General features: G+C 70.5%; 55 protein-coding genes, 1 pseudogene and 2 riboswitches (1 of these 58 running past the window's edge). Of the genes and pseudogenes, 34 read left to right on the top strand and 22 right to left on the bottom strand.

Annotated features, from left to right (window positions below; genetic code table 11):
- Both EER34_RS13825 and EER34_RS13820 read left to right on the top strand, forming a co-directional pair.
- A protein-coding gene (locus tag EER34_RS13825) for a sigma-70 family RNA polymerase sigma factor (protein ID WP_127475774.1) crosses the window boundary here: on the top strand, positions 1–84 show its 3' portion. The gene continues 444 nt to the left of window position 1, outside the view; only the last 84 of its 528 coding nucleotides appear in the window; the start codon falls outside the window, past its left edge; its stop codon occupies positions 82–84.
- Positions 81–809: a zf-HC2 domain-containing protein gene (locus EER34_RS13820; RefSeq protein WP_127475772.1), complete on the top strand. Its 729-nt coding sequence runs from the start codon at positions 81–83 to the stop codon at positions 807–809. The genes EER34_RS13825 and EER34_RS13820 overlap by 4 nt, the downstream gene beginning before the upstream one ends.
- Before the next feature lie 72 nt (positions 810–881).
- On the opposite strand, the gene fbaA is transcribed toward EER34_RS13820, so the two are convergent.
- Entirely contained in the window at positions 882–1,913 is a 1,032-nt protein-coding gene (fbaA, locus tag EER34_RS13815) for a class II fructose-bisphosphate aldolase (RefSeq protein WP_127475770.1), read from the bottom strand.
- Between the two features lie 215 nt (positions 1,914–2,128).
- On the opposite strand from fbaA, the gene glpX reads away from it, so the two are divergent.
- Both glpX and EER34_RS13805 read left to right on the top strand, forming a co-directional pair.
- A complete protein-coding gene (gene glpX, locus EER34_RS13810; protein ID WP_127475768.1) occupies positions 2,129–3,118 on the top strand; it encodes a class II fructose-bisphosphatase in 990 nt (329 codons plus the stop codon).
- Between the two features lie 364 nt (positions 3,119–3,482).
- Complete coding sequence (locus EER34_RS13805) at positions 3,483–3,707, top strand: UDP-N-acetylmuramyl pentapeptide phosphotransferase (protein ID WP_127475766.1); 225 nt, start codon at positions 3,483–3,485, stop codon at positions 3,705–3,707.
- A 36-nt stretch (positions 3,708–3,743) separates the two neighbouring features.
- On the opposite strand, the gene EER34_RS13800 is transcribed toward EER34_RS13805, so the two are convergent.
- Together EER34_RS13800 and EER34_RS13795 are read right to left on the bottom strand one after the other, a co-directional pair.
- Positions 3,744–5,090, bottom strand: a complete 1,347-nt coding sequence (locus EER34_RS13800) for a DNA recombination protein RmuC (protein ID WP_127475764.1) — start codon at positions 5,088–5,090, stop codon at positions 3,744–3,746.
- Between the two features lie 67 nt (positions 5,091–5,157).
- Positions 5,158–5,760, bottom strand: a complete 603-nt coding sequence (locus EER34_RS13795; protein WP_127475763.1) for an exonuclease domain-containing protein — start codon at positions 5,758–5,760, stop codon at positions 5,158–5,160.
- Between the two features lie 105 nt (positions 5,761–5,865).
- On the opposite strand from EER34_RS13795, the gene EER34_RS13790 reads away from it, so the two are divergent.
- Genes EER34_RS13790 through EER34_RS13765 form a run of 6 tightly spaced genes read left to right on the top strand, consistent with a single transcriptional unit; the run spans position 5,866 to position 11,386 of the window.
- Positions 5,866–6,624: a class I SAM-dependent methyltransferase gene (locus tag EER34_RS13790; protein WP_127475761.1), complete on the top strand. Its 759-nt coding sequence runs from the start codon at positions 5,866–5,868 to the stop codon at positions 6,622–6,624.
- A 33-nt stretch (positions 6,625–6,657) separates the two neighbouring features.
- The gene (locus EER34_RS13785; RefSeq protein WP_127475759.1) at positions 6,658–7,281 is read left to right on the top strand and encodes a dihydrofolate reductase family protein; all 624 of its coding nucleotides are present in this window, start codon (positions 6,658–6,660) and stop codon (positions 7,279–7,281) included.
- Positions 7,278–7,994, top strand: a complete 717-nt coding sequence (locus tag EER34_RS13780) for an HAD family hydrolase (protein ID WP_127475757.1) — start codon at positions 7,278–7,280, stop codon at positions 7,992–7,994. Before EER34_RS13785 ends, EER34_RS13780 begins: the two co-directional genes overlap by 4 nt.
- 47 nt (positions 7,995–8,041) lie before the next feature.
- Positions 8,042–9,115, top strand: a complete 1,074-nt coding sequence (ychF, locus tag EER34_RS13775; protein WP_127475755.1) for a redox-regulated ATPase YchF — start codon at positions 8,042–8,044, stop codon at positions 9,113–9,115.
- Between the two features lie 31 nt (positions 9,116–9,146).
- The gene (locus EER34_RS13770) at positions 9,147–9,719 is read left to right on the top strand and encodes an alpha/beta fold hydrolase (RefSeq protein ID WP_127475753.1); all 573 of its coding nucleotides are present in this window, start codon (positions 9,147–9,149) and stop codon (positions 9,717–9,719) included.
- The gene (locus EER34_RS13765) at positions 9,719–11,386 is read left to right on the top strand and encodes an ABC-F family ATP-binding cassette domain-containing protein (RefSeq protein ID WP_127475751.1); all 1,668 of its coding nucleotides are present in this window, start codon (positions 9,719–9,721) and stop codon (positions 11,384–11,386) included. Before EER34_RS13770 ends, EER34_RS13765 begins: the two co-directional genes overlap by 1 nt.
- A gap of 23 nt (positions 11,387–11,409) precedes the next feature.
- Here EER34_RS13765 and EER34_RS13760 read toward each other — a convergent pair whose 3' ends face one another.
- Both EER34_RS13760 and EER34_RS17550 read right to left on the bottom strand, forming a co-directional pair.
- The gene (locus tag EER34_RS13760) at positions 11,410–11,760 is read right to left on the bottom strand and encodes a LysR family transcriptional regulator (protein ID WP_127475750.1); all 351 of its coding nucleotides are present in this window, start codon (positions 11,758–11,760) and stop codon (positions 11,410–11,412) included.
- A gap of 112 nt (positions 11,761–11,872) precedes the next feature.
- Positions 11,873–12,031 (bottom strand): hypothetical protein, encoded by a 159-nt coding sequence (locus EER34_RS17550; RefSeq protein ID WP_164743568.1) that lies wholly within the window; start codon positions 12,029–12,031, stop codon positions 11,873–11,875.
- A 140-nt stretch (positions 12,032–12,171) separates the two neighbouring features.
- Between EER34_RS17550 and EER34_RS13755 the strand changes: the two genes are divergently transcribed.
- The 4 genes from EER34_RS13755 to EER34_RS13740 all read left to right on the top strand — a co-directional run bounded on the left by EER34_RS13755 (position 12,172) and on the right by EER34_RS13740 (position 15,333).
- Positions 12,172–13,311 carry a 3-oxoacyl-[acyl-carrier-protein] synthase III C-terminal domain-containing protein gene (locus EER34_RS13755; RefSeq protein ID WP_164743567.1) on the top strand — a complete coding sequence of 380 codons (1,140 nt, stop codon included), beginning with the start codon at positions 12,172–12,174 and terminating at the stop codon, positions 13,309–13,311.
- Complete coding sequence (locus tag EER34_RS13750) at positions 13,308–14,006, top strand: iron-containing redox enzyme family protein (RefSeq protein ID WP_127475747.1); 699 nt, start codon at positions 13,308–13,310, stop codon at positions 14,004–14,006. Before EER34_RS13755 ends, EER34_RS13750 begins: the two co-directional genes overlap by 4 nt.
- Before the next feature lie 22 nt (positions 14,007–14,028).
- Positions 14,029–14,880 (top strand): DUF6999 family protein, encoded by an 852-nt coding sequence (locus EER34_RS13745; protein WP_127475745.1) that lies wholly within the window; start codon positions 14,029–14,031, stop codon positions 14,878–14,880.
- A gap of 120 nt (positions 14,881–15,000) precedes the next feature.
- The gene (locus EER34_RS13740; RefSeq protein ID WP_127475743.1) at positions 15,001–15,333 is read left to right on the top strand and encodes a hypothetical protein; all 333 of its coding nucleotides are present in this window, start codon (positions 15,001–15,003) and stop codon (positions 15,331–15,333) included.
- A 19-nt stretch (positions 15,334–15,352) separates the two neighbouring features.
- Here EER34_RS13740 and EER34_RS13735 read toward each other — a convergent pair whose 3' ends face one another.
- The 3 genes from EER34_RS13735 to EER34_RS13725 form a co-directional block, all read right to left on the bottom strand.
- Entirely contained in the window at positions 15,353–15,616 is a 264-nt protein-coding gene (locus tag EER34_RS13735; RefSeq protein WP_127475742.1) for a hypothetical protein, read from the bottom strand.
- Positions 15,603–15,935 (bottom strand): DUF7882 family protein, encoded by a 333-nt coding sequence (locus tag EER34_RS13730; protein ID WP_127475740.1) that lies wholly within the window; start codon positions 15,933–15,935, stop codon positions 15,603–15,605. Before EER34_RS13730 ends, EER34_RS13735 begins: the two co-directional genes overlap by 14 nt.
- Positions 15,936–16,077: 142 nt before the next feature.
- Entirely contained in the window at positions 16,078–16,380 is a 303-nt protein-coding gene (locus EER34_RS13725) for a hypothetical protein (protein ID WP_127475739.1), read from the bottom strand.
- Positions 16,381–16,529: 149 nt separating this feature from the next.
- Here EER34_RS13725 and EER34_RS13720 point away from each other — a divergent pair, with 149 nt between their 5' ends.
- Entirely contained in the window at positions 16,530–16,976 is a 447-nt protein-coding gene (locus tag EER34_RS13720) for a MarR family winged helix-turn-helix transcriptional regulator (protein WP_127475737.1), read from the top strand.
- Positions 16,977–16,989: 13 nt separating this feature from the next.
- Here the strand turns inward: EER34_RS13720 and EER34_RS13715 are convergent, their stop codons facing one another.
- Positions 16,990–17,319, bottom strand: coding sequence for a DUF7882 family protein (locus EER34_RS13715; protein ID WP_127475736.1), 330 nt, complete (start codon positions 17,317–17,319; stop codon positions 16,990–16,992).
- Positions 17,320–17,455: 136 nt separating this feature from the next.
- Here EER34_RS13715 and EER34_RS13710 point away from each other — a divergent pair, with 136 nt between their 5' ends.
- Entirely contained in the window at positions 17,456–18,283 is an 828-nt protein-coding gene (locus EER34_RS13710) for a DNA-formamidopyrimidine glycosylase family protein (protein ID WP_127475734.1), read from the top strand.
- 204 nt (positions 18,284–18,487) lie between these two features.
- Positions 18,488–18,997, top strand: a complete 510-nt coding sequence (locus tag EER34_RS13705) for a hypothetical protein (protein WP_127475732.1) — start codon at positions 18,488–18,490, stop codon at positions 18,995–18,997.
- Positions 18,998–19,009: 12 nt separating this feature from the next.
- Here the strand turns inward: EER34_RS13705 and EER34_RS13700 are convergent, their stop codons facing one another.
- From EER34_RS13700 to EER34_RS13690, 3 genes are all read right to left on the bottom strand, one after another.
- On the bottom strand, positions 19,010–19,588 hold the full coding sequence (locus tag EER34_RS13700; RefSeq protein WP_127475730.1) for a carboxymuconolactone decarboxylase family protein: 579 nt from the start codon (positions 19,586–19,588) through the stop codon (positions 19,010–19,012).
- 91 nt (positions 19,589–19,679) lie between these two features.
- Positions 19,680–21,197, bottom strand: a complete 1,518-nt coding sequence (locus EER34_RS13695; RefSeq protein ID WP_127475729.1) for a DHA2 family efflux MFS transporter permease subunit — start codon at positions 21,195–21,197, stop codon at positions 19,680–19,682.
- Between the two features lie 189 nt (positions 21,198–21,386).
- Positions 21,387–21,599, bottom strand: a complete 213-nt coding sequence (locus tag EER34_RS13690; protein WP_127475727.1) for a hypothetical protein — start codon at positions 21,597–21,599, stop codon at positions 21,387–21,389.
- A gap of 55 nt (positions 21,600–21,654) precedes the next feature.
- On the opposite strand from EER34_RS13690, the gene EER34_RS13685 reads away from it, so the two are divergent.
- Positions 21,655–23,688, top strand: a complete 2,034-nt coding sequence (locus tag EER34_RS13685; RefSeq protein WP_127476415.1) for an ABC transporter ATP-binding protein — start codon at positions 21,655–21,657, stop codon at positions 23,686–23,688.
- Positions 23,689–23,720: 32 nt separating this feature from the next.
- Here EER34_RS13685 and EER34_RS13680 read toward each other — a convergent pair whose 3' ends face one another.
- The 6 genes from EER34_RS13680 to EER34_RS13655 are packed head-to-tail and all read right to left on the bottom strand — an operon-like array spanning position 23,721 to position 30,426.
- On the bottom strand, positions 23,721–24,692 hold the full coding sequence (locus EER34_RS13680; protein WP_127475726.1) for a glycosyltransferase family 2 protein: 972 nt from the start codon (positions 24,690–24,692) through the stop codon (positions 23,721–23,723).
- Positions 24,689–25,849, bottom strand: a complete 1,161-nt coding sequence (locus EER34_RS13675) for a cysteine desulfurase family protein (protein ID WP_127476413.1) — start codon at positions 25,847–25,849, stop codon at positions 24,689–24,691. The genes EER34_RS13680 and EER34_RS13675 overlap by 4 nt, the downstream gene beginning before the upstream one ends.
- 16 nt (positions 25,850–25,865) lie before the next feature.
- The gene (gene nadC / locus EER34_RS13670; protein WP_127475724.1) at positions 25,866–26,741 is read right to left on the bottom strand and encodes a carboxylating nicotinate-nucleotide diphosphorylase; all 876 of its coding nucleotides are present in this window, start codon (positions 26,739–26,741) and stop codon (positions 25,866–25,868) included.
- The gene (gene nadB, locus EER34_RS13665; RefSeq protein ID WP_127475722.1) at positions 26,735–28,336 is read right to left on the bottom strand and encodes an L-aspartate oxidase; all 1,602 of its coding nucleotides are present in this window, start codon (positions 28,334–28,336) and stop codon (positions 26,735–26,737) included. The genes nadC and nadB overlap by 7 nt, the downstream gene beginning before the upstream one ends.
- Positions 28,333–29,700 carry a quinolinate synthase NadA gene (nadA, locus tag EER34_RS13660; protein WP_127475721.1) on the bottom strand — a complete coding sequence of 456 codons (1,368 nt, stop codon included), beginning with the start codon at positions 29,698–29,700 and terminating at the stop codon, positions 28,333–28,335. Before nadA ends, nadB begins: the two co-directional genes overlap by 4 nt.
- A gap of 12 nt (positions 29,701–29,712) precedes the next feature.
- The gene (locus EER34_RS13655; RefSeq protein WP_127475719.1) at positions 29,713–30,426 is read right to left on the bottom strand and encodes an NUDIX hydrolase; all 714 of its coding nucleotides are present in this window, start codon (positions 30,424–30,426) and stop codon (positions 29,713–29,715) included.
- A 124-nt stretch (positions 30,427–30,550) separates the two neighbouring features.
- On the opposite strand from EER34_RS13655, the gene EER34_RS13650 reads away from it, so the two are divergent.
- The 4 genes from EER34_RS13650 to gcvP all read left to right on the top strand — a co-directional run bounded on the left by EER34_RS13650 (position 30,551) and on the right by gcvP (position 36,464).
- The gene (locus tag EER34_RS13650; RefSeq protein ID WP_127475717.1) at positions 30,551–31,720 is read left to right on the top strand and encodes a MarP family serine protease; all 1,170 of its coding nucleotides are present in this window, start codon (positions 30,551–30,553) and stop codon (positions 31,718–31,720) included.
- 44 nt (positions 31,721–31,764) lie between these two features.
- A riboswitch (glycine riboswitch) is annotated at positions 31,765–31,861 on the top strand.
- A 1-nt stretch (position 31,862) separates the two neighbouring features.
- Positions 31,863–31,984, top strand: a riboswitch (glycine riboswitch).
- A 46-nt stretch (positions 31,985–32,030) separates the two neighbouring features.
- A complete protein-coding gene (gene gcvT / locus EER34_RS13645) occupies positions 32,031–33,155 on the top strand; it encodes a glycine cleavage system aminomethyltransferase GcvT (protein WP_127475715.1) in 1,125 nt (374 codons plus the stop codon).
- 28 nt (positions 33,156–33,183) lie between these two features.
- The gene (gene gcvH / locus EER34_RS13640) at positions 33,184–33,567 is read left to right on the top strand and encodes a glycine cleavage system protein GcvH (RefSeq protein ID WP_127475714.1); all 384 of its coding nucleotides are present in this window, start codon (positions 33,184–33,186) and stop codon (positions 33,565–33,567) included.
- Positions 33,564–36,464: an aminomethyl-transferring glycine dehydrogenase gene (gene gcvP, locus EER34_RS13635; protein ID WP_127475712.1), complete on the top strand. Its 2,901-nt coding sequence runs from the start codon at positions 33,564–33,566 to the stop codon at positions 36,462–36,464. The genes gcvH and gcvP overlap by 4 nt, the downstream gene beginning before the upstream one ends.
- Positions 36,465–36,512: 48 nt before the next feature.
- On the opposite strand, the gene EER34_RS13630 is transcribed toward gcvP, so the two are convergent.
- Entirely contained in the window at positions 36,513–37,304 is a 792-nt protein-coding gene (locus EER34_RS13630; RefSeq protein WP_240642371.1) for a CPBP family intramembrane glutamic endopeptidase, read from the bottom strand.
- 214 nt (positions 37,305–37,518) lie between these two features.
- On the opposite strand from EER34_RS13630, the gene EER34_RS13625 reads away from it, so the two are divergent.
- The 3 genes from EER34_RS13625 (at position 37,519) to EER34_RS13615 (ending at position 42,352) form a co-directional block, all read left to right on the top strand.
- Positions 37,519–39,384, top strand: a complete 1,866-nt coding sequence (locus EER34_RS13625; protein ID WP_127475711.1) for an ABC transporter family substrate-binding protein — start codon at positions 37,519–37,521, stop codon at positions 39,382–39,384.
- A 222-nt stretch (positions 39,385–39,606) separates the two neighbouring features.
- Positions 39,607–41,142 carry an ABC transporter permease gene (locus EER34_RS13620; protein WP_127475709.1) on the top strand — a complete coding sequence of 512 codons (1,536 nt, stop codon included), beginning with the start codon at positions 39,607–39,609 and terminating at the stop codon, positions 41,140–41,142.
- Position 41,143: 1 nt separating this feature from the next.
- Positions 41,144–42,352 carry an ABC transporter permease gene (locus EER34_RS13615; protein ID WP_127475708.1) on the top strand — a complete coding sequence of 403 codons (1,209 nt, stop codon included), beginning with the start codon at positions 41,144–41,146 and terminating at the stop codon, positions 42,350–42,352.
- Here the strand turns inward: EER34_RS13615 and EER34_RS13610 are convergent.
- Positions 42,343–42,942: a PH domain-containing protein gene (locus tag EER34_RS13610; protein ID WP_127475706.1), complete on the bottom strand. Its 600-nt coding sequence runs from the start codon at positions 42,940–42,942 to the stop codon at positions 42,343–42,345. The two genes, EER34_RS13615 and EER34_RS13610, sit on opposite strands and share 10 nt — an antisense overlap.
- A gap of 53 nt (positions 42,943–42,995) precedes the next feature.
- Between EER34_RS13610 and EER34_RS13605 the strand changes: the two genes are divergently transcribed.
- The gene (locus EER34_RS13605) at positions 42,996–44,675 is read left to right on the top strand and encodes an ABC transporter ATP-binding protein (RefSeq protein ID WP_127475704.1); all 1,680 of its coding nucleotides are present in this window, start codon (positions 42,996–42,998) and stop codon (positions 44,673–44,675) included.
- A gap of 119 nt (positions 44,676–44,794) precedes the next feature.
- Positions 44,795–46,708, top strand: coding sequence for a translational GTPase TypA (gene typA, locus EER34_RS13600; protein ID WP_127475703.1), 1,914 nt, complete (start codon positions 44,795–44,797; stop codon positions 46,706–46,708).
- A 112-nt stretch (positions 46,709–46,820) separates the two neighbouring features.
- Here the strand turns inward: typA and EER34_RS13595 are convergent, their stop codons facing one another.
- Positions 46,821–48,875 carry a pectate lyase family protein gene (locus EER34_RS13595; protein ID WP_127475701.1) on the bottom strand — a complete coding sequence of 685 codons (2,055 nt, stop codon included), beginning with the start codon at positions 48,873–48,875 and terminating at the stop codon, positions 46,821–46,823.
- Positions 48,876–49,023: 148 nt separating this feature from the next.
- Here EER34_RS13595 and EER34_RS13590 point away from each other — a divergent pair.
- The 7 genes and pseudogenes from EER34_RS13590 (at position 49,024) to ddaH (ending at position 54,329) form a co-directional block, all read left to right on the top strand.
- A pseudogene (locus EER34_RS13590) lies at positions 49,024–49,867 on the top strand (AzlC family ABC transporter permease).
- Positions 49,864–50,178 carry an AzlD domain-containing protein gene (locus EER34_RS13585; RefSeq protein WP_127475699.1) on the top strand — a complete coding sequence of 105 codons (315 nt, stop codon included), beginning with the start codon at positions 49,864–49,866 and terminating at the stop codon, positions 50,176–50,178. Before EER34_RS13590 ends, EER34_RS13585 begins: the two are co-directional and overlap by 4 nt.
- Before the next feature lie 35 nt (positions 50,179–50,213).
- Positions 50,214–50,585 carry a DUF6113 family protein gene (locus EER34_RS13580; protein ID WP_240642369.1) on the top strand — a complete coding sequence of 124 codons (372 nt, stop codon included), beginning with the start codon at positions 50,214–50,216 and terminating at the stop codon, positions 50,583–50,585.
- Positions 50,586–50,594: 9 nt separating this feature from the next.
- Positions 50,595–50,915, top strand: a complete 321-nt coding sequence (fdxA, locus tag EER34_RS13575; RefSeq protein ID WP_127475698.1) for a ferredoxin — start codon at positions 50,595–50,597, stop codon at positions 50,913–50,915.
- 27 nt (positions 50,916–50,942) lie between these two features.
- Positions 50,943–52,052 (top strand): succinyldiaminopimelate transaminase, encoded by a 1,110-nt coding sequence (gene dapC, locus EER34_RS13570; protein WP_127475696.1) that lies wholly within the window; start codon positions 50,943–50,945, stop codon positions 52,050–52,052.
- 185 nt (positions 52,053–52,237) lie between these two features.
- The gene (locus tag EER34_RS13565) at positions 52,238–53,533 is read left to right on the top strand and encodes a citrate synthase (RefSeq protein ID WP_127475694.1); all 1,296 of its coding nucleotides are present in this window, start codon (positions 52,238–52,240) and stop codon (positions 53,531–53,533) included.
- A 34-nt stretch (positions 53,534–53,567) separates the two neighbouring features.
- A complete protein-coding gene (gene ddaH / locus EER34_RS13560) occupies positions 53,568–54,329 on the top strand; it encodes a dimethylargininase (protein ID WP_127475693.1) in 762 nt (253 codons plus the stop codon).
- Positions 54,330–54,350: 21 nt separating this feature from the next.
- Here the strand turns inward: ddaH and dapD are convergent, their stop codons facing one another.
- Entirely contained in the window at positions 54,351–55,307 is a 957-nt protein-coding gene (dapD, locus tag EER34_RS13555) for a 2,3,4,5-tetrahydropyridine-2,6-dicarboxylate N-succinyltransferase (protein WP_127475691.1), read from the bottom strand.
- Between the last annotated feature and the right edge of the window lie 216 nt (positions 55,308–55,523).

Genomic DNA, 55,523 nt, shown 5'->3' with positions numbered 1-55,523 from the left:
CCCGAAGGCACGGTCAAGTCCCGCCTGCACTACGGCCTCCGCGCGCTGCGTCTCGCGCTTCAGGAGAAGGGAGTGACGCGATGAACGCCGATCACACCCGCTTCGCGGACTGGGATGCCGCGTACGTCCTCGGTGCGCTGAGCGCCGCCGACCGGCGCGCGTTCGAGGAGCATCTCGAGGGCTGCGACGCCTGCCGGGCGTCTATCGCCGCGACCGCGCCGACGATCGGGCTGCTCTCGCGCGTCGCCCCCGACCGGGCGCAGTCGATGCTCGCGCCCCCCGTGCCCGACGACGGGCCGGACGCCGCGGCCCGTTCCCGTGTCGTCGAGCTGGGCGCCAGGGATGCGCGTCGGAGACGGCGTGCCCGGTGGGCGGGGGGTCTGACGGCGGCCGCCGCCGCCGTGGTCGCGATCGTGATCGCCGTGACCGTCATCGTCGCGCCGGGCCCCCGAGGCGTGCAGGTCGTCGCGCTCGAACCGCTCGTCGACATCCCGCTGACGGCGACGGTCGAGCTGAGCGACGCCGCGTGGGGCACACGGATAGAGATGACGTGCCGCTACACCGAGGCGACGGGCGACGACGCGCCCTCCGAGGGCCGGCCCTACTCCCTCGTGGTGACAGCCGTCGACGGCACCACGAGCGAGGTGTCGAGCTGGCGGGCGGTGCCGGGCTCGACCGCGCGCCTCAGCGCCGCCACAGCACTCGACGCCGACGAGATCGCCGCAATCGAGATCAGATCGCTCGCCTCCGGACGGGTGCTCATGCGCACTGAGCTCGACCGACCGCAGAGCTCTGTGGGCGCCGGCTGACGCCGCCCGGAACGACGGATGCCCCGGCGGCCGCTCGCGGGGGCGGTGCCGGGGCATCCGATGGTTCGGGGCTTACGCGCCGAGGCTCTTGCCGTGCGAACCGAGCTGGCGCGTCGCCTCGGCGACGCGAGCTGCCATCGCCGACTCGGCGATCTTGCCCCAGGCGCGCGGGTCGTAGGCCTTCTTGTTGCCCACCTCGCCATCCACCTTGAGCACGCCGTCGTAGTTCGTGAACATGAAGCCGGCGACCGAGCGCGTGAACGCATACTGCGTGTCTGTGTCGATGTTCATCTTCACCACGCCGTTGGCGACAGCCGTCGCGATCTCCTCATCGGTCGAGCCGCTGCCGCCGTGGAAGACGAGGTCGAGGGGCTTCGGGCCGGTGCCGAACTGCGCGGCGATCCCCTCCTGGATCTCGCCGAGGAGCTCGGGGCGCAGCTTGACGTTGCCGGGCTTGTAGACGCCGTGCACGTTGCCGAACGTGAGCGCGGCGATCCAGCGGCCCTGGTCGCCCAGGCCGAGCGCTTCGACGACCTGCGAGACATCGGCGGTCGTCGTGTAGAGCGCGTCGTTCGAGCCCTCGTGCTGGACGCCGTCCTCCTCGCCGCCGACCACGCCGATCTCGACCTCGAGGATCGCGTTGATGGCCTTGATGCGGGGGAGCAGCTCCTTGGCGATGTCGATGTTCTCACCGAGCGGCACGGCGGAGCCGTCCCACATGTGCGACTGGAAGATCGGGTTGCCGCCGTCGGCCACGACCGCCTCGGAGGCCTTGATGAGCGGCAGCACGAAGTCCTCGAGCGCCGGCTTCGGGCAGTGGTCGGTGTGGAGTGCGACGGTGATCGGGTAGCTCTTGGCGACCTCGTGGACGTAGGCGGCGAACGCCAGCGCGCCGGTCGCGCGGGCCTTCACGGTGTGGCCGGCGAAGTAGTCGGCGCCGCCGGTCGTGACCTGGAGGATGCCGTCCGAACCGGCCTCGGTGAGCCCCTGGAGGACGGCGTTGACCGACTGCGAGCTGGCGGCGTTGATCGCGGGGTACGCGAAGCCGCCGGCCTTCGCGCGGTCCAGCATCTCGGCGTACTGCTCTGGGGTGGCGACGGGCATGAGTGCTCCCTATTTCTCTGGTTGGCACAGGGGTGTGGTCGGGAAGAGGTTCACGGACGACTCTATCGAAGGGGCGGTGACAGGGCAGGATGCCGGTGTCCGCCTCCGGGGTGGACGAGTCCGGTTCTGGTCGAGCGTGAAAGATTCACGATTCCTTCGCCGTGGAGCGGCGGAAACTCTGCGGTAAGCGCGTCCGCGCTGGCTAGGGTGGGGCCATGGTGAGTCTTACCGCGGACATGAGTCCGCTGCATCCCGACCGAAACCTCGCACTCGAGCTCGTCCGCGCCACGGAGGCCGCAGCGATCCGCGCTGTGCCGTTCATCGGCCGCGGGGCGAAGGAGGATGCGGACGGTGCGGCGGTCGACGCGATGCGCGCGTTCTTCACCACCGTCAACTTCGACGGCACGATCGTGATCGGCGAGGGCGAGAAGGACGAGGCGCCCATGCTCTACAACGGCGAGAAGGTCGGGAACGGACGCGGCCCTCGGGCCGACGTCGCCGTCGACCCGATCGACGGAACCTCGCTCACGGCGGCCGGCCGCAACAACGCGCTGTCCGTCATCGCGGTCTCCGACCACGGGACGATGCTCGACGCGTCGAGCGTGTTCTACATGGACAAGCTCGTCACCGGTCCTGCGGGCGTCGGCGTGGTCGACATCCGTCTCCCGATCGGCGAGAACATCCGGCTTCTGGCGAAGGCCCTCGGCAAGCCCGTCGACGAGATCGTCGTCTCGGTGCTGCACCGCCCGCGTCACGATCAGCTCATCGAGGAGATCCGCGCGGCCGGCGCAGGGACACGCCTCATGAGCGACGGCGATGTCGCCGGCGGGATCAACGCGGCCCGTCACAACGCCCGGACCGACATGTGTGTGGGCATCGGCGGCAGCCCGGAGGGAATCGTGACGGCGTGCGCGATCAAGGCGCTGGGTGGCCACATCCAGGGCCGCCTGTGGGCGCGCGACGACGACGAGAAGCAGAAGGGGATCGACGCGGGGCTCAAGCTCGACGACCACGTCTACGAGGCCGACGACCTCGTCAAGGGCAGCAACACGATCTTCGTGGCGACCGGTGTGACTGACGGCCAGCTGGTCGCCGGCGTGCGCCGCGAGGGCGGGTACGTCTACACCGAGAGCGTGGTGCTGCGCGGCGCCTCGGGCACCCTCCGCCGCATCACCTCGGAGCACCTCGTCTCCAAGTGGCTCTGACGCGCCGGATCGGCGTGCGGCGCCTCCCGGAGGCAGGTTCGACCGCGCCGAATGGTGGTGCGTGGCGGTTCCGCGTCGCGATGTGGCGCGGTTGAGTCGAGGCTGCGTCACGGAAGGCAGGTTCGACCGCGCGGAATGGTCGCTCGCGGGGGCGGTGAGTCGTGCTGTGGCGCGGTGGAACCGAGGCTCGGCGTCGAGGTGGGGCGGGTCGAGTCGAGCAGGGGACAGATCGCGCGGGGGTCAGTGTGGCAGCAGTGACGAATGGGGCTGTTGTGACTGTTTCGTGACTCGTTCGTAGCCGGACTCTGGCAGAATCGGATCCGGGTCGACGGCGACTCGTGTTTCCGATGCGAGGGAGTTTTCGATGTCCGGACAGGTGGGCGGCTCGTCGCCGCAGACCGGCGCGCACGCCGTCGTCGCGAACGCGGTCGTGGCCAACACCGTCGATCCGGCACGTCGGCCCGACGTGCTTCTGCGGGTCCGCCGCGACGAGGGACACGAGATCAGCGCCTGGTGGATGATCGGCGCCTTCGTGATCGTCTCGGCGGCCGTGATCGCACTCCTCAGCTTCGTGCCCGGCGGCGCCTGAGCGCGCAGCGCTCATACGCGATCGTCGCTGCGGCCGTCAGTCGACCGCGGGGGTGATCCTCTCGCGCAGTTCGCCCAGGTCTGCCGTCGCCGTCTGCTCGTCGATGAGCGGCACTTCGGAGAAGCGCGACACGGGCGGCGCCTCGGCGTCGCGTTCGAGCGTCTCGTCGAGGAACTCCGGCGCGGTGAGGCGGCGCGGGGTCTTCTCGATCGTGGCCGGTTCGTTCACGGCGTCGAGCTTCGTCGCGTCGATGCCGGGGAAGCGGCGGGCGCTCACGAGCACGCGCGACTCGAGCGAGCCGGCGAACCGGTTGTAGCTGTCGACCGTGCGCTCGATCGCACGGCGGAGGTCGTCGGCGTGGCCCGCGAGGGAGCCGAGCCGCTCGTAGAGCTGGTTGCCGAGCTCGAACAGCGTGCGCGCCTCGGCCGAGACGTCCTGCTGCGTCCAGGTGTAGGCCACCGTCTTGAGCACCGCCCACAGGTTGACCGGCGAGGCCAGCGCCACGCGCTTGCCGAACGAATAGTCGAGCAGCGACGGGTCTTCCTCGAGGGCCGCGGCCAGCAGCGACTCGCTGGGCACGAAACAGACCACGAACTCGGGGCTCGACGGCAGGCCCGACCAGTAGGCCTTCTTCGCGAGAGCGTCGACGTGGGCGCGCACCGCGCGGACGTGCTTGTCGAGCAGGGCGCGCCGCCGCGCCGCCTCGGCACCCTGGGCGGTCAGCGGGATCGCGCTCGCCTCGAGGTATGCGTCGAGGGGCACCTTTGCGTCGACGGCGATCGCCTTGTCGCCGGGAAGGCGGATCACCATGTCGGGGCGGCCGGCTCCGGCATCCGACGTGATCGACGCCTGAAGATCGAAGTCGACGTAGCGCGTGAGGCCTGCGGCCTCGACGACGCGACGCAGCTGCGTCTCGCCCCACACGCCGCGGGTGCTGCCGGAGCGCAACGCGCTCGCGAGCGACTCGGTCGTCGCACGCAGGGCCTCGTCGGACTCGTGCGCTCGTCGCAGCTGCTCGGCGAGCGTGCCGAACTGGGTGTGGCGGTCGCGCTCCAGCTCGCCGACCTTGGACTGCATCGCGACCAGCGTCTCGTGCACCGGTGCGAGCGCGCGCAGCACCGACTGCTCGCGCCGCTCGCGCTCCTCACGGGATGCCTGGTCGTGCCGGGCCTGCGCCGCCAGCTCGCGGTAGAGCACCTGCTGATGCTCGAGCTGCGCCTGCACTCCCTGCCTCGTCGCCTCGGCGCCGGCGAGACGGGCGTGGAGCTCGGACTGCTCTCGGGCCGCTCGCGCCGCCCCGCGGGCGAGCCCGGCCGTCCAGCCCGCGAGCGCGCCGAGCGCCAGCGTCGCCACGGCGATCATCGAGACGAGGAGTGCGTCCATGCGTTCAGGATGGGGGAGGCCTCCGACATCCCGAGCGCGGCGTGCCGCGGCATCCGGTCTTCGCCCGTCAGGCCACCGCGAACGACACGGCGGGAGCCTCGGCCACCACGATCTGCGAGACACGCACGCCGGCGCCTTCCGCGAGTTCGGCGATGTCGTCCGCGCCGACCCGGCGGGCGGCGTCGATCATGACGTGCGCACAGGCGAGGGCGTCAGCCGTCGCATTGTGGTGCGCGAACTCGGCGAACCCCGCCTCCGCGGCCACGAACGGCAGGCGATAGGACTCCAGCTGGTAGACCCGTCGGGCCACCTGGAGGCTGCAGGCGTAGCGATACGGCGGGCACTCGTCGCCGGTCGCCTCGCACGCCCGCTTGATCACGGCCATGTCGAACCCGGCGTTGTGCGCCACGAGCACGTCGTCGCCGACGAAGTCGATGAGCGCCGCCAGCTGCCCCGTCCAGGTGGCGGCCCCGATCACGTCGTCGGCCGTGATGCCGTGGATGCGCGTGTTCAGCTCGAAGAAGCGGTCGTGGCCGGGGGGCGGCTGGATCAGCCATCCCGTCTGGGCGACGACGACGCCGCCGCGCACGCGCACCAGCCCGACCGCACAGGCCGAGGCGTTGCTGGAGTTCGCCGTCTCGAAGTCGATCGCGGTGAAGTCCAGTGGCACGCCCTCAGATTCGCCCGCCCGCCGCGCGGTCCCGGCCAGGCGCGCCGGACTCGCCCGCATCGGATCTCGCCGCATCGGCGTCGCGCCCCGGCATAGGCTCGGAGCATGGCCAGCCGCGAGGAGATGTCCCTGTCGTTCGGTGCCGCCGCGAGCGCGTACGAGTCCGGGCGGCCGGACTACCCGCGCGAGGCGGTCGAATGGATGCTCGCGCCCGTCCGGGTGGACGGCCGCGCCCTGCGGGTGGCCGATGTCGGCGCCGGGACCGGCAAGCTCACCCGCACGATCGTCGAGACCGGAGCCGACGTCGTGGCGATCGACCCCGACGCCGGCATGCTGGCGTCGCTGCGCGAGCACGTCCACGGCGTCCCCACCTTCGTCGGAACGGCCGAGCGGATGCCGCTGCCCGACGCCGCCGTCGATGCGCTGCTGCTCGGCCAGGCGTGGCACTGGGTCGATGCCGACGCGGCGTCGACCGAGGCGGCCCGCGTGCTGCGGGTCGGCGGCATCCTGGGGCTGGTGTGGAACATCCGCGACGAATCCGACCCGTGGATCCGGAGCCTCACTGCGATCATGCATGCGAGCAGCGCCGAGCAGATGATCGCCGACGGCGGCCCCACCGTGGGCACGACGTTCGGGCCCGTCGAGACCCGCAGCTGGTCGTGGACCCGCACCATCGGCCGCGCCGCCCTCCTCGACATGGTCGCGTCGCGCAGCTACGTCATCACGGCGGAGGATGCCGATCGCGCCCGCATCCTGCGCGAGGTCGGCGAACTGTTCGACGCCGGCAGCCGTCCGAACGGCGACGGCGTCGCGGTGGTGGACATGCCGTACCGCACCGACGCGTTCCGGGCTGTCCGTCGTTAGCGTGCGTCGGGCGGCGGGACTAGCGTGGCGGGCATGCGCACGCTCACCGTCTGCAACTTCGTCACCGTCGACGGCAGGTACGAGGACGACGACCACGACATCGGCTCGTTCTTCGAGCACCAGCACCCCGACTACGCCGGCGCCGACAGCTTCGACCACTACACGACGGGTCTGCTCCGCGAGTCCGGCACGCTCGTGCTGTCGGGCCGCCGGTCGGCGCTCGGCAACCTGGGGTACTGGACGGGTGTGCGAGCCGACCCGGCAGCGACCGCCATCCGCCGCGAGTTCGCCGAGCTCATCCTCGGCGTCGAGAAGCTCATCGTCTCCGACAAGATCACCGACGACGACGTCGCAGCATATGAGAACGTGCGCATCGTGCGCATCGCCGACGCCCGTGCCGAGGTCGCCGCGCTGAAGGCGGGCGACGGGCGCGGCATCCTGATCCTCCTCGGACGCGTCCTGTGGAACGACCTGATGCGCGCGGGCCTCGTCGACGAGCTGCACCTCGTGACCTTCCCGCTCGTCGCCGGCTCCGGCGTCCCCCTGTTCGATGAGCGCCCGCGCGCGGCGCTGAAGCTCCTCGGCACGCACGCCTGGGAGGAGTCGGGCAACGTCCTGGTGCGCTGGCGGGTCGACCCGGTCGGGGCTGACGCGTGAGTCTCGCCCGGGCGGCCTGCTTCGACCTCGACGGCACCCTGCTTCGTGACGATCACGTCGACGGCGTCGTGCGCGAGGTCGCCGCGCGGCTCGCCGAGCGATACGGGATCGACCCGTCGGCTCTCGCCGACGCGAACGAGCGGGTGTGGTGGGAGTGCTGGCCCGAGATGGGCGAGGCGTGGCTGCGCGGCGAGCTCGCACCGGAGTCGGTGCCCACCGAGGTGTGGCGCCGGGCGCTCGCGGAGGTCGGGGTCGCCGATGCCGCGGCTGCGGTCGAGGCCCACGCGCTGCAAACCGCGACCGAGGAGACCGCGTTCCGACTGTACGAGGAGTCGGCGGAGGTGCTGGCACGGCTGCGGGAACGCGGCATTCCCCTCGCGCTCATCACCAACGGGCCGAGCGGACTGCAGCGCGCGAAGCTGCGGGCGGTCGGGATCGAGGACGCCTTCGACGTCGTGATCGTGTCGGGCGAGCACGGCGTGCACAAGCCCGACGGCGAGATCTTCGACCTCGCCCTCGACGGCCTCGGCGTGACGGCCGCCGAGGCGCTGCACGTGGGCGACAACCTCGTCGCCGACATCGCCGGGGCACGGGATGCCGGACTCACCGCGGTGTGGATCGACCGCGGCACCGTCGGCGCGGCGGGAGCGGGCTGGCCCGCGACAGTCGTCGCGAACCTGCGGGAGCTGTACGAGCTGCTCGGCGCGGGCTGAGGAGCCGGCGTCGGGAGCGGCATCCGCCCCACGTAGACTGAGTGCCCGTGGCTCTCACCATCGGAATCGTCGGACTGCCCAACGTCGGCAAGTCCACCCTCTTCAACGCACTGACCAAGAACCAGGTTCTCGCAGCGAACTACCCGTTCGCGACGATCGAGCCGAACGTCGGTGTCGTGAATCTCCCCGACCCGCGTCTGCAGACGCTGGCCGACATCTTCCACAGCGAGCGGATCCTCCCCGCCGCCGTGTCGTTCGTCGACATCGCCGGCATCGTCCGCGGAGCGAGCGAGGGCGAGGGCCTCGGGAACAAGTTCCTCGCGAACATCCGCGAGGCCGACGCCATCGCCCAGGTCGTGCGCGGCTTCGCCGACGACGACGTCGTGCACGTCGAGGGCACGGTCGACCCGAAGAACGACATGGAGACGATCAACGCCGAGCTGCAGCTCGCCGACCTCGAGACGCTCGAGAAGGCGATCACCCGGTACGAGAAGGAGGTCAAGGGCAAGAAGCTCGATCCCTCCGTGCTGTCCACGGCCGTCGAGGCCAAGGACGCGCTCGAGCGCGGCGTCCTGCTGTCGGCGTCGGCGATCGACCTCACTCCGATCAAGGAGCTCGGGCTGCTGACCGCGAAGCCCTTCATCTTCGTCTTCAACGTCGACGAGGCGGTGCTGACGGATGCCTCGCGCAAGGCCGAGCTGGCCGCTCTGGTCGCGCCCGCCCAGGCGGTGTTCCTCGACGCGAAGATCGAGTCCGAGCTCATCGACCTCGACCCCGAGGACGCCGCCGAACTGCTGGCCTCCACCGGCCAGGACGAGTCGGGCCTCGATCAGCTCGCCCGCATCGGGTTCGACACCCTCGGACTCCAGACCTACCTCACGGCAGGTCCGAAGGAAGCGCGCGCCTGGACGATCGGCAAGGGCTGGAAGGCGCCGCAGGCAGCGGGCGTCATCCACACCGACTTCGAGAAGGGCTTCATCAAGGCGGAGGTCATCTCGTTCCACGACCTCGTCGCGACGGGATCCGTCATCGAGGCACGTGCAAAGGGCAAGGCCCGCCTCGAGGGCAAGGACTACGTCATGCAGGACGGCGACGTCGTCGAGTTCCGGTTCAACGTCTGACGCCGACCACGACAGCGAAGGATTCACCACGATGACGGACACCCAGATCCTCGAGCCCGAGGGGCGGGCGATCCCCTACGCCGTCGAGGGCGACGGCCCGGTCGCGCTGGTCCTGCTCCCGGAGAGCGGCCTGGACGGAGACGCCCTCGGAGTCGTCGCGCACTATCTCGCCGAGGAGGCCGGGTTCCACGTCGTGCGGATCGGCACGCGGACGAGCTCCGGCGGCTCGGCGACGACGGACGAGCGCCGGCAGGACACCGCCGACGTGATCGACCACCTCGGTCTCGATCACGCGTGGATCGGCGGGCACGGCGCCGGCGGCACTGTCGCGCGCACGTTCGCCTCGGCGCACGCCGATCGCGTGAACGGCCTGCTCCTCCTGGGGGTCGAGGACGAGGACATCCCCCTCGCGCCGGTGATCCCCGTCCTGATCATCCAGGGGACGGACGACGACATCACCCCCGTGGCCCAGGGCGAGAGGCTGCAGTCCACCGCCCCCGAGCGCGCGAGCATCGCGAACATCGCGGGCGCGGACCACCGCTTCCCGGCGACGCACCCCATCGAGACGGCCGTCGTCATCGAGGAATACCTCGACTGGGACTGATGACCGCGACGCTCGTGGCGCAGGGCCTCGCAGGAGGCTACGGCCATCGCACACTGTTCGACTCCCTGGACCTGACCGTCGCCCCCGGCGACGTCATCGGGGTGGTGGGCGCCACCGGCGCCGGCAAGTCGACGCTGCTTCGGCTGCTGGCGGGCGTGCACGAACCGCAGGCAGGCACGATCGCGCTCGCCCCGGCCGACGCGTTCGTCGGCTGGCTGCCCCAGGAGCACGAGCGCCTCGCCGGCGAGACGGTCGCGGAGTACATCGCGAGGCGCACGGGATGCGCCGAGGCGACGAGGGACCTGGATGCCGCGGCCGCGGCGCTCGCCGAGCCCTCGCCTGAGGCTGCGGGCGGGCCTGATCCGGCCGACGTCTACTCGACGGCACTCGATCGATGGCTGGCGAGCGGCGCCGCCGACCTGGAGGAGCGCCTGCCGGTCGTGCTCGCCGATCTCGGCCTCGATCTGGGCGCGACGCCGATCGAGGGGGCGGCGATGACCTCCCTGTCGGGCGGCCAGGCCGCTCGCGTGGGTCTCGCGGCGCTGCTGCTCTCGCGGTTCGACATCGTGCTTCTCGACGAGCCCACCAACGATCTCGACCTCGACGGGCTGGATCGGCTCGAGACCTTCGTGCGCGGACTCCGCGGGGGAGTCGTTCTCGTCAGCCACGACCGGGAGTTCCTTGCCCGCTGCGTCACCCGGGTGCTCGAACTCGACCTCGCCCAGGGGGCGAACCGACTCTTCGGCGGCGGCTACGACTCGTACCTGGAGGAGCGCGCCACAGCGCGCCGCCACCAGCGGGAGAGGTACGACGAGTTCGCCGACAAGAAGGCCGATCTCGTCGCGAGGGCGCGCATCCAGCGCGAGTGGTCGAGCCAGGGCGTGCGGAACGCGATGAAGAAGTCTCCCGACAACGACAAGATCCGCCGCAAGGCGGCGACCGAGTCGAGTGAGAAGCAGGCGCAGAAGGTGCGCCAGATGGAGAGTCGGATCGCCCGGCTCGAGGAGGTCGAGGAGCCCCGCAAGGAGTGGCAGCTCGAATTCACCATCGGGTCCGCGCCGCGGTCGAGCTCGGTGGTCGCGACCCTGAACTCCGCGGTCTACCGGCAGGGCTCGTTCGCTCTCGGCCCGGTGTCGCTGCAGGTGAACGCAGGGGAGCGGATCGGCATCACCGGGCCCAACGGTGCGGGAAAATCCACGCTGCTCCGCGCGCTGCTGGGCACTCAGCGGCCGGACGAGGGATCGGCGAGCCTCGGTGCCAACGTGCAGATCGGCGAGATCGACCAGGCGCGCTCGCTCCTGGTCGGCACCCGGCCCCTCGCGGAGGCGTTCGGCAGGCTCGTCCCCGACCTCGCACCGGACGAGGTGCGCACGCTCCTCGCGAAGTTCGGGCTGAAGGCCGACCACGTGACGCGGCCCGTCGACGAGCTGTCACCGGGCGAGCGCACCCGGGCGGGGCTCGCGCTGCTGCAGGCGCGCGGCGTCAACGTACTCGTGCTGGACGAGCCGACGAACCACCTCGACCTGCCGGCCATCGAGCAGCTCGAACAGGCCCTCGAGTCGTATGACGGCTGTCTGCTGCTGGTGACCCACGATCGGCGGATGCTGGCCACCGTGCAGACGGACCGGCACTGGCGGGTCGAGGGCGGCCGCGTCAGCGAGCTGTAGTCACGACCCGCCGGGCGCGCCGGCTAGCGGCCCTGCCGCTTCTTGAACGGCTTCGGCTGCCCCTTGACCGACGGCGCGCGTCCCTTGCCCTTCGAGGCCTTCGCCTTGCCGCCCGCCGGCACGGCGGGCTTCGCCGCAGGGGCGGGCGCCGCCGCGATCTCGCGCCTCGCCTCCTCGAGCAGCAGCGTGCCCGCGCCGGTCAGCGCCAGCCCGCCCTGGGTGCGGGTGACGAGCGGATGCCCGATCTCCGCCTCCAGCTTGTCGATCGACGAGCGGAGAGAGGCGAGCGGGATGCCGAGCGCCGTCGCCGCACGGGGGAAGTGCACGTCTTCGTCCGCCAGTGCGACGAACCGCCGCAGGAGGGTGATGTTCACGATGGACCTTCCGTTCGTCCGCACGAATCGCGGTGCGTCGAGCGTGCCGGACGACGAGACCTGCCTCGATTGCCCAGCGTACGCGTCGAGGCGGCTGATCGTGTGCGACGGGCTAGTCGTCGGGCTGCGCCCAGACCGCCGGCGTCGCGATGAGGTCGTCGAGCAGGACGACGCGCGGGGTTGCGGATGTGGGCTCGGCCGGTTCGTACTGGCTCGGCAGCTCATCCACGAGCTGCCGATTGCGCGGACCGCCTACCAGGATGTACACCATCGCTGAACGCTATGTCGGCAGGCCCCGGCACGCCACCCGGTTGTGCGTCGCGACGACATGTGACACGACCCGAGACCCGCGATCGTCGGCGGTCCACAAAGTGTCGGGATCGATCCGGTCGTTGGCCTAGTGTCGTCACCATGTCCACGACGGCGACGGCGTATCTCACCGGTTTCGGCCGTTACCTCCCGGGCGATCCCGTCGACAACGACGGCATCGCGGCGCGGCTCGGAGGCACGGACGCCGTCACCGAGCGCATTCGTCGCCGGATCCTCGAATCGAACGGCATCCGACAGCGGCACTACGCGCTCGACGACCGCGGTGAGCCGACCGAGCTCAACGAGGAGCTCGCCGTCAAGGCGCTTCGCGCGGCGCTCGTCGATCGCGGCATCGAGGCGACGGACGTGCGGATGCTCGCCTGCGCGACGACGATGGGCGACGTGCTCGTGCCGGGCTTCGCCTCGATGGTCCACGGCCGTCTCGGCGGCGGGCCGAAGCAGCTGCTGACGGCATCCGGCGTGTGCGCGTCCAGCCTGGCCGCGCTCGACGCGGCGGTCAGCAAGATCCGGCTCGGCGATCACCCCGTGGCGGCCGTCGTGGGTTCGGAGCTGCCCAGCCGGAGCCTGCGCCAACGCCGCTTCGACGGCATCCGCGCCGGAATGGACTCCCACTTCCTCCGCTGGATGCTGTCGGACGGCGCCGGCGCGGTGGTCGTCGAGTTCCAGCCCCATCCGAGCAGGCCCTCGCTGCGGGTCGACTGGGTGCGGCACGTCTCGCTCGCGCATGAGCACGACGTGTGCATGCGCGCGGGCATGAGCGGCGAGGAGGCAGTCGTCGGCCGCACCTGGCAGGACGTCGACATCGCAGACGCCGACGCGGCGGGGATGTTCCTGCTGCGCCAGGACGTCGGCATGCTCGACGATCTCGCCGAGTGCGGCATCCGCCAGTTCGAGGAGCTCGTCGACATCGGGCTCGTCGACGTCCACCATCTCGACCACGTCGTCTGCCACTACAGCACGAACATGTTCCGGGATGTCGCGTTCGACGCGCTGCGCCGCCGCATCCCGTCGCTCGACACCGAGCGCTGGTTCTCGAACCTCGAGACCCGGGGGAACACCGGTGCGGCGAGCATCTTCATCGCCCTCGAGGAGGCGTGGAGCACCGGCCGCTTCGCGCCCGGCGAGACGGTGCTGCTGGCCGTGCCCGAGTCAGGACGATTCTCGTTCGCCTTCGCCCACCTCACCGTGGTGGCACCATCCGTGCAAGGAGCACCGACATGACGACCGACACGACGACCCCTGTCGACCGCCCGCCCGCGGACACCGGCACGCTCTCCGAGCGCCTCGCCGCGGTGTGGGTCGAGCTCGAGGCGCACCTCGCGAAGGTGCCCGTCCTCGTCAGACTCGCCGACGGCACGGTGACGATCGATGACTACCGCCGGCTGCTGTTCAATCTCCGTCAGCAGGTCGTCGACGGCTCGCCGTGGATCTCGCGGGCGGCGTCCCACTTCGACATCGACCACTTCGAGCTTCGCGCCGCGGCGATCCGTCACGCCGAGGAGGAGCACCGGGACTACCTCATGCTCGAACGCGACTACGTCGCCGTCGGCGGCTCGCTCGACGAGCTGCGCAGGGGGCGCAAGAACGTCGGCTCCGAGGCGCTCTCGGGCTACATGTTCCACTACGCCGATCGGCCGAACCCGGTCGGGCTGCTGGGGGCGATGTTCATCATCGAAGGTCTCGGTGCGAAGCGGGCCGCCGGGTGGGCTGCCCGGTTCCAGGAGGTGCTCGGCCTCGCCGACAGCCAGGTGCACTTCATGCGGTACCACCAGCAGGCAGACGCCGCGCACACCGGCGACATGGACGCGATCCTCACGTCCGGGATGATCGATGACGCGGCCGCCGACGAGGTCGTCCGGTGCGCGCAGGTGGTCGCGAGGCTCTATGCGCTCCAGCTCGAGGAACTGGACCGCTGAGGTGGCGGCGCCGCGACCCTCGATGCCGGAGTTCGTCCGCTCCGACCCGAGCATGTGGGAGGCGGTGTACGCCGACCCCTCCGTCCCGCTCGACCGGGCGCTCGTGCGCCAGATCATCGACGACCAGCGGCGGATGTCACGCCGGTGGCTCTACCCGATCGCGCGCGTGGTCTCGCGGATCCTCGTCGCGCTGATCTCGATCGTGAAGCGCGTGCTCCCGTTCCGGTGGATGCCGCTGGCCACCATGGACGTCCTCTGCGTGTGGTTCCTCCGCCACTTCGTCTCGCCCGACGCCGGCGAGCTGCTCATCCGGCACTTCGTGGTCGAGACGAATCTCGTGAACTTCATCATCCGCAACACACCGGTCGACATGGATCCGGTCACTCTGCGCCCTGAGACTCTCGCCGGACTCGGAGACAGCGCCGTCGTCGAGCACGACGTGAACGTGTACGACGTGCTCATCGCCCTCGACGCGGTTACGGTCGCACCGGTGGATGCCCTCGACTTCTCGCAGCTCGACATCCCTCCGCTCGACGCGGAGCGCCGGCGCCGCCGGCTGCTTCGCCTCGACATCCAGACGGCGCTGTGCTTCATGAACATCCCGTTCTCGATGGCGCTCACCGTGGAGGAGTACCGCCGTGCGGTGCACTCGATCCGCTTCGACGACTCGTTCCTCGAGATCCTCGCGACGATCTGCGACGACGACACGTTCCGGCACTGGAAGCTCGGGGGCCTCAGCCTCTGGATGGACTCGAACGTCGACGTGCCGCGCATGGTGTACCGCCATGCGCTCGTGTGCGAGTACGCCCACGCCCGCCTCGTGAAGCTGGCCGGCGGCGACTACCCGCGCAACACCCCGGTCGCCTTCGACTGACCGGCCGTGCGGACTCCCGCGCCGTCCGGACAGAGCCTTCCTCCGCGCGGCCTCGTAGCCCGCCGCCCCCTCTCACGCAAGCCCCCTGTCGCGCGGGGCTCCGCCCGGTAGACAGGCGTCATGAGGATGCTGATCTACGCCGGTAGCGAGTTCATGACGAGCGATGCGATCGCGGACGCGGTGCTGCGCTACAGCGCCGCGCTCGCCGAAGGCCGCGGCGCCGCGACGATCGATGTCCCTATCCTCGACCAGAACGGTGCGCCGTCGATCGCCTCCTTCCTGCTCGGCCCCGCCAGTCAGATCGTGTCGACGGACGTCGAGACGGATATCGATCAACCCGACCACCCCGACGTCGTCGCCCGGCTCGACGCCCTCACCCGCAGCCTGCATCCGACGGCGACGACGGACTCCGAGCCGCCGTCGCAGGACGTCGACTGGACCTGGGAGAACTGAGCCCGCGGCGAGCTGGCCGCTAAGGACGGATGTCGTCCGATGGGCCATCGCCGGAGCGGTCACCCGCGAGCGGTGGAGCCTCGTCGGGGATCGGGATGACCGCGATGGGCACGCCCGGAGTGAGGAGCAGGTGCGCCCATCTCGGCGCCCCCTCGCCGTCGTTCACCGTGAGCCAGTGCACGCCCCCGGCGATGCCCGCCTCGATCTCCCCGAGGAGCTCGTCGAGCTCGCGCCCGCCGATGCTGTAGCGCTCGCCCCCGTAGACGACGTCAATCCGCTTCATCGTGGTTCTCGCTCGTCGCGCTCTCTGCGGGTTCCGGCACGAGGTACAGGCCGGCGGGCGAGTTGGCCGTGTACACGAGCGCGTCGATCCACGCCATGTTGAGGCGTGGCTTGCGGCTGCCGTAGTACTTGTAGACCAGCGAGCATCTGGGGTGGATCCATACCGTCGTGCGACCGTCGCCGATGCTGGTGTCGTCCTTCCAGGTGAAGTGGAAGGGCTCGCCGCGCCGCAGCTTGGTGCCGATGACCAGCTGCAGGTGTGCGAGGGTGCGGTCGTCGAAGTCCACCTTCACCGTGCCGTCGTAGCTGAACTTGCCCATCGCGTGCCTCCGAGCGGCCGGGATCAGGGGGCAGGCCGCCACCTCCTTCATGCTCGCGTTCGACGAAGCGCCCGCCAACGGCCTTGACACCCGGATGCCGCGACTGTACGCCCATCGCCCGACGGCGCGCCCCCGCGGGTGCTCAGCGGAACGACAGCGGCGCGCGGTGGGGGATCGGGACGGGTTTGGAGTCGGTTCCGACCATCGGCGCGAGCCGTCGCGTGGCGGCGACGAGCACCTCCTCGAGGGAGGCGTAGGTGTCGACCCGAGGCCCGCGGTAGACCCAGACGGTCTCGTACGCGCCGCCCGGCAGCTGCTCGACGTACGCGATGAGGACTCCGTCGTCGTCGGGGTGCGTCGCCGGCGCGTGGTCGCACAGCCTCCAGGCGCGCTCTCCCAGCGGGACGAGCTCGAGATGGTGGACGGGGGCGGCGTCGATCGTCATGGTGTCTCCTCGGACGGACGGAACTGATCGAAGCATGTGTCGCGCCGAGGGCCGCGGGCGAGGGGCTTGACATCGCCCGGGCCGATGATTAGCCGGCGGTGGCTCGCACGGGGTTGACATGCCGTGCGGCCGCGCGATACCGAGGAGACATGCCCGACGCAGATGCCACCGTCCCTGCCGCCCGCGCCGTCGAACGCCTCCGCCTCGCCGAGGCGCGCCTCGCCCGTCGGCGCCAGACCGAGTGCGGCCCGAGCGAGACCGCGCGGGCCGCCATGCGCTACATCCTCGAGCGATCGGATGCCGGGCGCGATGCCACCCCGACCGAGATCGCCGAGCACCTCGGGCTCTCGACAGCGTCGGTGACGGGCATCCTGCAGCGCCTGCGCGGCGGTGGGCTCATCACGTTCGCACGCAACCCCGACGACGGTCGCAGCAAGCGGGTCGTGCCCGTCGACCGATCCACCGACCTCGACGATGTGGATCCGCTCACCGCCAAGATCCGCGGCTTCGCCGAAGCTCTCACCGCCCGTGAAGCCGAGCACGTCGCCCGGTTCCTCGAAGCGGTCACAGAGGCGGTCGACCGCGAGTGCACGTGAGCGCGCCGATGGGTCAGACCGCCTGCTCGTCCGTTCCCGCGACGATCGATGAGGAGGGAGGCGGTTCGGGGAGGACGCTCAGCCCGTGAGGGCCGCTCGCCGCGTTCATCAGGTGCTCCACCCACGCGCGGTTGAGCGCCGGCTGCCGGCTGCCGTAGAAGTGGAAGACGATGGGGACGGCCGGGTGGATCCACAGGCTCCGGTGGCCGTTCGGCTCACTGTGATGGAACAGGAACGGCTCTGCGCGGCGCAGCTTGTTCATGAAGACCACCCGCAGGTGCGCCAGAGCGCGGTCGTCGATGTCCAGCGATTGGCCGTCGCTGCCGTAGAGGAGTCTTCCCACGTTTGCAAGGTAACGCGAGCGGTGCATCGAGGTAATTCCGGTTAGGTGCCCTAACCATCTCGGCGGCGAGCGGCGGTGTGTGTCGGTGCGGGATCGGCGTCTGGCCGGTGTCGGCGGCCGGTGCCAGGATGGTGCCATGCCCGAGTCGCCCGAGGTGCAGGTACTTGTCGAGTCGCTCGGCGAGAGGTTGACCGGACGCACCGTCCGCGCTGTCGACGTGCTCGAGTTCCGCACTGTGAAGACGCGCACCGCTCCGCCGGCCACCCTGGTCGGGCGTACGTTCACCGGAGCGACGCGCCACGGCAAGCACCTCGCGCTCGCGGTCGACGACGACTCCCACCTGGTCATCTCGCTCGGCCGCCACGGATGGGTGCGCTGGCTGGCGCACGAGGAGGATCTCCCCGATGACGCACCCCCGGCCCTCGCAGAAGTCCGCCTCGACGCGGGCGAGGGCTTCGCCGTGACGGATGCCGGCGCCTGGGTGTCGCTCGGGCTGTTCGTCGTCGACGATCCGATGGCGGTCCCGGCGATCGCGAAGCTCGGACCCGACCCGGCAGGCGATGCATACTCGATGAGCGACTTCGACGTGGCACTGGGCGGCCGTCGCAAGCAGGTCAAGGCGATCCTGCAGGAGCAGGAGTCCATCGCGGGCATCGGCAACGCGTACTCCGACGAGATCCTCCATGCGGCGCGGGTCTCGCCCGTCGTGCATGCCGCTGCACTCGACGAAGAGGCGCGCGCGCGCCTGTTCGAGGCGACGATCTCGACCGTGCGCGGTGCGATCTCGGCGCGTCGAGGCATCCCCATCGATCGCCTCAAGGCGGCGAAGGTCGACGCCATGCGCGTGCACGGCCGGGCCGGAGAGGCCTGCCCCGTGTGCGGCGACACGGTCCGCGACTTCGCATTCGCGAGCACCACGGCGCAGTACTGCCCGACGTGCCAGACAGCCGGCGCGCTGCTGTGACGGCGTCGCGTGACCTCGGTCCGAGTGGCCGCAGGTAGCATGGGCGTCATGACTTCTTCGCAGCTCCCCGCCCCGACCCTCCAGCCCGTCTCCGACGAGAAGAACCTCCTCGCCGTCGTCGAGTCCGCCGGGTCCTGCTGCGGCGGCGGCAGCTGCAGCACCGACTGACCGTCGTCGGCCGGCGCGCGAGACGCTGAGGATCCGATGACCGACGATCAGCTCCACATCACTCCGCGTGTCGCCCGCGTCCTCATGTCGGAGGAGGCGATCTACGGACTCATCCTCGTGTCCGGCATGATCGTCGTCAGCGGCAGCGCGGTCGGTACGTCCATCAACGCGTTGCTCACGGTCGCGGTCACGGTGGTCGTGTTCTACGCCGCGCACGTCTACGCCGGCACGCTGGGCCGCCTCGCGGCGACCGACGGCCACGCCGGACTGCGGGCCAGTCTCGCGTCCTCCGCCCGTCAGTCGTCGGGGATGCTGATCGCCGCTGTCGCGCCGCTGCTGGTGCTGCTGCTCGGCACGACACGACTCATCGAGGACGACACCGCGATCTGGGCGGCACTCATCGTCAACACGGTGATCCTCGGCGGCCTGGGCTGGACCGCCGTGGCCCGCTGGAGCGACCACTGGTGGCCGCGTCTGCTGAGCGCGCTGCTGACCGCTGCCTTCGGCGGAGTGCTCATCCTGCTGAAGGCCGTCATCCACCACTGACCGGCCTCCGTCTCAGCGATCGAGCGGTGACAGCAGCGCATCGACGAGTGCGGGACTGAGCCCCGGCACGTCGTCCACCGGCACGGCCAGGGCCAGCAGAGCACGGCTGAAGAAGTTGCGCGCGGCGGCCGCCAACGTGATGTCGACGATCTGGCGGTCGGTGAATCCGACCTCGCGCAGGCGCTGGCTGTCGACATCCGTCATCCGCTGCGGCTCGCGGGACAGCTTCTCGGCGAACGCCATCACCGCGACGTCGGCCTCGTCCAGCCCGGCGTCGGTGTAGTCGCGTCCGACGCGCTCGAGCTGGTCCTCGTTCATCAGATCCGCGCGCAGCGTCTTCCTGCCGTGCGCGAGCAGGCAGTGCGGCGAACCGATCGCCCGCGCGGCGCCCAGTGTCGCGAGCTCGTACGTGCGCACGCCGATAGAGGGGACGATCGCGCCGATCAGCGCCTCGAACGCCTGGTGCGCCTCGGGATCGACGGCCATCGCCCGCGTGTGGGCGTACACGAATCCGTCGGTGCGGAGGTCGCCGTCGTACATGTCGGCGACGTGGCCGGTGGCCGCGTCGAGGGCTGGGGTCTGGACGATCATCGGATGCTCCCCGGGTCGGTGGCGGATACACCCTCAACAATCGCGGATGCCCCACCCCCCGTCGAGGGGATGGGGCATCCGGGGCGACGGGTCAGTGAACCGGCGCGGCGCCCATCGGTTGCTCGGCGGGCTTGCGGATGAGGAACGCCCCGACGAGAAGCGGCAGCGACAGGATCGCGGCGATGAGGAACGCCGCATGCGTGCCCGCGGCCCCTGCCGTGACGGCGTCGGCGCCCGACTCCGTCGCCCCGGCCGACGCGGCTGCCATGACGCCGAACATGAGTGCGATGCCCGCGGCACCGGCGACCTGCTGGACGGTGCCGACGACGGCGGAGCCGTACGAGTAGAACTTCGGCTGGAGCGAGGCGAGCGAGGCGGTGAACAGAGGAGTGAAGGACAGCGCGAGACCGAGGGACAGGATCGTGTGGGCGATCGCGATGACCCACACCGGGGTCGTGGGCGTGTAGGTCGTGTAGAACCACAGCATCGCACTGGTGATCACGGCGCCCGGGACGAGCAGCACCTGCGTGCCCCAGCGGTCGTAGACGCGGCCGATCAGCGGACCGGCGAGGCCCATCGCCAGCGCACCCGGGAGCACGATGAGCCCGGTGTCGAGCGGCGAGACGCCCACGACGTTCTGCAGGTACAGCGGCAGCACCGTGATCGCGCCGAAGAAGGCCATCGACATCAGCGCCATCTGCCCGATCGAGAGGGAGAAGTTCGCCGAGCGGAAGACGCGCAGGTCGAGCAGCGCGTCGTCGTTGCGCTGCAGCAGCACCTGCCGCCAGGCGAACAGTCCGAGGGCGACGGCTCCGACGGCGAGCGACACGATCAGCGACACGCGCGAGAGGGCGTCTGCGGCCTCGGCCTCGGCGCCGGTGCCGTGCCCGCCCGCGCCCAGCTGGCTGAGCCCATAGACCAGGCCGCCGAAGCCGAATGCAGAGAGGACCACCGAGAGGACGTCGATCGGCGCGTGGGTCGTCTCGCCGAGGTTGTGGATCCAGCGCGCACCGACGGCGAGCGCCACGAGGGCGATCGGCAGCACGATGCCGAAGATCCAGCGCCATCCGACGGTGTCGAGCAGAGCGCCGGCGAGCGTCGGGCCGATCGCCGGGGCGAGCGAGATCACGATGCTGACGCGTCCCATCATGCGACCGCGGATGGCGGCAGGGACGACGGTCATGATCGTGGTCATGAGCAGCGGCATCATGATCGCCGTGCCCGTTGCCTGCACGACGCGCGCGACGAGGAGCATCGGGAACCCCGGCGACAGGAAGGCGATCAGCGTGCCGACCGAGAACAGGCCCATCGCGGCGATGAACATCTGCCGGGTGGTGAACCGGCGCAGCAGGAAGCCGGTGATCGGGATCACGACGGCCATCGTCAGCATGAACGCGGTCGTCAGCCACTGCGCGGCGAGGGCGGTGATGCCGAGGTCGGTGATGAGGTGCGGGATCGCCACGCCCATCGTCGTCTCGTTCAGGATCGCGACGAAGGCGGCTCCGAGGAGCAGCCAGATGACCCGGCTCTCTTCGCGGCCGAGGACGGGAGCGGAAGCCGCGGGAACGCGGATGCTCCCGGTTCCGGGGCGGATGTCGGTGGCGGCCATGGGTCGTCTCCTCAGGAGCTCGGCGGGCAATGGTCGGCCACCCGGAGATGGCAGGGGTCAGCCATTCGGAGATGGCGAGAGTCGGCCACCCTGAGATGGCAAGCCATCAGGATAACTTCGGGCTCCGACACGACATTCCCGATCGAGCCGGATTCGCTCCCGCCGATGTGATGCGATGCGCGGAGGCGCTCAGTTCTCGAGCGTCTCCTCGGACGCCGGCCGGTCCCACTTCTCGGAGCCGATCGCGTCGGTCGCGTGAGGCGTGGGCTCGCGCTCCTCGACAGCGGAGGGGAGCGGGTTCAGCAGCTCTTCCTCGGGGATCGCCTGGAGTGCGTCGATCTCCTCGCGAAGCGCAGCCAGATCGGAGCCGTCGTGCTTCGGGGTGTCGGGGGTGGAGGCCATGCCGTCAAGCCTAGCCGTCGCGAGGAAACCCGTCAGTAGGCTGAACAGGGTGAGCATGCGCGGTGGGGGCGGGGGAGGCGGGGGCCATCCCGGCTTCCGCGGGGTCGACATCGAGACGCAGAAGAAGCTCAACGCGGCAGCCCCGCGGATCCCCCATCTCGGTCAGCGGGTCGTGGCGCTCTTCCGTCCGTACGCCTGGCCGCTCGCGATCACCGGCGTCCTCGTGATCGTCGGCGCGGCCATCGCCGTGATCCCGCCGCTGATCGTCCAGCGCATCTTCGACGACGCCCTGTTCCCGGTCGACGGCTCGCCGCCGGACATGCCGCTGCTGTGGCGCCTCGTCGCGGTGATGATCGCGCTCTTCCTCGTCTCGGCCGGACTCGGAGTGCTGCAGACGTGGTTCACCTCGACGATCGGGAACAAGGTCACGGGCGATCTGCGCGTGAAGCTGTTCGACCACCTGCAGGCGATGGAGCTCGGGTTCTTCACGCGGACGAAGACCGGCGTCATCCAGTCGCGCCTCCAGAACGACGTGGGCGGCGTCTCGGGCGTGCTCACGAACACGTTCACGAGCATCCTGGGCAACGTCGTGACCGTGATCGCATCGCTCATCGCGATGATCATCATCGACTGGCGGCTCACCATCATCGCCGTGGTGCTGATGCCCATCCTCGTGATCGTGCAGCGTCGTGTCGGTCAGGTGCGAGCGCGCATCGCGGGCGAGACGCAGGAGTCGCTCTCCGAGCTCACCGCGATCACCCAGGAGACGCTGAGCGTGTCGGGCATCCTGCTGTCCAAGTCGTTCAACCGGCAGCGGGCCGAGTCGGCCCGCTACGCCGACGAGAACCGCAACCAGGTGAGGCTCCAGGTGCGGCGGGCGATGAGCGGGCAGGGCTTCTTCGCGGTCGTCCAGGTGCTGATGGCGAGCGTGCCCGCGGTCATCTACCTGGTGTCGGGCTACTTCATCACCGGCGGCGAGGTCGTGATCACGGCGGGCACGGTGGTGGCGTTCACCACGGTCCAGGCGCGGCTGCTCATGCCCCTCATGGGACTCATGCGGGTGACCCTCGACCTGCAGACCTCGGCGGCGCTGTTCGCGCGCATCTTCGAGTACCTCGACCTCGAGCCCGCGATCCGAGACGCCGCCGACGCGATCACGGTGGAGCGTGCGCCGGGGCCGCTCGGCCGCATCGAGTTCCGCGACGTGGTGTTCCGGTATCCGGATGCCGCGCCGGACGCGCGTCCGACCCTCCAGGGCGTGACCTTCACGGCCGAGCCGGGCCAGCACGTCGCGTTCGTGGGGCCGTCCGGCGCCGGGAAGACGACCGTTCTGTATCTGACGCCGCGGATGTACGAGGCATCCGGGGGAGAGGTGCTGTTCGCCGGTGAGGACGTGCGTCGGCTCACCCAGGAGTCGATCATCGACCAGGTCGGGATCGTGTCGCAGGAGACGTACCTGTTCCACGCGACCATCCGCGAGAACCTCCGCTACGCCAAGCCCGAAGCGACGGACGACGAGCTCGAGGTCGCCTGCCGCGCGGCGAACATCCATCACATCATCGAGGGCTTCGAGCATGGATACGACACCGTGGTCGGCGAGCGCGGCTACCGCCTGTCCGGCGGCGAGAAGCAGCGCATCGCCATCGCCCGGGTCCTGCTGAAGGACCCGCCGGTGCTCCTGCTCGACGAGGCGACCTCTGCTCTCGACACCGTCTCGGAGCGCGTCGTGCAGGAGGCGCTCGACGCCGCGGCCCGGGGCCGGACCACGCTCTCGATCGCCCATCGCCTGTCGACCGTCATCGCCGCCGACGTGATCCACGTCATCGAGGCGGGGCGCATCGTGGAGTCGGGCACGCACGCGGAGCTCATCGAGCAGGGCGGGCTGTACGCCGAGCTCGCGGCGCAGCAGCTCGCGGCCTCGCGGATCCTCGAGGCCGAGGAGTCCGGCCGGCCGACCGACCACCCCGATCGCCGTGCTGACCGTCCCCCGGTCGACGCCGGGCTGCCGGTGGCGATCGCCCCCGCTCCCGCCGTGTCGTGGGTGCCGACGCCCGAGGTGCCCGGGGCCCCGCGCCTTCCCGACGCCTGAGCGGGTTCGCCCGTCTCGGCTCGCGCCGGTCGCTACCAGAGGCGGGCCGCGGCCAGGGCGGCCGCGACGGTTTCGTCGAGCGCCGGAGGCGTGTCGCCGGTGCGGGCCCACAGGTCACGCGTGAACGCACCGAGCTCGCGACGGTACGCCTCGTCGTGGTGGTCGACGGCGAGCTGCACCAGCGGGGGCAGGTCCATCGACAGGATGAGACGGACCCGGGATGCCGCGGCCCGCGGCTGGCCCGCAGCATCCAGCACCGCGATCCCGCCCGCAAGCGCCTCGAGGTAGTCGCGCATCACCGGGAGCTCGCCCTTGTGCTGGGTGATCGACGAGCCGTCCGCGCGCTCGCGCCACTCCACGACGACGTCGGGGATCACATCGAACGCGCGCGCCCGGGAGTACATCTGCTGCGCGAGGATCTGGTCCTCGTACGCCTTGCCCTCCGGGAAGCGAAGGCCGGCGCGGCGCCACAGGTCCATGCGGCTGACCTTCGACCACGCGACGATGTTTCCGGAGGCATCCGGGTGGGCGTCGAGTGTGGTGCGGCTGCGCGCGGGGTCGGTCGCCGCCGTGACCCACGGCTGCACGTGTCCGGGCGTGTAGCCGCCGGTGGTGTCTGGTCGCAGCCGGACGTACGCGCCGAGTGCGAAGTCGCTCCCGCTTGCGGTGACGGCTCCGACGAGCAGCTCGAGGGCGCGCGGCGTGTAGCGGTCGTCGGCGTCGAGGAAGGCGACCAGCGGCGTATCGACGAGGTCGAGCCCGGTGTTGCGGGCCGCGCTGAGGCCGCCCTGCGCACGGTGGTGGACGACCCGGAATCGCGGATCGGCGCCAGCCGCGGCGTCGAAGATCTCACCGGTGCGGTCGGCCGAGGCGTCGTCGACGAGCACAGCCACCCAGTCCGCCAGGGTCTGTGCGCGGAGCGAGTCGATCGCCTCCTCGGCGAAGTCCGCCACGTCGAACCCGGGGACGATGACGGTCACGACGGGTGCGGGCGGCGAGGTCACCCGCCCGATCCTACGGCCGCCACCGACTCCGCGACCGCGTCGGCCACGGCATCCAGCGGCTGGCGCAGCCAGTGCGGGAAGGTGAACCGCACCGCCGTCTGCGCGACCTCGGGGGCGATGCCCATCGCGACCAGGACGTGCGAGGGCTCGTCGCTGCCCGCCGCGCACGCCGATCCGCTCGACGAGACGACACCGCGCCGCTCGAGCTCGAGCAGCACGGCCTCGCCGCTCGTGCCGGCGAACGTGAAGCTCGCCGTTCCGGGCAGGCGCTGCACCGGGTCGCCGGTGAGCTCGGCGGACGGCACGGTGGTGAGGACTCGGGCGACGAACCGGTCGCGGATGGCGCTCACGCGGACGGATGCCTCGGCCCGGTCGGTCTCGGCGAGCTCGAGCGCGGTGGCGAGTCCGACGGCGCCGGCGACGTCCTCCGTGCCGCTGCGGCGGCCTCGCTCCTGGCCTCCGCCATGCAGGAGGGGCTCGAGGGGGATGCGCCCGCGCACGCCGAGCACGCCCGTGCCTTTGGGAGCGCCGACCTTGTGGCCGGCCAGCGAGATCGCGTCGACGCCGAGGGCGGCGGCCGAGAGCGGCAGCCATCCGGCGGCCTGGACGGCGTCGACGTGCACCGGAACCCCGTGCGCGCGGCCGGCGGCGGCGATCGCGGCGACGTCCTGCACGGTGCCGACCTCGTTGTTCGCGTAGCCGATGCTCAGGAGCGCCGTGCCGCCGCCCTCCCCGGCGGGCCGCAGTGCGGCGGCCGCGGCATCCGGGTCCACCCGCCCGACGTGGTCGACCGGCAGGAGCGTGACGTCGAAGCCGTGGACGCGCTCGAGGTAGGCGACGGACTCGAGGATCGACTCGTGCTCGATCGGGGTCGTCACGACGTGGCGACGACCCGTGTTCAGAGCGGCCGCGATCGAGATGCCCTTCACCGCGAGGTTGTTCGCCTCCGTCCCACCCGACGTGAACACGATGTCGCCCGGCCGCATCCCGAGCACCCGGGCGACGCGCGAGCGCGCGTCGGCCAGCGCATCGGCGGCGGCCTCGCCCACGGTGTGGTGGCTCGACGGGTTGCCGAACCACTGCGTGAGGAACGGCATCATCGCCTCGAGCACCTCGGGGCGGACCGGCGTTGTGGCGGCGTTGTCGAGATAGAGCATGCTCATGGCGCGGACCTCAGGGGGCGTCGATGCGCACGTCGAGGCCGAGGTCGAGCGCGCGCGCCGAGTGCGTGAGGGCGCCGACGGAGATCACGTCGACACCGGTCTCGGCGATCGCCCGCACCGTCTCGAGCGAGACACCGCCCGATGCTTCGACCGTCGCGCGACCGGCTACCTGGGCGACGCCGGCGCGCAGCTCGTCGAGCGAGAAGTTGTCGAGCATGATCGTGCCGATGCCGGCGGCGAGGACGGGCTCGATCTGCTCGAGCCGATCGACTTCGACCTCGACGTGCGCGGTGTGGGGGAGCCGGTTCTTCGCGGCGCGCAGGGCGTCGGTGAGCGTGGCGACCCAGCCGCCGTCGATCGCGCTCCGGGTGAGCACCGCGAGGTGGTTGTCCTTGGCCATGACCGCGTCGGAGAGCGAGTGGCGGTGGTTTCGCCCGCCACCGTCGCGCACGGCCTTGCGCTCGAAGGCGCGCAGGCCGGGGGTGGTCTTGCGGGTGTCGGCGATGCGGGCCTTCGTGTGGACGACCTCGGCGACATACTGTCCGGTCAGGGTCGCCGTGCCCGACATCCGCTGCACGAAGTTGAGTCCGACGCGCTCTGCGGTGAGCACGCCGCGCGCGGGGCCGGTGACGACGGCGAGCACGGCGCCGGGCTCGAACCACTCGCCGTCTTCGACCACGAGCTGCACCTCGATGCGCGGATCGGTGAGCCGGAACGCCGCGGCGAACACCTCGCCCCCGCTGAAGACGCCGCGCTCTCGGGCGACGAGGTCGGCCCGAGCAGAGGCCGTCTCGACGATGAGGTACTCGCTGGTGAGGTCGCCCCACGGAGCGTCCTCTTCGAGGGCGGCGGCGACGACACGGTCGATCGTGGCGCGGTTCAGCATGCGACGGCTTCCTGTCGGGACGGCTCGGCCAGGGCGGGCGCGTCGCTGCGGAAGTGCGCGCCCACCGACTCGCGTCGTGCGCGGGCGGCGGCGACGAGCCGCTCGGCGACGACGAGGAGGTTCTCGTTCTCGTACTCGGATTCGGCGACCGGGGCACGAGCGTCGTCGCGCCAGCGGGCGATGACGGATGCCGCGTGCCCGAGGCCGGCCTCGTCACGGACGAGCCCGGCGCACTCCCACAGCAGCTCCTGCAGCGCCGCGCGCGTGAAGGCGGGCGCGGTGCCGGACTCCGCCTCGTCGGTCTCCGGCGCGGAGGACGAGGCGCTCGGGGCGGGCCACCCGCCGGATGCCGCGTCGGTCGCGATCGCGTCGCCGGCGCGCGCGCCGAACACCGCCCCCTCGAGCAGCGAGTTCGAGGCGAGGCGGTTCGCGCCGTGCACCCCCGTGCGGGCGACCTCGCCGACGGCGTAGAGGCCCGGAAGCGTCGTGCGTCCGACGAGATCGGTCGTCACGCCGCCCATGAGGTAATGCGCGGCCGGGGTCACCGGGATCGGCTCGCGCGCCCAGTCGAGGCCGCGCTCGCGGACGGCGCGGTCGATCGTGGGGAAGCGGCGCGCGAGGAACGCGGCCCGCGCCTCCGGATCGCCGGAGTGGAGGTGGGTCGCGTCGAGAAAGACCGGTCGGCCGTCCTGCAGGTCCATCTGATGCGCGATCGCACGGGCGACGACGTCGCGCGGGGCGAGTTCCCCGTCGGGGTGCGCGTCGAACGCGAACCGGCGGCCGCGCCCGTCGACGAGGGTCGCGCCCTCGCCGCGCACGGCCTCCGACACGAGGAAGGAGTCGCCCACAGCCAGGACCGTGGGGTGGAACTGGAAGAACTCGAGGTCGCGCACGTCGGCGCCGGCGCGGAGCGCCGCGGCGATGCCGTCGCCGGTCGCCACCGCCGGGTTCGTCGAATGGGCGTAGAGCTCGCCGGCGCCGCCGGTGGCCAGCACGACCGCGTCGGCGGCGACGACCTCGCGGCGCCCGGCGACGGCGGGTGAGGCATCCGTCGCGGCACGGTCGCCGACGAGCAGCTCGACGCCGCGCACCCGGCCCCCCTGGACGACGAGGTCGATCAGGAACGCGTGCTCGACGACACGTGCGCGGCTCGCGCGCAGGCGGGCGACGAGCGCCTTCTCGATCGCGGTGCCGGTGGCGTCGCCGCCGGAGTGCAGGATGCGAGGGTACGAGTGAGCGGCTTCGAGACCCTTCACGAACCCGCCGTCGGCACCGCGGTCGAAGGCGACGCCGAGGTCGACGAGCTCGCGGATGCGGGCGGGCCCCTCGGTGGCGAGAACGCCCACCGCCGCGGGGTCGCTCAGCCCGGCGCCCGCGACGAGCGTGTCACGGATGTGATCGTCGACGCGGTCGTCGTCGAACATGACGCCGGCGATGCCGCCTTGCGCGTAGCGGGTGTTGGCATGCTCCAGCACGTCTTTCGTCACGAGCGTGACTCGGCAGCCGTGCTCGAGCGCATGGAGGGCGACGGTCAGCCCGGCGATGCCGCTGCCGACGACGACGGCGTGGGTCGAGGCGTCCGGCGTGGCGGTCACGAGGCGTTCACCCACCCCGACGCCGGTGCCTCGGGAGGCTTCGCGGCGAGCATCCGCTCGAGGGCGAGGCGTGCGGGCTCGGCGACGTCGTGAGGAACCGTGATGCGATTGCGCACCTCGCCGCGCGTTCCGTCAGTACCGACGAGGCCCTCGAGCACCCAGGCGAGGTAGCCGGGGTGGATGCGGTACATCGTCGAGCACGGGCACACCACGGGGTCGAGGCAGAAGATCTCGTGCTGCGGGTGCTGAGCGGCCAGACGCTGGACGAGGTTGACCTCGGTGCCGATCGCGAACGTCGTCGGCTCGGTCGCGGCCTCGATCGCCCTGCGGATGTAGTCGGTCGACCCGGACTCGTCGGCGGCGTCGACGACCTCCATCGGGCACTCCGGATGCACGATCACGCGCACGCCGGGGTGCTCGGCGCGGGCCTTCTCGATCTGGTCGACGCTGAAGCGGCGATGGACGGAGCAGAAGCCGTGCCAGAGGATGACGCGGGCATCGGCGAGGACCTCGGCGTCACTGCCACCGAGGGGCTTGCGCGGGTTCCACATCGGCATCTGCTCGAGCGGCACGCCCATCGCCTTGGCCGTGTTGCGGCCGAGGTGCTGGTCGGGGAAGAACAGCACGCGGCGGCCGCGCTCGAACGCCCACTCGAGGACGGTGCGGGCGTTCGACGACGTGCACACGATGCCGCCGTGACGGCCGACGAAGCCCTTGATCGCGGCCGACGAGTTCATGTACGTCACCGGGATCACGGGCACGCGCCCGTCGGCGTCGACGGCGTCCATGTCGCCGTAGACGTCGGCCAGCTGCTCCCAGCACTCCTCGACCTGGTCGATGTCGGCCATGTCGGCCATCGAGCAGCCGGCGGCGAGGTTGGGCAGGATCACGGCCTGCTCGGGCTGCGACAGCAGATCCGCGGTCTCGGCCATGAAGTGCACGCCGCAGAAGACGATCGCCTCGGCCTCGGGGTGCGCCTTCGCCGCGTTCGCGAGCTGGAACGAGTCGCCCACGTAGTCGGCGTGCTCGACGACCTCTTCGCGCTGGTAGAAGTGGCCGAGGACGACCACGCGATCGCCGAGGGTCTTCTTCGCCGCGCGGATGCGCGCGTCGAGCTCGTCCTCGGACGCCTCGCGGTACTCGCGGGGGAGCTCGCCCTGACGGGGCGAGCCCGTCGGGATGACGTCGCCCATCGACGATCCCGGGCCGTAGCCGGGTCGGACGTCGAAGTCCCACGGGCCCGACGCGAGATCGGTGTTGCACGTCTCGGCGGTGGACGCGCCGGCCACGATCGCCTGGATCGCGTGGTCGACCGATGCGTCGGCCTCGGGGCGGGGCTGAAGGGTGATGTTGACGGCGGACATGCGCATGCTCTCTCAGTGGCGGGTGTCGAGCGGGCCGCGATCGGACAGCTCGACGTCCTGGTTGTAGCGGTACAGCCGCGCGGGTCTGTGGCTGCCGGTGCGGAAGCGGTCGGTCGGGATGAGGGTGCCGGCGTTCTCGACCTGGCGACGGAAGTTGGCGGGGTCGAGACGACGGCCGAGGATCGACTCGTACACCTCGCGCAGTTCGGCGAGCGTGAACTCGTCCGCGAGGAGGCCGTGCGCGATGCGGCTGTAGCCGACCTTGTTGCGCAGGCGCCAGAGGGCGTAGTCGACGATGTGGTTGTGGTCGAACGCGAGGCGGGGGAGCGAGGCGGCGTCGAACCAGGAGACGTTCTCCACGGTCTCGTCGGGGATCTCGTCCGGGCGGATCAGCGCCCAGTAGACGATCGACACGACCCGGCTGGGAGAGCGGTCGACGGCTCCGAACGCGTAGAGCTGCTCGAGATAGCTCGGTGCCAGCCCGGTCGTCTCTCCGAGGGTGCGGGATGCCGCGGCATCCAGCCCCTCCGTCACGTCGAGCCAGCCTCCCGGGAGCGCCCACAGACCCTCGTGCGGATCGCGCGTGCGGCGCACGAGCGGCAGTACGACGCTCGCCGCGTCCGATCCGGGGACGCGTCGCAGCGTGAAGATCACCGTCGACACGGCGACGCGCGTCGCGTCGACGCCGGTGGCGGGCGCGGGGCTGAGGGTGCTGGTTCGTGTCATCATGACTTTTACTCCGCCACCATCTTAGTGTCATGCTGACACGAAGGGCAAATGGCGGCCGTCACACAGCTTCGATGCGTACGCTGGCGCTCCGCCCGAGCCCCGACTTCACGCAGGAGGATGAATGTCCCTGGTCGACATCGTCCTCGTCGTGCTTCTCGTCCTGGGGCTCGTCGTCGGAATCGGTCGAGGCCTCACAGGCAGCGTCGGCCTGCTGCTCGGTCTCGCCGTGGGAGGCTTCGCGGCGTACTGGCTCGTGCCTCTGATCAACGACGCCTGGCCGTGGCAGCAGTGGCGTCCTGCGGTCGTCCTGGTCGCCACCGCGGTGCTGGTCGTCGGGGGAGCGACCCTCGGGGCCGTCGTCGGCTCCGCCCTGCGGCGCGGCGTCGACCGCACGCCGCTGCGCGTCTTCGACCGCATCCTCGGCGGCGTCGCCGGGGTCGTCGTGGCCGCCGTGGCGATCTCGCTCGCCGGCGCGAGCCTCGCCGCGACCGGGATGCCCGTCGTGTCTTCGGCGCTGTCGTCCTCGACGGTGCTGCGCACGATCGACCGCGTGATGCCGGCCCCGGTCACCGCCGCGCTCTCCGAGCTGCGGGGGTTCGTGCTCGACGAGGGACTGCCGGCGCTCGGCGACCTGCTCGAGTCAGGGCCCGTGACCATCCAGCCCGTCGACCTGGATGACCCCGCCCTGACGCGGGCCGCGGCATCCGTCGCCCGGGTGTCGGGCACCGCGTACTCCTGCGGCCGCAGCTCCACCGGCAGCGGATTCGTCATCGCCCCCGACCGCGTGGTGACGAACGCGCACGTGGTCGCGGGCGTGGAGCAGCCCGTCGTGGAGCTGCCGGGCGTGCCGGCGCGGGAGGGGCGCATCGTCTACTTCGATCCGGTCGACGACCTCGCCGTGATCGCGGTCGACGACCTGGGCGTCGCCGCGCTGCCGTTCGCGCCGACACTCGAAGCCGGGTCGCCGGCGGTCGTGCTGGGCTACCCGCACGGCGGACCGTTCACGATGGTCTCGGCGGGCGTGCAGTCCACGGGAACCGCGCCGGTGCCCGACATCTACGACGAGTCGGCGGCGCCGCGCGAGATCTACTCGCTCCAGGCCGCGGTCCGCCCCGGCAATTCGGGGGGCCCGCTGCTGACGGAGGCGGGAGCGGTGGCCGGAGTGGTCTTCGCCCGCGCCGAGGACGACCCCGAGCGCGGCTACGCGATGACGATGGCCGAGCTGACGCCCGTGGCGGCGGAGGCGGTCGAACGGACCGATGCCGTGTCGTCGGGACGCTGCACCGGCTGACCGCCGCGCGCCGGGTATGCTGGCACGGCAAGTCAATACGGCCCACGACCCGGGCGGGAGAGCCTCGGCAGCAGTCATGCCGAGCACCGAAGGAGCAAGCCTCCCCGCCAATCTCTCAGGTACGCGTACCGTTCGGGTGAGGCCGACTCTGGAAAGTGGCTGCGGGCGCCTGCCCGCAACCCGCCGAAGGTGAAAGCCGCAGCATCCGCTCCACTCGGACGGATGCCGCGACGAAGCTCTCAGGCCCATGACAGAGGGGGAGTTCCACGGCGCCGTCCGGCGTCCGCCCGATCGCGAAACGGGAGAACTCATGACCGACCCCCGCACGACTCCGCTGCACGACCGCCACGCCGCCCTGGGCGCATCCTTCACCGACTTCGGCGGCTGGTCGATGCCCGTCCGCTACACCTCGGATCTGGCCGAGCACCACGCGGTGCGCACGGCGGCCGGGCTCTTCGACATCTCCCACATGGCGGAGTTCCTCATCGAGGGGCCCGAGGCCGGAGCCTTCCTCGACTATGCGCTCGCCGGGCGACTGTCGACCCTCGTCGACGACCAGGCGAAGTACAGCCTCGTGCTCGACGCGGACGGCGGCATCGTCGACGACGTGATCGTCTACCGTCACAACGCGGAGCGGCTGATGGTCGTCGCGAACGCCGGGAACCGGGATGCCGTGGCCGAGGCCTTCGCCGAACGCTCGGTCTCCTTCGACGTCGAGGTCGATGACGCGACCGATCACATCGCGCTGATCGCGGTGCAGGGTCCGGCGTCGCAGGCGATCGTCGAGTCGACCGCGGGCATCTCCGGCGTCCGTTCCCCCTTCGGCGAGCTGAAGTACTACCGCATGACGCACGCCGAGTTCACGGCGCCGGGCGAAGAGGCCGTGCCGATGCACATCGGACGCACCGGCTACACCGGCGAGGACGGGTTCGAGCTGTACATCCGCGCGACGTCGGCTCCGGCCCTGTGGGACGCCCTCCTCGCCGCGGGCGAGCCGCACGGCCTCGTGCCCGCGGGCCTCGCCGCACGTGACACGCTCCGCCTCGAAGCGGGCATGCCCCTCTACGGCCATGAGCTCTCGCTCGACATCGTCCCCGCGCAGGCCGGGCTGTCGCGCGTCGTCGCCGCAGACAAGGACGACTTCGTCGGCCGTGCCGGGCTCTCGGCTGTCGTCGCGTCCGACGCGCCGGTGCTCGTCGGACTCGTGTCCGACGGCAAGCGCGCCGGGCGGGCGGGCTACGCCGTGCTCCACGGCGACGACACCGTGGGCGAGGTCACGAGCGGCGCGCTGAGCCCGACGCTCGGGCATCCGATCGCCATGGCCTTCGTCTCGCCGACTCTCACCGAGCCCGGCACCGAGCTCTTCATCGACGTCCGGGGGACCCGCATCCCCGCGACCGTGACCGCCCTGCCCTTCTATCGTCGAGCCCAGTGACCGACGCGAGCATCCACCGGAGGAACAAGTGACCGACCTGAACAGCCTCAAGTACACCGCCGAGCACGAGTGGATCGCCCTGGACGGCGACGTCGCCACCGTGGGCATCACCGATTACGCCGCCGACAAGCTCGGCGACGTCGTCTTCGTCGAGCTCCCCGCGGTCGACTCCGGCGTCTCCGCCGGCGACGTGTGCGGCGAGATCGAGTCGACGAAGTCGGTCGGCGAGCTCTACGCTCCGCTCACCGGCGACGTCGTCGCGGTGAACGACGCCGTCGTCGACGACCCGTCGCTGGTCAACTCCGACCCGTTCGGCGAGGGCTGGCTCATCAAGCTCAAGGTCGACGCGGCCGCCGTCGCCGACCTCCTCGACCGCGACGCGTACGTCGCGCTCACGGGCGGCGACGAATGACGGCCACGGTCCCGGAGGCTCTCGAGGGGTTCGCGGCACGCCACATCGGAACGGATGCCGCGGCCCAGCGCATCATGCTCGACGCCCTGGGCTACGACACCGTCGACGCGCTCGTGCAGCGTGCGGTGCCGGCATCCATCCACGTCGCGCCCCGCGAGACGAGCGACATCCCGCCCGCCGCGACGGAGGCCGAGGCGCTCGCCGAACTGCGGACGCTCGCGTCGCAGAACCGCGTCGCGCGCCCGATGATCGGGCTCGGGTACTACGACACCTTCACCCCGTCGGTGATCTCGCGGAACGTGCTCGAGAACCCCTCCTGGTACACCGCCTACACGCCGTACCAGCCCGAGATCTCGCAGGGGCGACTCGAGGCGCTCATCAACTTCCAGACGATGGTGACCGACCTCACCGGGCTCGAGACCGCCAACGCGTCGATGCTCGACGAGTCGACGGCGGTCGTCGAGGGCATGCTCGTCGCGCGGCGCGCCTCGAAGTCGGCGTCCAACGTGTTCCTGGTCGACGCCGACACCCTGCCGCAGACCAAGGCGCTCCTCGAGCACCGGGCCGAGGCCGTGGGGATCGAGCTGCACTACACCCCGTACGACGCGTCGCCGCCCCCCGCCGACATCGACGTGTTCGGGGCCTTCGTGCAGTACCCCGGCGCGTCCGGCCGCGTATGGGACCCGTCCGAGGTCATCGCGGCCGTACACGCGCAGGGCGGGCTGGTGGTCGTCGCGGCCGATCTGCTCGCGCTGACGCTGCTGCGCTCGCCGGGCTCGCTCGGCGCCGACGTCGCCGTCGGCACGACGCAGCGCTTCGGCGTGCCGCTCGGCTTCGGCGGTCCGCACGCCGGCTACATGGCCGTGCGCGCGGGCCTCGAGCGCCAGCTGCCAGGACGCCTCGTCGGCGTGTCTCAGGACGCTGCGGGCCACCCGGCCTATCGCCTCGCCCTGCAGACCCGCGAGCAGCACATCCGCCGGGAGAAGGCCACCTCGAACATCTGCACCTCGCAGGTGCTGCTGGCCGTCATGGCGTCGATGTACGCGGTGTACCACGGCCCGCAGGGGCTGAAGGCGATCGCGGCCGACGTCGCGCGCAAGGCGGAGGCGCTCGCCGAGCGCCTCCGCGAGTACGACCTGCACCTCGTGTCGGACTCGTTCTTCGACACGATCCGCGTCCACACGCCCGGCCCGTCGGCCCGTGTGATCGACCGCGCCCGGTCGAAGGGCTACCAGCTCTTCCGCGTGGACGATGCCACCGTCGGCGTCTCGGTCGACGAGACGACGACCGCCGACGACCTCGCCGCCGTCGCGTGGGCGTTCGGCCTGCCGGACGCCGACGAGCACGACGTGCGCGACATCCCGTTCGCGCAGGCCCGGCCTCTCGCCGGCGTGCCGGAGTCGCTCGGCCGCGTCGAGGAGTTCCTCACGCATCCGGTGTTCAACACGCACCGGTCCGAGACGGCGATGATGCGCTACCTCAAGCAGCTGAGCGACCGCGACTACGCGCTCGACCGCGGGATGATCCCGCTCGGATCCTGCACGATGAAGCTCAATGCGGCCACCGAGATGGCGGCCGTGTCGTGGCCGGAGTTCTCGCGCGTGCACCCGTTCGCGCCCGAGGCCGACGTCCACGGCTACCTCGCGATGATCGAGCAGCTCGAGGTCTGGCTCGCCGAGGTCACCGGGTACGACGCCGTCTCGCTTCAGCCCAACGCCGGCTCGCAGGGCGAGCTCGCCGGGCTCATGGCGATCCGCGGCTACCACCGCGCGAACGGCGATGTCGAACGCACCGTGTGCCTCATCCCGTCGTCGGCGCACGGCACGAACGCGGCCTCGGCGGTGCTCGCCGGGATGAAGGTCGTCGTCGTCGCGTGCGACGAGGCCGGCAACGTCGACCTCGACGATCTCCGCGCCAAGATCGAGGCGCACGCCGATCAGCTCGCGGCGCTCATGATCACCTACCCGTCGACGCACGGGGTGTACGAGCACGACGTGCTCGACATCACCCAGGCGGTCCACGACGCGGGCGGCCAGGTGTACGTCGACGGCGCCAACCTCAACGCCCTCCTCGGCTATGCGCGCTTCGGCGACCTCGGCGGCGACGTCTCGCACCTGAACCTGCACAAGACGTTCGCGATCCCGCACGGCGGCGGCGGGCCCGGCGTCGGGCCGGTGGCGGCCAAGGCGCACCTGGCACCGTATCTGCCCGGGCATCCGCTCGCGCAGCGCGCCGACCACGCGGGCGGTGTCTTCGAGGGCGGCGCGATCTCGGCCGCTCCGCACGGCTCCGCGGGCATCCTGCCGATCTCGTGGGCGTACGTCCGCATGATGGGCGCGCAGGGGCTGCGAGATGCCACGGCCGCCGCCGTCCTCGCGGCGAACTACATCGCCGTGCGCCTGCGCGACCACTACCCCGTGCTCTACACCGGGGACGGCGGCCTCGTGGCCCACGAGTGCATCCTCGATCTCCGTCCGCTGCGCGAGGCGACGGGCGTGACCGTCGACGACGTGGCCAAGCGCCTCATCGACTACGGCTTCCATGCGCCGACGATGTCGTTCCCCGTCGCCGGCACGCTCATGGTCGAGCCGACCGAATCGGAGGACCTCGGCGAGATCGAGCGCTTCATCGAGGCCATGATCGCGATCAAGGCCGAGGCCGACGCGGTGGCGGCGGGGGAGTGGCCGGCGGGGGACAATCCGCTCGCCAACGCCCCGCATACGGCCGAGTCGGTCGTCGTGGGCGAGTGGAACCACCCGTACTCGCGCGAGACCGCCGTGTACCCCGTGCACGCCCTCGTGCGCACGAAGTACTGGCCGCCGGTGCGCCGCATCGACCAGGCTTACGGCGACCGCAACCTGGTGTGCGCCTGCCCGCCGATCGAGGCGTTCGCCTAGACCCTGCAGCGGTGACGGGATGCCGGGGCTCCGGCATCCCGTCATCGACTATGCGCTCGGGCTCGGCGCCGGAGTCGGCGTGCCCGACGGCGCGGGGACCGGACCGAAGATTCCCGGCCAGAGCGCCACGGCGAGGGGATAGCCGACGAAGGCGATGATGTCGATCAGAGTGTGCGCGATCACGAGCGGCATGACGCGCCCCCAGCGGCGGTAGCACCATCCGAACACCACCCCCATGGCGAAGTTGCCGACCATCGCCGGGAAGCCCTGGTACGCGTGGTAGGCGGCGCGCAAAGCCGCGGTGGACAGGATGATCGTCCACCAGCCCCAGCCGAGGCGACGCAGCCGATCGAAGAGGTAGCCGATGAAGATGACCTCTTCGGTGAGCCCCGCGCGCACCGCCGCGAGCAGCAGGATCGGGATCGTCCACCAGGACGCGTCGAGCGGCGACGCCTGCACCTGCACCGAGAGACCGAGCGCCCGACCCAGCGCGTAGAGCCCGAGACCGGGGATGCCGATCACGGCGACGAGTGCGACGCCGCGGCCGAGATCGCCGCCGAAGCGGCGGAAGTCGAGGCCGATGCGGCGGAACGCCGACATCCCGGGCTCCCACAGGAAGAAGATCGCCAGAGCCACGGGAACGAGCGCGAAGCCCTGTCCGAGGAACTGGTAGAGCACGTCCCAGAACTCCTCGGCGCCGGCCGACGGGTTCAGCGCGGTCTGCTGGTCGCCGAGCGCGACGTCGCGCTGCAGCGCCTGGATCAGCGCCAGGACGGAGTAGATCGCCGACCGTCCGACGGACAGCAGCAGGACGAGCGCGATCTCCCAGCGCAGGCGCACGCGGGTCGCATGGTCTATGGGGCTGGTGCCGGGCAGATTCCCAGACGCGAAAGCATGCACGTTGTCAGATTGTCACACGCACGTAGCGTTGAGTTAAGGATATGTAACGGTTTGCTGTTCTGTTTTGCCATGTCCGCACGCCGTGCTTAGTGTGTCCGTGTCCGTGTCCAGAGCTGCCACAGGCTGGGCACCTAACCCTTGCACAGGAGGAAATGTGAAGATCGCGCGTCTTATGGCGGGCGTGGGGGTCGTGGCTGCGGGAGCACTCGTGCTTTCGGGTTGCGGCAACCCATACCAGTCGGAGGTCGTGGAAGGCACCGAGATTACCACCGCGTACAACTCGGGCTTCTTCCACTTCAACGACGACAGCTCGGCCGGAAACAACACGGCCAACGGCAATGTCAAGTACATGACCGACACCAGCTTCGCGTACTACAACAACACGCCCGAGCTGGTGCGCAACACCGACTTCGGCGAGTACGAGCAGGTCAGCGAAGACCCGCTGACCGTGAAGTACACGATCACCGCTGACGCGGTCTGGTCCGACGGCGTGCCGATCGACGAGGCCGACATGCTCCTCCAGTGGGCCGCGATGTCGGGCAACGTCAACGAGGCGTTCTCGCCCGCTGCCAGCACCGGCTACAGCCTGGTCACCGAGACCCCGGAGACGGGCGACAAGGAGATCACGTTCGTCTACGACGAGCCGTACGTGGACTGGGAGCTCGTCGGACCGCTCGGCGTCTCCGCCCACGGCACCTACGCGCTCGCCTTCCCGGACGAGTACGCAGACGTCCAGGCCGCGTACGACACGTGGAAGGAGTCGGACTCCGAGGACGACTTCAACAAGTACACCGAGGCGTCCAAGACGTTCGCCGAGGACGCCAAGGAGAAGGTCGTCACGGCCATCACCGAGGGTGACGAGGAAGTCCTCGCCGCTCTGGGTGACGCGTGGAGCAACGCCTACGGCTACACCACGCTGCCCGACAGCCCGGCTGCCGCGCTGACCAGCGGCCCGTACGTCGTCGACGACATCGTCGAGGACCAGTACATCTCGATCGCCGCGAACCCGCTGTTCACGTGGGGTCCCTCGCCCAAGTTCGAGAAGATCACGATCCGCACGATCGCCGACTCGACCACCGCGCTCCAGGCTCTGGAGTCGGGCGAGCTCGACATCTGGTCGGGCCAGCCGACGGCTGACATCCTCCAGCTCGCGAACGAGATCGACACGGCGACGGTTCAGACCGGCGTCCAGGCCTCGCACGAGCACGTCGACCTCACGGTCAACAACGGCGGCCCGTTCGACGCGGCGACCTACGGTGGCGACGAGGCGAAGGCTCTCGCCGTCCGCCAGGCGTTCCTGAAGACCATCCCCCGCCAGGAGATCGTCGACAAGATCATCAAGCCGCTCAACCCCGAGGCCGAGGTCCGCAACACCAACCTCGTCTCGCAGGCCGACGTGGAGCGCTACCCGATCCTCGCCGACAGCAACGGCTCGGCCGACTACGCCGAGGTCGACATCGACGGCGCCAAGGCGCTGCTCGCCGAGGCCGGCGTGACCGGTCCGGTCGAGGTCGGCTTCTGGTACCCCGAGGGCAACGTCCGTCGTGGCCAGGAGTACGAGCTGATCGCGGCTTCGGCTGCTCTGGCGGGCTTCGAGCTCGTCGACGAGAGCGAGCCCGACTGGGTCTTCACCGACCCGTCGCAGGAGCCGATCAACCCGCACGACGCCACGCTGTTCGCCTGGTCGCAGACCAGCCTCGCCGTGGGTGGATCCGACCAGATCTACGCGTGCTACGACGACCCGATGGCCAAGGGCGGAAACTACAACGCGTTCTGCAGCGAAGAGGTCACCGAGGCCCTTCACACGCTGAACGTGACGTCGGACTACGACGCACAGACGGAGCTGCTCAAGACCGCTGAGGCGGGCATCTGGGCCGACGCCGTCACGCTGCCGATCTTCCAGTTCCCGGGTCTGCTGGTCAACAGCGACAAGGTGACCGAGGTCAAGGCGATGCCCCTGAGCCCGGACTACTTCTGGAACTTCTGGGAGTGGACCCCGGTGGGCGCCGGCGCGGAGTAATCCCTGCCATGCCGGGGTGGGCGGGTCTCCCGCCCACCCCGGCAGACATCGTTTGAACTGTGGGTGCCGAGGCGAACCCTTGGCACCCACAGTCATGTCCGACCGGGCCTGCGCGCACACAGATGCCACGCAGCCCCCTTCGTAGTAGTTTTGGGGCGCCGCACCGGCGCTCCGGGACGGACGTAAAATCATGACTTCAGCCCCATATCCGAGAGGGCTTCCGTGCTGACCTTCATCCTGCGACGACTGGGCGCCATCGCCCTCGTCCTTCTCGTCGCCTCCTTCATCGTCTACACCCTGACGGCGATCACCGCAGATCCGCTGGCTGACCTCAAGGGCAGCAATGCTCCCAACCGTCAGGAGATGATCGACAACCGCGTCGAGCTGCTGCGGCTCGACCTGCCCCCCGTCGTCCGCTACTTCACGTGGCTGGGCGGCGCGGCCAAGTGCTTCATCGGCCAGTGCGACCTGGGCATCGCGTTCAGTCGCAGCAACCAGCCGGTCACCGAGGCGGTCGCCTCTGCGGCGTCGTCGACGATCCAGCTCGTGACCGCGGCGACGATCGTGGCCATCATCTTCGGCCTCACGATCGGCATCCTGACCGCGCTCCGCCAGTACAGCGGCTTCGACTACTCGGTGACGTTCCTCACGTTCATCGTCTACTCGCTCCCCATCTTCTGGGTCGCGGTCCTCCTCAAGGAGTTCGGCGCCATCCGGTTCAACGAGTTCCTCGCGGATCCGCAGGTCTCGATCACCGCGGTGCTCATCACCGGCCTGATCGCCGGTGTGATCTTCATGAGCATCATCGGCGGCTCGTGGAAGAAGCGCCTCATCACCTTCGCGTCGGCCTTCGTCGCGGCGGGTGGGCTGCTCGCGCTCCTCGGGATCACGGGCTGGTTCGCCGACCCGTCGATCGGCATCATCGGCGTGATCCTCACCGGCATCGGCGCCGCGGTCGGCGTCACGGCGATCTCGACCGGTCTCGCGAACAGGCGGACGCTCTACTCGGCGCTCATCGTCGTCGGCGTGTGGGCCGCGCTCTACTACCCGATCCAGTACCTGTTCTTCTACGTCCCCACCGGCTGGATGCTCGTCCTCATGGGCATCGCGGCGATCGGCATCGGCATCGGCGTGGGCGTCCTCGTGGGCGGCGACGGCAAGAAGGAGGCCGCCCGCACGGCGGCGATCGTGAGCTTCATCACGTTCTTCGTGATCGTCGTCGACCGCGTCATGCTCGTCTACACGGACTACGTCGACCGCATTCCGCAGAGCGGTGTCATCGCCACGATCGGCTCGAAGACCCCGGGCCTGCAGGGCGACATGTGGTTCCAGATCCTGGACGGGTTCGCGCACCTGGTGCTGCCGACGATCGCGCTCGCGCTCGTCTCCATCGCCGCGTACACGCGCTACTCGCGCTCGAGCCTGCTCGAGGTCATGAACCAGGACTACGTGCGCACTGCGCGCGCGAAGGGACTCACGGAGCGCACGGTGGTCGTGCGCCACGCGATGCGCAACGCGCTCATCCCGATCGCGACGATCATCGCGTTCGACATCGGCGCCCTCATCGGCGGCGCGGTCATCACCGAGACGATCTTCGCGTGGAAGGGCATGGGCGCCCTGTTCGTCGACGGCCTGAACGCCGGCGACGTCAACCTCGTCATGGGCTTCTTCGTCGTGACGGGTGTCCTCGCGGTGATGTTCAACCTCATCGCCGACCTTCTCTACTCCGCCCTCGACCCCCGGATCCGGGTGAGCTGACATGACGACCACCATTCCCACCGACGCGCCGCAGGACCGCGGCAGCGAGCAGTCGATCGAGCAGAAGGCCGTCGCGGGCCTGAGCCAGGGCGCGCTCGTGCGTCGCCGGTTCTTCCGTCACGCCGGCGCCATGGCGGCGCTCATCGTGCTCGTGCTCGTGATCATCCTGGCGTTCACGTCCGTCGGCACCGTCATCGGCGGCACCGGCAAGCTGCAGGCCGGCCCCGACGGCGCGCTCGACATCAACGGCTACCGCATCCCCGGCTGGTGGCCGCTCGACTGGTGGACCAGCTACCCGCTGGTCAACGGGGGGCAGCCGACGCTGACCTGGTTCCCGTTCAGCCTCGGCGAGCACCCGTTCGGGCAGGACACGCTGGGCAAGGACATCTTCGCCCAGGTCATGCGCGGCACTCAGCAGTCGCTCACGGTCATGTTCCTCGTCGGCATCGTGTCGCTCGTCCTCGGCGTCATCTTCGGCGCGCTGTCGGGCTTCTTCCGCGGCTGGGTCGATTCGCTGATCATGCGCTTCACCGACGTGATCATCATCATCCCGATCATCGTCATCGGCTCGATCATCGGAAAGCTCCTGGGCGGCAGCAGCGCGGTCGTCTTCGGAATCTTCCTCGGCATCCTCAGCTGGACCGGTCTCGCGCGCCTCGTGCGCGGCGACTTCCTGGCTCTTCGCGAGCGGGAGTTCGTCGATGCGGCTCGCGTCGCCGGCGCGTCGAACGGGCGAATCATCTTCCGGCACATCCTCCCGAACGCGGTCGGCATCATCATCGTCAACACGACGCTGCTGATGAGCGCGGCCGTGCTGACGGAGGCGGCGCTGAGCTTCATCGGCTTCGGCATCAAGCCGCCGGACGTGTCGCTCGGTCAGATCATCAGCGAGTACCGCGAGGCGTTCCGCACGCGCCCCTGGCTGTTCTGGTGGCCGGGTCTGTTCATCGTGATCCTCGCGCTGTGCATCAACTTCATCGGCGACGGACTGCGCGACGCGTTCGACCCGCGTCAGCAGGGCAAGGTCAGCCGGCGCAAGTCGAACCGCGCGGTCGCCGCGATCCCCTCCGTGCAGGGTGTGCAGATGATCGAGGGCCCGACGTCGAGCGACGACGAGGCCTACATGGACGAGTTCGGCGGCGGGTCGCTGCCGGCATCGCCGGCGGACGAGAAGCGTCGCTGGGGTCGCCGCAAGGACGATCAGTCGTGAGGCGCCGCGAGGCTCAGCACGGCGGCCGCGATGAGCACCGCGGTCACGGCGATCACGGCGACGTTCAGCGTGGACGCCGTGCCTCCGGGCGCGGAGTCGCCGCCGCTGCGACGGTACTGCTCGAGCGTTCGGCGGACGAGCGCCGTGGCGTCGCCGCTGGCGGTGCCCTCGGCATCCGCCGGTCGGCGCGTGTCGCCCTCGCCCGGCGTGCGGGCGACCTCGTCCCGGCGCGTCGTCATCGCCTGGCGGGCGCCGGGTGCGGGCGCGGCCCAGGCTCGGATGCTGCGTCCGCCGGTGGTGTGGACGGTCAGCGCGTAGCGCGAGTCGACGTCGGCCACGTCGCCCCACGGCACCCGATGGGTGCGGAACACGTTGCCGATCTCGATGAAGCCCTCGTGGATGCGCACGTACGGGCGGATGTAAAGGATCCACGCCAGCCACGCGACGAGCACGATGGGCCACGCCCAGACGATCAGGCTCGGAATCCCGTCGCTGACGGCGATGAAGACAAGACCGAGCGCGCAGATCGCGATCGCCACCCAGGCGATGATCTGGCCGCCGCGCGGACGAAAAGTGACCGGTTCGGGCATCTGCCCATCCTGACACGGGAGACGGTTCGATGAGCATGAAAGAGGGTGCCCGCATGCGCGGACACGTCCCGCAGGAGGGCGGCCCGGTGCTGTCCGTCAAGGACCTCGGAGTCGAGTTCTGGGTGGGCGGCGGCTGGGCCGCTGCGGCCAAGCACGTCACCTACGACCTGATGCCCGGAAAGGTCCTCGCGATCGTCGGTGAGTCGGGCTCGGGCAAGAGCACGAGCTCGATGGCGATCATGGGCCTGCTGCCCAAGAACGCCCGCGTGCGGGGGAGCGCCAAGCTCGCCGGCCGCGAGCTCGTCAACGCGCGCGAGGAGGTGCTGCGCCAGGTGCGCGGCGAGGGCATCGCGGCGATCTTCCAGGAGCCGATGACGGCTCTGAACCCGGTCTACACGATCGGCTTCCAGATCTCCGAGACGATCCTCACGCACCGCCCGGGCATGACCCGCAAGCAGGCGAAGGCGCGTGCCATCGAGCTGCTCGGCCTCGTCGAGATGCCCGACCCGACGAAGGCGTACAACTCGTACCCTCACCAGCTGTCGGGCGGTCAGCGCCAGCGCGCGATGATCGCGCAGTCGATCTCTCTCGACCCGCGCGTGCTCATCGCCGACGAGCCGACGACGGCGCTCGACGTCACGGTCCAGGCCGAGATCCTCGACCTGCTGCGCCACCTGCACCAGAAGCTCGACTCGGCGATCATCCTCATCACGCACGACATGGGCGTCGTGGCCGACATGGCCGACGACGTCATGGTGATGAAGGACGGCGACGTCGTGGAGCACAGCACGGCGGCGAAGCTGTTCAGCGCTCCGGAGCACCCGTACACCAAGGCGCTCATGGCCTCGGTGCCTCACCTCGGTCTCGGCACCGCGGTGTCGGAGGTGGACTCGCAGCGCGACAACACCACGGCCGCTCTCCTCCTCGAGAACGTGTCGATCGACTACCCGAAGCGCGGCCGTGTGCCGGCGTTCCGGGCCGTGGGCGAGGCATCCCTCTCGATCCAGCCGGGCGAGGTGCTCGGGCTCGTCGGCGAGTCCGGCTCCGGCAAGACGACCATCGCGCGGGCGATCGTCGGACTCGTGCCGATCGCCGAGGGGCAGCTGCGCGTGGCCGGCCAGGAGATGGTGGGCGTCGACCCGAAGCAGCTGCGCGCGGTGCGCCGCAAGCTCGGCATCGTGTTCCAGGACCCGGGTTCGTCGCTGAACCCGCGCTGGCCGGTCGGCGAGTCGATCGGCGAGCCGCTCGAGCTCGCCGGACGCGACCGCAAGGAGATCTCCCGGCGAGTCACCGAACTTCTCGACATGGTCGAGCTGCCGCGCGACTTCCGCAACCGCTACCCGCACGAGCTCTCGGGCGGCCAGCGTCAGCGCATCGGCATCGCCCGCGCGCTCGCGCTCGACCCGACGGTGCTCGTCGCCGACGAGCCGACGAGCGCGCTCGACGTGTCGGTGCAGGCGCGCGTCCTGGAGCTGCTGCAGCAGATCCAGAAGGAGAAGCAGTTCGCGACGCTGTTCGTGACGCACGACCTCGCGGTCGTCGACCTCCTCGCCGACCGCATCGCGGTCATGCAGCACGGCAAGATCGTCGAGCAGGGCACCAAGGAGCAGATCCTCCGCAACCCGCAGGACCCGTACACGCAGCGACTCATCGCAGCCGTGCCGGTTCCCGACCCGGGCGAGCAGAAGATCCGCCGCGACGCACGCGCCGCGCTCCTCGCTCAGCAGGACTAGAGCACCACCGAAGCGGCCTGAGGGTGCCTCCGCACACCTTCAGGTCGCTTTCGGCTGCCTGCGATAGGCTGGGGATGCCGGCATCCCGGCCCCTCCAACTTTTCGCAAGGATTTCTTTCATGGCGCGCGCCCTCCGTTCAGACCTCCGCAACGTCGCGATCGTTGCCCATGTCGACCACGGCAAGACGACCCTCGTCGACGCCATGCTGCGTCAGACCGGCTCGTTCGGCTCGCACGAGCACATGGAAGAGCGCGCCATGGACTCGAACGACCTGGAGCGTGAGAAGGGCATCACGATCCTCGCCAAGAACACGGCGATCACGTACAAGGGCCTGCACTCCGACGTGCCGGTGACGATCAACGTCATCGACACCCCCGGCCACGCCGACTTCGGCGGCGAGGTCGAGCGCGGCCTGTCGATGGTGGACGGCGTCGTCCTCCTCGTCGACGCGAGCGAGGGCCCGCTGCCCCAGACGCGCTTCGTGCTGCGCAAGGCGCTCGAGGCCAAGCTTCCCGTCATCCTTCTGGTCAACAAGACCGACCGCCCCGACGCGCGCATCGCCGAGGTCGAGGAAGAGGCGCACGACCTGCTCCTCGGACTCGCGTCCGACCTGCACGAGGACGTGCCCGACCTCGACGTCGACGCTCTGCTCGACGTCCCGGTCGTCTACGCGTCCGGCCGTGCCGGCGCCGCGTCGCGCACCCGTCCCGAGAACGGCTCGCTGCCCGACAACGACGACCTCGAGCCGCTGTTCGAGGCCATCCTCGAGCATGTGCCGGCGCCGTCGTACGACGACGAGGCACCGCTGCAGGCATGGGTGACCAACCTCGACTCGAGCCCCTTCCTCGGCCGCCTCGCGCTCCTGCGCGTCTTCAACGGCACGCTGAAGAAGGGCCAGACGGTCGCCTGGGTGCGCGCCGACGGCTCCACCAGCAACGCCCGGATCACCGAGCTCCTCAAGACGCGCGCGCTCGAGCGCTACCCCGCCGAGTCCGCAGGCCCCGGCGACATCGTCGCGATCGCCGGCTTCGAGGACATCACCATCGGCGAGACCATCGCCGACCCCGAGGACGTCCGTCCGCTGCCGCAGATCCACGTCGACGATCCCGCGATCTCGATGACGATCGGCACCAACACCTCGCCGCTCATGGGCAAGGTCAAGGGTCACAAGCTCACCGCCCGCATGGTGAAGGACCGGCTCGACCGCGAGCTCATCGGCAACGTCTCGCTCAAGGTCGTCGACATCGGCCGCCCCGACGCGTGGGAGGTGCAGGGCCGGGGCGAGCTCGCGCTCGCGATCCTCGTCGAGAACATGCGCCGCGAGGGCTTCGAGCTCACCGTCGGCAAGCCCCAGGTCGTCACGCGCAAGGGTGAGGACGGCAAGGTCAAGGAGCCGTTCGAGCACCTGACCATCGACGCCCCGGAGGAGTACCTCGGTGCGATCACGCAGCTCATGGCCGCACGCAAGGGCCGCATGGACAACATGACCAACCACGGCACCGGCTGGGTGCGCATGGAGTTCATCGTCCCCTCGCGCGGTCTCATCGGCTTCCGCACCGAGTTCCTCTCGACCACCCGCGGCACCGGCATCGCCAACGCGATCTCGCACGGCTACGACGACTGGGCCGGTCACATCGTGACGCGTCAGAACGGCTCCATCGTGGCCGACCGCTCCGGTGTGGTGACGCCCTTCGCGATCATCGCACTGCAGGAGCGCATGTCGTTCTTCGTGCAGCCGACGCAGGAGGTCTACGAAGGCATGGTCATCGGCGAGAACTCGCGCGCCGACGACATGGACGTCAACATCACCAAGGAGAAGAAGCTCACCAACATGCGCTCCTCGACCTCGGACTCGTTCGAGTCGATGACGCCGCCGCGTCAGCTGTCGCTCGAGGAGAGCCTCGAGTTCGCCCGCGACGACGAATGCGTCGAGGTGACCCCCGAGATGGTCCGCATCCGCAAGGTCGTGCTGGGAGCGACAGAGCGCGGTCGCGCGGCGTCGCGCATCAAGCGCCAGGACGCCAACGCCTGATCCCTCCGCCGTGGGCGGGTCCGCGACACCGTGAGGTGTGCGGGCCCGCCCTTCGCGTAAGGGATGCCTCGCCCCGCAGCCGATGCGCGGGCGAGGCATCCCGTCTCGGCGCTCAGCCGCGGATCGTGACCGTGAGCGGCTTCGTCGCGGTGGTGCCTGCGGCGTTGCGCAGCTCGGCTGTGAAGACGTGCGCTCCGGGCGTCAGCGGTCCCACGACGGTCGTCGCGTGCTGCGCCGCCGGCGTCCGCGCCTCGAGAGCCTGGCGGTCGATCTCGACGCCGTCCTGGTAGAGGACGTACTCCGTGGCGTTCGTGCCCCACCACAGGTCGGCGCTGATCGTGACGTCGTTCGTCCGCACGCCCGTCGCGCTCAGCACGGCGTTCGCGGGCGCGGCGTCGCGCACGGTGACCGTCAGGGGCACGGAACGGGTGTCGCCGTGCGGGTTGAGTGCGACGAGCTCGTACGCGTACGTGCCGTTCGCCTTCCCCGCGATGTCGAACACCGCGCGCTGGTCGCCGGGCGTCGCCGCCTCGAGCTGCTGCGCTCCGACGAGCGCTCCGTCCTCGTAGAGCTTCACGATCGTCGCGTTCTGCCCCCACCACAGGTTCGCCGTGATGCGGAAGTCGCCGTCCTGGAGCCCGGTGTCGTGTCCGTTGTCGTGCGACAGGCTGAAGCGTCCGGGCGCGGCCGTCGCGCCCGGGGTCCCCGACGCGAGGACGCCCGCACCGGCGCCGGCGCGCACGGCCACCGCGACATCGCGCACGGGGGTGAGCTCGTAGGCGTAGTGGTCCTCGGGCGCCCAGCGCACGTCCGGTGACAGCGGCGCGGCCGCCGTGGCGTTGTACCCGCCGAGCACGTCGACGATCTCACCGTCGACGAGGGTGTCGCGCTCGGACAGCTCGGTGCCGCCCCATCCGGCGATGATCCGGGAGACCGTCGCGGGGTCGGCGAGCTCGACCGCATTCGACTCGGCGACGATGCTGCTCTCGCGACCGGCTCCCCAGAAGTAGCTGAAGAACGGCGACCCCGGGACCGTCTCGTGGAGCGAGGCGTCCGTCTGCTCATAGAGGTTGTTGTAGACATGCACGTCGCCGAAGCGCACGCGGGGCGCGCGCTGACCGATGTCTGTCCACCGGTTGTGGTGCTGCGTCACCCGATGCTGGCCGCGGTCCTGCAGGCGCGAGTCGGACGAGCCGATGATGTCGGTCTTGTCGTGGTGCTGGAACCAGTTCCACGACATCGTCACGAGGTCGGCGCCGTGGGTGACGTCGACGAGCCCGTCGTGCACCTCGAAGGGGCGGCCGTAGACCGTGTCGAGGCTCGCCGGCGGGTGGGCGCCGTCGCCGAACGTGCTGTGGTCGATCCACACGCTCGTGGCGGTCCACACCGAGAGGTTGTCGTACGCGGAGTTCCAGTTGCCGCCGGAGTCGTTCGCATCCCATTGCGGGAAACAGTCGTAGGCGTCGGTCAGGGTGAGGTTGCGCACGATCACGTTCCGCGCGTCGCGGATGCGCAGAGACCCGCCGACGACCCCGGTGTCGTCGCCGACCCCCACGAGGGTCACATTCGACCCGATGTGCTGAAGCGTCAGCTGCGCCTGCAGCCCGGCCGCGGCGACCCGCGCCGTCTCAAGCGGTCCGGACGGGTCGATGCCCGGGCCGAACGCGGCGATGTAGTCGTCCATCGAGAACGGCGCACCGGTCCCGACGACGGCGACCTGGCGGGCGATGTCGTCGCAGGTGACGCGCGTGCCGTCGGGACGCAGCCACGGGTCGAGGGTCGCGGTGACGTACACGATTCGCGGCACCTCGTTGTACCGCGCGTCGTTCTGCGAGCCGCCCGGGCGGCCGGCGAGCGCATCGCGCAGCTCCTGCCACGTGTCGACGACGAAGACGTCGGCGGGCGCTGCGGCGGATCCGCCGGAGACGGGCTCGGCCCGGCGCTCGACGCGTTCCGGGAACGTCGACCCGCTCCACGATGCCCAGCCGTCGCCCGGGGCGATGACCTCGCGTCCGAGATCCGTCGCCGGCCGGGGAGCAGCGGTGGCGGATGCCGCGGCCGCCGGCATCGCCGTCGCGAGGGCGAGTGCGCACGCCAGGGTGCACGCCGTGATCGTCTGCGCGGAGGTTCGGGGCCGGCGCGCGGGCGCGGGCAGCGTCGTTCTCATGGGACTCCTTCGTCCGAGGGCAGAATCTGTGATGAGAACGGGCGCGGGCGCGCCCACAAGCCGAGGAAGCGTTTTCTGCGGGTGCCCTCAGCATCGCAAGGCGTGGCGGAAAGCGCAATCCCTCCGCGATCGCATCGATCACGCGACGATGTGGCGGGGATCGGGCCACGGATGGCGATCCGGACCGGGAGAGGCGTCGGTCGTGCTCGGTAGCATCGAACGGGTGACCCTCGACCCGCACTTCGACGACGCGCACAGCGCCGGAGAAGCGCGTCGTGCGGCCCGCGAAGGTGTCGGCGTGGCGCTGGCGACGAGCGCGTACGGCATCTCCTTCGGCGCCCTGGCCGTGGCATCCGGGCTCGATGTCTGGCAGACCTGCGTGATGAGCCTGCTGATGTTCACCGGGGGCTCGCAGTTTCGCCTTCGTCGGCGTGGTGGGGGCGGGAGGACTGGCCGCCGCACCGGCGGCGATCGCGTCGGCCGCGCTCCTCGGCGTGCGCAACGTGGCCTACGGCATGCGCATGTCGCCGGTCATCGGCGTCGGCTTCTGGCGCCGCGCCGCTGCCGCGCACTTCACCATCGACGAGTCGACCGCGGTGTCGCTCGCCCAGGAGACCCGCCACGCGCGCACCGTCGGGTTCTGGGTGACGGGCATCGGCATCTACGTCGGCTGGAACCTCTCCACCCTGGCCGGCGCCCTCCTCGGCGATGTGCTGGGCGACCCCCGTGCGTATGGACTTGACGCGGCGGCGGCCGCGGCCTTCCTCGCGCTCCTGTGGCCGCGCCTGCGCCGGCGTCAGCCGATCGTCGTCGGGATCGCCGCGGCCGTCGTCGCGACGATCCTCACTCCGGTGCTCATGCCGGGGCTCCCCGTCATCATCGCCGCAGCGGTGGCGATCGTCGTCGGCTGGTTCAACTGGCTGGGCGGCGGCGCCGTCGGCGCCGCAGGCGTCGAACCGCCCGATGTGGCCGAACGGGAGGGGCTGCCGTGACCATGTGGACCGCTCTTCTCCTGGCGTCGATCATCTGCGTGGCGCTCAAGACCGTCGGCTACCTCATGCCGCCGAAGTGGGTCGAGGCCCCGCGGCCGATGCGCATCGCCGACCTCCTCACGGTCGCACTCCTGGCGGCGCTCGTGGCGGTTCAGACACTCGGCGCCGGCCAGGCGATCGTCGTTGACGCGCGGGTGCCCGCCGTACTCGTCGCGGCGGGGCTGCTGCTGCTGCGTGCGCGGTTCCTGGTCGTGGTCGCCGCAGCAGCCCTGACGGCGGCGCTCCTGCGCCTGTGGGGCTGGGCGGTCTAGCCGCCTCCGTCGACCGACGCCGGTAGAGTCGACGGGTGCGCTCCTCCGTCCCCGCCCGCGTGGGCACGTGGCTCATGGCCTTCGTCGTCGGAGGCGTGTACGGGCTCGCGGGCACGATCGCCCACTCTTTCGAGCTCGGCTGGTTCCCGCTGGGGCTGATCCTCGCGATCATCGGGTGCGCCGCGCTCCTCATGGCGGTCCGGCTTCTGACATCCGACCGGTGGGCGGCGCTCGCCACGGGTCTCGGCATGATGACGGCGACGCTCGTCTTCTCGGGCCGCGGCCCCGGCGGATCGGTGATCGTCCCGGAGGGCGCGCTCGGGACGGTCTGGACGCTCGCGCTGCCGATCCTCGTAGCTGTCGTCGTCGCCTGGCCGGACCGCATCCGACCGCTGACGGAGAACTAGACTGACACCGTGACATATGTGATCGCCCTTCCCTGTGTGGATGTCAAGGACCGTGCCTGCATCGACGAGTGCCCGGTCGACTGCATCTACGAAGGCGACCGGTCGCTGTACATCCATCCGGACGAGTGCGTCGACTGCGGCGCCTGCGAGCCCGTCTGCCCGGTCGAGGCGATCTACTACGAAGACGACCTGCCCGACGAGTGGCAGGACTACTACAAGGCCAACGTCGAGTTCTTCGACGACGTGGGCTCGCCCGGCGGCGCGGCCAAGATCGGGGTGATCCACAAGGATCACCCGGTCATCGCCGAGCTTCCGCCGCAGGCGCCGTGAGCCGCCCGCTCGCCGGAGCGCGCTGACATGGGCGTCGCGGATCTCGCCGACTACCCGTGGGATGCCGTCGCCCCCTACGCGGAGCGGGCACGCGCGCACCCCGACGGTCTGGTCGACCTCTCGATCGGCTCGCCGGTGGATGCCACCCCGGCAGTCGTCGCCGAGGCGCTGACGGCCGCGACGGATGCCCACGCGTATCCGCAGACGATGGGGACCCCGTCGCTGCGCGCCGCGATCGCGGCATGGTACTCACGCCGTCGCGGGGTCTCCGGGCTCACGCCCGATCACGTGCTGCCGACGGTCGGCTCGAAGGAGCTCGTGGCGCTCCTGCCGCTGCTGCTCGGTCTGGGGCCCGGCGACGTCGTCGTGCACCCCCGTGCGGCGTATCCCACGTACGAGGTGGGAGCGCGCCTGGTCGGTGCGACGCCGTTCGCGTCCGACGATCCAGGCGAGTGGCCGGCCGCGACCCGCCTGGCCTGGGTGAACTCGCCGGGCAATCCCGACGGACGGGTGCTGGATGTCGCGCACCTGCGCGCGGCGGTCGAGCGGGCGAGGGCGCTCGGTGCGGTGCTCGCATCGGACGAGTGCTATGCCGAGCTGGGCTGGGAAGCGCCCTGGGACGCCGAGCCCATTCCGTCCGCGCTCGACCCCCGGGTCACGGGCGGGTCGGTCGACGGCGTCCTGTCGGTCTACTCGCTCAGCAAGCAGTCGAACCTGGCCGGCTACCGGGCCGCGTTCCTCGCGGGCGACCCGCAGATCGTCGCGCGGCTGCTGACCGCACGCAAGCACCTCGGCCTCATGCTGCCCGCACCGGTGCAGGCGGCCATGGTCGCCGCCCTCGGCGACGACGCGCACGTCGCCGCGCAGAAGGACCTCTACCGTCGACGTCGCGCCGTGCTGAAGCCTGCGGTCGAGACAGCCGGATTCCGGATCGACGGCAGCGAAGGCGGGCTGTACCTGTGGGCGACCGAGGGACAGGACGCCTGGGAGAGCCTCGGCAGGCTCGCCGACCTCGGCATCCTGGCCGGTCCCGGCCATTTCTACGGCACCCGCTTCCCGCAGCACGTGCGCCTGTCGTTGACCGCGACGGATGAGCGCGTCGACACCGCGGCGGCGCGGCTCGTGGCGTCGGCGTGAGGTTTCCTCCATCGGATGCCGCAGGCCTTTGGCTGTGTCAGCAGTAGGCGCGCCAGCGGACTAGGCTGTAGGAGAACGCGGCGGCGCGGCATCCCCGTCCCCGCTGCCGTCCTCGGAAGGCGCCTCCCGTGCGCCCGCGAGGCGGACGACACCCCCGGCACGACCAGAAATCGCGAGGAGGCGCCGTGAGCGACGCGGGCACCCAGCAGGACAAAGCCACCCTCACGATCGGTGACACCACCGCCGAGTTCCCGCTCCTGCGGGGAACGGACGGCGCGCCGAGCGTGGACCTCTCCACGTTCACGCGGCAGACGGGGCACACGGCCCTCGACTACGGCTTCGTCAACACCGCGGCGACCAAGTCGGCGATCACCTACATCGACGGCGACCAGGGCATCCTGCGCTACCGCGGCTACCCGATCGAGCAGCTCGCGAAGAACAGCACCTACCTCGAGGTCGCGTGGCTGCTCATCTACGGCGAGCTGCCGACGGTCGACGAGCTCGGCGAGTTCGATGAGAAGATCCGTCGCCACACGCTGCTGCACGAAGATCTCAAGCGCTTCTTCTCGGCGCTGCCGCACACCGCGCACCCGATGTCGGTGCTCTCGTCGGCGGTCTCCGCGCTGTCGACCTACTACGAGCACCAGTCCGACCCCAACAATCCCGAGCACGTCGAACTGAACACGATCCGCATGCTCGCGAAGCTTCCCGTCATCGCGGCATACGCGCACAAGAAGAGCATCGGCCAGGCCTTCCTCTACCCCGACAACTCGCTCGGGTTCGTCGACAACTTCCTGAAGCTCAACTTCGGCGTGCTGTCCGAGGTCTACGACGTCGACCCCGTCATGTCTCGAGCGCTCGAGCGCCTGCTCATCCTCCACGAGGATCACGAGCAGAACGCCTCGACGTCGACGGTGCGACTTGTCGGCTCCACCGGCGCCAACCAGTTCTCGTCGATCTCGGCCGGCATCAACGCGCTGTACGGCCCGCTCCACGGCGGCGCCAACGAGGCGGTGCTCGATATGCTCGCGCGGATCCGCGACTCCGGCGAGAGTGTTCAGCGCTTCGTCGAGCGGGTGAAGAACAAGGAAGACGGTGTGAAGCTCATGGGCTTCGGGCACCGCGTCTACAAGAACTACGACCCGCGCGCCAAGCTCGTCAAGGAGTCGGCCGACGAGGTGCTGTCGGCGCTCGGCGTGAGCGATCCGCTTCTCGACCTCGCGAAGGAGCTCGAGGAGATCGCGCTCAACGACGCGTACTTCCAGGACCGTCGGCTGTACCCGAACGTCGACTTCTACACCGGCGTGATCTACAAGGCGATGGGCTTCCCGACGCGCATGTTCACGGTGCTGTTCGCGATCGGCCGGCTGCCGGGCTGGCTGGCGCAGTGGCGCGAGGCCGCGAGCGACCCGCAGACCAAGATCGGCCGCCCGCAGCAGCTGTACATCGGCGCCGGCGAGCGCAGCTACCCCGGCGCCTGACCGGGACGGCCGGCTTCCGTGGCAGGCTGGGCGGATGCCGCGCCTCCTCGTCCGTCGTCCTTCGCCGCGCCTCGCTGACGGCGAGCTCACCCACCTCGACCGTGTGACGGTGGATCCCGTGCTCGCCCGTGCGCAGTGGGACGCCTACGTCGACGTGTTCCGCGAGCGCGGCTGGCAGATCATCGAGGTGGATCCGGCCGACGATCAGCCCGACGGCGTGTTCGTCGAGGACGCCGTGGTGGTCTTCGACGATCTCGCGGTTCTGTGCCGTGCCGGAGCCGAGTCCCGACGGGGCGAGGCCCCCTCGGTCGCGGCGGCGGTCGCGGCATCCGGTCTCGAGACGGTCGCCATCGAGGAGCCCGGCACGCTCGACGGCGGCGATGTGCTGAAGGTCGGACGCACGGTCTACGTCGGAGCGTCGTCGCGCACGAATGCGGTCGGGATCGCGCAGCTGCGCTCGCTCCTGGAGCCGCGGGAGTGGACCGTCGTCGATCTCCCCGTGACCAAGGTCCTGCACCTCAAGTCGGGCGTGACCGCGCTTCCCGACGGCACGGTGGTCGGATTCGAGGAGCTCGTCGACGACCCGGAGTCGTTCGATCGCTTTCTCGGGATCCCCGAGGAGCACGGCACCGCCGTCGTGGTGCTCGGCGCAGACGCGGTGCTGATGTCGGCCGACGCGCCCGAGACCGAGGCGGTGTACCGCGGGCGCGGGCTCGAGGTGGTGACCGCCGACGTGAGCGAGTTCGAGAAGCTCGAGGGCTGCGTCACATGCCTCTCGGTGCGGATCCGCGACTGAGTGCGCCGACCCCGCCGCCGGTCAGGCGTGCAGGGCCTCGTTGAGGGTGACTCCCACGCCCGCGCGGCGGGTCGCCTCGATCGCGCCGGTCACCGAGTTGCGGCGGAACAGGATGCCGTCGACTCCCGAGAGCTCGGAGCCCTTCACGGTCACGCGCGATCCGTCGGCCCGCGGAGGCTCGTCGGCAAGGACGATCTTCGAGCCCGCCGTCACGTACAGCCCGGCCTCGACCACGCAGTCGTCGCCGAGCGAGATGCCGATCCCGGCGTTCGCGCCGAGCAGCGTGCGCGCGCCGACCGCGACCTTGTGCGTGCCGCCACCCGACAGGGTGCCCATGATGGATGCGCCGCCGCCGATGTCGCTGCCGTCGCCGACTACGACACCCTGCGAGATCCGGCCCTCCACCATGCTCTGACCGAGGGTGCCGGCGTTGAAGTTCACGAATCCCTCGTGCATGACGGTGGTGCCGGGGGAGAGGTACGCGCCCAGGCGCACGCGCGAGGCGTCGGCGATCCGCACCCCGGGCGGCGTGACGTAGTCGAGCAGACGCGGGAACTTGTCGAGCGCTTGGAGCTGGATGCCCTCGCGTGCGAGGAACGGGCGAAGACGGGTCAAGGTGTCGGGATGCATCGGCCCCGCGTTGGTCCAGGCCACGTTCGGCAGGTGCCCGAAGATCCCCTCGAGGTTGACCTCGTTCGGGGCGAGCAGGCGATGCGACAGCGCGTGCAGACGCAGGTACGCGTCGGGGGTCGAGGTCGGCGCGACGTCGACGTCGATCTCGATCGTGACCACGTCGACGGTCACCGCCCGGCGGGCATCCGGCACCGCGAGGCGGTCGAGCGCGTCCGGCGGATTGGCGGGATCGAACCCGAGCGGGATGCGTCCTGCCTCGGGGGAGGGGAACCACGTGTCCAGCACGGTGCCGTCTTCTGCCGTCGTCGCGAGGCCGACGCCCCACACCCATCGCTCATCGCTCATGCCTCCACGGTAGCGCCGCAGAGGGGCGCGTCGTGGCGATGTTGCATCGCACGACCGAGACCACGACGAGAGGATGCCGCACACCTGGAATGCCGCGCGATCAGGTGTTCTCGGCGTCGGCTTGGGGGTGCGCGTGGGTGCGACACGCCCGGGCGGCGGCGCGGATTCGACGAGCGGGCGGGTGCCGGGTAATGTTCTTGTTGTTGCCCCACAGGG

This window comes from Microbacterium sulfonylureivorans (assembly GCF_003999995.1).
Classification (GTDB): domain Bacteria; phylum Actinomycetota; class Actinomycetes; order Actinomycetales; family Microbacteriaceae; genus Microbacterium; species Microbacterium sulfonylureivorans.
Note: the sequence above shows the minus strand (reverse complement) of the source record. Positions and strands in the feature narration are given on the sequence as shown.

Excerpts from the sequence above, each read along its gene's own strand:
- EER34_RS13820 (WP_127475772.1), top strand. The coding sequence starts at position 81 with ATGAACGCCGATCACACCCGCTTCGCGGACTGGGATGCCGCGTACGTC.
- fbaA (WP_127475770.1), bottom strand. The coding sequence starts at position 1,913 with ATGCCCGTCGCCACCCCAGAGCAGTACGCCGAGATGCTGGACCGCGCG.
- glpX (WP_127475768.1), top strand. The coding sequence starts at position 2,129 with ATGGTGAGTCTTACCGCGGACATGAGTCCGCTGCATCCCGACCGAAAC.
- EER34_RS13805 (WP_127475766.1), top strand. The coding sequence starts at position 3,483 with ATGTCCGGACAGGTGGGCGGCTCGTCGCCGCAGACCGGCGCGCACGCC.
- EER34_RS13800 (WP_127475764.1), bottom strand. The coding sequence starts at position 5,090 with ATGGACGCACTCCTCGTCTCGATGATCGCCGTGGCGACGCTGGCGCTC.
- EER34_RS13790 (WP_127475761.1), top strand. The coding sequence starts at position 5,866 with ATGGCCAGCCGCGAGGAGATGTCCCTGTCGTTCGGTGCCGCCGCGAGC.
- EER34_RS13785 (WP_127475759.1), top strand. The coding sequence starts at position 6,658 with ATGCGCACGCTCACCGTCTGCAACTTCGTCACCGTCGACGGCAGGTAC.
- EER34_RS13770 (WP_127475753.1), top strand. The coding sequence starts at position 9,147 with ATGACGGACACCCAGATCCTCGAGCCCGAGGGGCGGGCGATCCCCTAC.
- EER34_RS13765 (WP_127475751.1), top strand. The coding sequence starts at position 9,719 with ATGACCGCGACGCTCGTGGCGCAGGGCCTCGCAGGAGGCTACGGCCAT.
- EER34_RS17550 (WP_164743568.1), bottom strand. The coding sequence starts at position 12,031 with ATGGTGTACATCCTGGTAGGCGGTCCGCGCAATCGGCAGCTCGTGGAT.
- EER34_RS13755 (WP_164743567.1), top strand. The coding sequence starts at position 12,172 with ATGTCCACGACGGCGACGGCGTATCTCACCGGTTTCGGCCGTTACCTC.
- EER34_RS13750 (WP_127475747.1), top strand. The coding sequence starts at position 13,308 with ATGACGACCGACACGACGACCCCTGTCGACCGCCCGCCCGCGGACACC.
- EER34_RS13745 (WP_127475745.1), top strand. The coding sequence starts at position 14,029 with ATGCCGGAGTTCGTCCGCTCCGACCCGAGCATGTGGGAGGCGGTGTAC.
- EER34_RS13740 (WP_127475743.1), top strand. The coding sequence starts at position 15,001 with ATGAGGATGCTGATCTACGCCGGTAGCGAGTTCATGACGAGCGATGCG.
- EER34_RS13735 (WP_127475742.1), bottom strand. The coding sequence starts at position 15,616 with ATGAAGCGGATTGACGTCGTCTACGGGGGCGAGCGCTACAGCATCGGC.
- EER34_RS13730 (WP_127475740.1), bottom strand. The coding sequence starts at position 15,935 with ATGGGCAAGTTCAGCTACGACGGCACGGTGAAGGTGGACTTCGACGAC.
- EER34_RS13725 (WP_127475739.1), bottom strand. The coding sequence starts at position 16,380 with ATGACGATCGACGCCGCCCCCGTCCACCATCTCGAGCTCGTCCCGCTG.
- EER34_RS13720 (WP_127475737.1), top strand. The coding sequence starts at position 16,530 with ATGCCCGACGCAGATGCCACCGTCCCTGCCGCCCGCGCCGTCGAACGC.
- EER34_RS13710 (WP_127475734.1), top strand. The coding sequence starts at position 17,456 with ATGCCCGAGTCGCCCGAGGTGCAGGTACTTGTCGAGTCGCTCGGCGAG.
- EER34_RS13705 (WP_127475732.1), top strand. The coding sequence starts at position 18,488 with ATGACCGACGATCAGCTCCACATCACTCCGCGTGTCGCCCGCGTCCTC.
- EER34_RS13700 (WP_127475730.1), bottom strand. The coding sequence starts at position 19,588 with ATGATCGTCCAGACCCCAGCCCTCGACGCGGCCACCGGCCACGTCGCC.
- EER34_RS13695 (WP_127475729.1), bottom strand. The coding sequence starts at position 21,197 with ATGGCCGCCACCGACATCCGCCCCGGAACCGGGAGCATCCGCGTTCCC.
- EER34_RS13690 (WP_127475727.1), bottom strand. The coding sequence starts at position 21,599 with ATGGCCTCCACCCCCGACACCCCGAAGCACGACGGCTCCGATCTGGCT.
- EER34_RS13685 (WP_127476415.1), top strand. The coding sequence starts at position 21,655 with ATGCGCGGTGGGGGCGGGGGAGGCGGGGGCCATCCCGGCTTCCGCGGG.
- EER34_RS13675 (WP_127476413.1), bottom strand. The coding sequence starts at position 25,849 with ATGCTCTATCTCGACAACGCCGCCACAACGCCGGTCCGCCCCGAGGTG.
- nadC (WP_127475724.1), bottom strand. The coding sequence starts at position 26,741 with ATGCTGAACCGCGCCACGATCGACCGTGTCGTCGCCGCCGCCCTCGAA.
- nadA (WP_127475721.1), bottom strand. The coding sequence starts at position 29,700 with ATGTCCGCCGTCAACATCACCCTTCAGCCCCGCCCCGAGGCCGACGCA.
- EER34_RS13655 (WP_127475719.1), bottom strand. The coding sequence starts at position 30,426 with ATGACACGAACCAGCACCCTCAGCCCCGCGCCCGCCACCGGCGTCGAC.
- EER34_RS13650 (WP_127475717.1), top strand. The coding sequence starts at position 30,551 with ATGTCCCTGGTCGACATCGTCCTCGTCGTGCTTCTCGTCCTGGGGCTC.
- gcvT (WP_127475715.1), top strand. The coding sequence starts at position 32,031 with ATGACCGACCCCCGCACGACTCCGCTGCACGACCGCCACGCCGCCCTG.
- gcvP (WP_127475712.1), top strand. The coding sequence starts at position 33,564 with ATGACGGCCACGGTCCCGGAGGCTCTCGAGGGGTTCGCGGCACGCCAC.
- EER34_RS13615 (WP_127475708.1), top strand. The coding sequence starts at position 41,144 with ATGACGACCACCATTCCCACCGACGCGCCGCAGGACCGCGGCAGCGAG.
- EER34_RS13610 (WP_127475706.1), bottom strand. The coding sequence starts at position 42,942 with ATGCCCGAACCGGTCACTTTTCGTCCGCGCGGCGGCCAGATCATCGCC.
- EER34_RS13605 (WP_127475704.1), top strand. The coding sequence starts at position 42,996 with ATGCGCGGACACGTCCCGCAGGAGGGCGGCCCGGTGCTGTCCGTCAAG.
- typA (WP_127475703.1), top strand. The coding sequence starts at position 44,795 with ATGGCGCGCGCCCTCCGTTCAGACCTCCGCAACGTCGCGATCGTTGCC.
- EER34_RS13595 (WP_127475701.1), bottom strand. The coding sequence starts at position 48,875 with ATGAGAACGACGCTGCCCGCGCCCGCGCGCCGGCCCCGAACCTCCGCG.
- dapC (WP_127475696.1), top strand. The coding sequence starts at position 50,943 with ATGGGCGTCGCGGATCTCGCCGACTACCCGTGGGATGCCGTCGCCCCC.
- ddaH (WP_127475693.1), top strand. The coding sequence starts at position 53,568 with ATGCCGCGCCTCCTCGTCCGTCGTCCTTCGCCGCGCCTCGCTGACGGC.
- dapD (WP_127475691.1), bottom strand. The coding sequence starts at position 55,307 with ATGAGCGATGAGCGATGGGTGTGGGGCGTCGGCCTCGCGACGACGGCA.